Here is a 57,671-nt window from a genome sequence, read left to right as displayed (position 1 = left end):
ACGATCGTAGTCTGACATGAGCTTATCGAGTTCTGCACCTGTCTTTTCCCCCATCTCTAGCTCCATTTGGCGAAGTTGTCTTTCAGTAGTACGTAAGTCATCAAAGACGTGAAGCATCTCGTCATAGATAGTATTTTCGGATTCAAATCGACTATCCTGTGCTAAGTAAGAAAGGGAAATATCTTTTTTCTTATTAATCTCACCAGAAGTTGGCTCTTCTTCCCCGACCAATATCTTTAATAGTGTCGACTTACCTGCTCCATTTTTACCAACGAGAGCAATACGATCTCTTTCATCTACTTGTAGATTAATATTTTCAAATAGAACATCGCCCGCAAAAGAACGTTCGATTTTATTAGCTTGTAAAATAATCATGTAACTATTTTACTATCTTTTTCTGTTTTTAACAATTCAAATAAAAAAAGTTCGAGCTTTAAACTCGAACTTTTAGATATTAATAACCAATACCACCACGGAATGTACGTGCCATATCTTTTAAGTTATAGTTCTTAGAAGATGTGTCGATTGTCCATTTACCGTCTTTCTTAGTCATCTTGATTTCGTAACCTTCTTTTTGCATATTATCGCTAGTATCAAGAGGAGTTGAATCAAATTGACTTGGTGCATTTTCTAAAATGTACTTCTCACCAGCTTTCATAGCTTCTGAGTAGCTGCTGTATTTACCTTTGTTTTCGTCGTAGAATTTACGGCTCAATTCATGGACATTCAAGTTATCCAAGTCGATTGTTTCAGGTCTTACATAGATAACTGCATAGTCTGGCAAGTAAGTTTTAACTTTGTAATCAACTTTTGCTCGTTTTGCATTTGCTTTGATATATGCTTCTGCAAATGTACGAAGTTCAGAATCAGATGGTTTGTAGTTGTAGAATCCTTTACCGAATGACTCAATAAATTTCTTGATAAATTCTTCTCTGTCAGCCTTCACATCGTTTGTAATAAGGTCAGAAGAGCTTGAAGATTTTTTATCATCTGACTTCTTGTCGTCAGATTTCTTATCGTCTGATTTCTTATCATCTGACTTTTTATCTTCAAGTGCAACGATTTGAGTTTTATCATTAGTAAAGCTTACGTTTGATGCACCACCAGTGTTTTCACCATCTAGGTAAACAGCATCAACATAATTTTTCATAGCTTCTTTAGCTTCATCAATAGTATCTTCGTATTGACTTGGATCAACCTTGATAGCTACGTCATTTTTACCTTTTTTATTTTCTTTTACATCATCGTAAAAGCTCGGTGCAAAGTGAAGTTCATATTTAGAATCTTTATTAACTTCATAAACTACATAACCAGCAACACTCTTGCCTTTAGAGAGACTATCTCCGTATGACATAAATTTTGTTTTACTGTCTGACTCATAAATTTGAATCGGTTCAACTTTTTCGTCTTTTTCGTTATAAAGTGCAATATCTTGGCTAGTAAAGCTAAACTGTTTATCACGATTGTTTTTAATCTCAACTTGAAGAGCAAGATAGTGTGAATTTGAATCTTCATCTTTAGGAAGGACATACATACCGTCTTTAACAGAAACTTCAAAGTTTGAGTTAGATGCAGTACCATTATCACTTGCTTTCTTACTATTTCCACAAGCTACCAATGCTAAAGCAGTCAAAACTAAAGCAGAATGCTTAAGAACTTTTTTCATAATAGAAAATCTCCTTTTTTTATTTATTATATTGTACCATACAGTCAAAAATTTTCAAACCAGAAACAGGAAATCGCTTTTAAAAATATTGTAAATTTTTAAATATAATAAATATCTACTCATTCTATGATTAAAATGAAACTTAAATTCAAAGAACTGAGCCACGCTAACGTTTTACTAAAACTTTAAATCGTGGTATAATGAAGGCGATTAGATTATATATTAAAGGAGATATCTTATGACTTACCAAGAAAACTACCAAAAATGGGTTGATTTCGCTGACCTACCAGATTACCTTCGTCGTGATTTGGAAAACATGGATGAAAAAACTAAAGAAGATGCCTTCTACACAAATCTTGAATTTGGTACTGCAGGTATGCGCGGATTAATTGGTGCGGGTACAAACCGTATTAACATCTATGTTGTTCGTCAAGCAACAGAGGGGTTGGCTCGTTTGATCGAATCAAAAGGTGGAAACGAAAAAGAACGTGGTGTTGCCATCGCTTATGATAGCCGTCACTTCTCTCCAGAATTTGCCTTTGAATCAGCAGCAGTTCTTGCTAAACACGGTATTAAATCATATGTCTTTGAAAGTCTCCGTCCAACTCCAGAACTTTCATTTGCTGTTCGTCACCTCAACTGCTTTGCAGGTATCATGATTACGGCTAGCCACAACCCTGCTCCATTCAATGGTTACAAGGTTTACGGAGAAGATGGTGGTCAAATGCCTCCACATGATGCGGACGCTTTGACAACTTATATTCGTGCTATTGAAAATCCATTTGCAGTTGAAGTTGCTGATGTGGAAGCCGAAAAAGCTTCAGGTTTAATCGAAGTTATTGGTGAAGCAGTCGATGCAGAATACCTCAAAGAAGTTAAAGATGTAAACATCAACACAGCCTTGATTGAAGAATTTGGTAAAGACATGAAGATTGTCTACACTCCTCTTCACGGTACTGGTGAAATGTTGGCTCGCCGTGCTCTTGCACAAGCAGGATTTGATTCAGTTCAAGTCGTGGAAGCTCAAGCAACTCCAGATCCAGACTTCTCTACTGTTAAATCACCAAACCCAGAAAGTCAAGCAGCCTTTGCTCTTGCTGAAGAACTTGGTCGTCAAGTTGGTGCAGATGTTCTTGTGGCAACTGACCCTGATGCTGACCGTGTCGGTGTTGAAGTCCTTCAAAAAGATGGTAGCTACCTTAACCTTTCAGGGAATAAAATCGGTGCTATCATGGCTAAATACATCTTGGAAGCTCATAAAAATGCTGGAACTCTTCCTGAAAATGCAGCCCTATGTAAATCTATCGTTTCAACTGACTTGGTAACGAAGATTGCTGAAAGCTACGGCGCAACTATGTTCAACGTTTTGACTGGTTTCAAATTTATCGCTGAAAAAATTCAAGAATTCGAAGAAAAACACAATCACACTTACATGATGGGATTTGAAGAAAGCTTCGGTTACTTGATTAAACCATTCGTGCGTGATAAAGATGCCATCCAAGCAGTCCTTGTAGTTGCTGAACTTGCTGCCTACTACCGTTCACGCGGTTTGACACTTGCTGACGGTATCGAAGAAATCTACAAAGAGTATGGCTACTATGCTGAGAAGACAATCTCTGTTACCCTTTCAGGTGTCGATGGTGCTGAACAAATCAAAGCGATTATGGCTAAATTCCGTGAAAACGGGCCTAAAGAATGGAACGCAACAGCTATTACAGTCGTAGAAGACTTCAAAACTCAAACAGCTACTGATGCTGACGGTACTGTAACAGCCTTGACTACTCCTCCAAGTGATGTCTTGAAATACACACTTGCTGATGGTTCATGGATTGCAGTTCGTCCTTCCGGTACTGAACCAAAAATCAAGTTCTACATTGCCGTTGTTGGAGAAAGCAACGAAGATTCACAATCTAAGATTGCTAATATCGAAGCTGAAATCAATGCCTTTGTAAAATAAACAATTAAAAGATGAGATCAACCAATCTCATCTTTTTTCGTATCAAATCTAAGCATTTTTAAAGACTTTATGGCATACTAGATTTAAAAGAAAGCGAGGAAAACTCATGGAACAATTTTTAGAAAATATTAAAGATCTTGAAGTTACAACTGTTGCGCGTGCGCAAGAAACTCTTGATAAAAAAGAAACTGCTACATTCTTTATCGGCCGCAAAACTTGCCCTTACTGCCGTAAATTTGCTGGCACTTTGGCTGGTGTGGTAGCTGAAACCAAAGCACACATCTATTTCATCAATAGTGAAGAACCAAGTCAACTAGATGCATTGCAAGACTTCCGATCACGTTACGAAATCCCAACTGTACCAGGTTTTGTTCATGTTGAAAATGGAGAGATTAAGGTCCGTTGTGATTCTTCTATGTCAGCTCAAGAAATCAAAGAATTTGCTGGATTGTAAAAACCACTCGTTTGAGTGGTTTTTGTGTTTTCTAAATTATTACTTTTTAAGCAATTCTTGTACCATTTTATGAAGTTCTTCAATCCTTTCAGCCTGCTTCTCGACTAAACGCCTTTGCATAACTAATTCATTCTGTAGTTCATCTAATTTGGATTCTTCATTAGAATTTTCTTTAACAAAAAAATTAGTTAAGGCGCTAGTCAGCATCCCAATCGTTCCAATTCCCACTAGCATTAAGATTATTGCTAACCATTTCCCAAATATTGAACTTGGGACTATATCACCATAACCAACAGTTGTTACTGTAACAATAGCCCACCAAAGACTGTCTGAAAAAGCTTTCTCCTCTACAACTGATAAGATTGAGCTTCCAACAAATACAATAAATACATTGACATATAAGATATAAAGCAAGCCATTCGTTCGTAGTAATCTACTAGCTTTTCTTTCTAATTTTCCACTTAAACCAATTATTCTTAATAATCTTGTAAGTTTAACTAATTTTGTTAATTTTGCTAAACGAAAAATGCGTCCCAAACGGAAAACTGTAAAAATAGCATTTAATGGAAGAATTGCTAATAAATCAAAAATATTATCAATAATGAAACGAAATTTTTCTTTACTAGTAAAGAAACGCCATAGATAGTCTACTATAAACACTATCCAAATCATTAAATCAATAATATTGTAAGGCGGATTATCCAAATCTATAACATCCATAAATCCAAAAATAACCAGCACAACAGATATCAATGCCAATAATATTATGGTTGTGTCATAGTAATCTACAAACGTCCAAGTCTTTTTCAATTTATATTTCTCCATTATGATTGCTTATGAATTTATTATAGCATAAATTAAAAACTAAGATTCAGTAAAAAGAACACCAATAGGTGTTCCTTTTTATATATCCGTTAAAGGAGTTGCAGTGTCTGGAGATGTATCGTAAACTTGAAAATCCACTCCTACTCCTAGATCTGCTTGAGCTAACTGATTGACCATGGTCATGTGGGCTAGCTCCTTGATATTATTCTCTTTAGATAGATGTCCTAGGTAAATCTTCTTGGTACGATTACCTAGTGTGCGAATCATGGCGTCTGCTCCATCTTCATTTGAGAGGTGACCAAGGTCTGACAGAATCCGCTGCTTGAGTCGCCATGCATAAGATCCAGCTCTCAGGATTTCAACATCATGATTTGACTCTATCAGATAGCCATCTGCATTCTCGACAATGCCAGCCATACGGTCACTAACATAGCCTGTATCCGTCAGCATAACAAAGCTCTTGTCATCCTTCATAAAACGATAGAATTGGGGAGCAACTGCATCATGGCTAACTCCAAAACTCTCAATATCGATATCTCCAAATGTTTTAGTTTTCCCCATTTCAAAGATATGCTTTTGAGAAGAGTCTACTTTACCTAGATACTTACTATTTTCCATAGCCTGCCAGGTCTTTTCATTGGCGTAAAGATCCATGCCATACTTACGAGCTAAAACTCCAACACCATGTATATGGTCAGCATGCTCATGCGTAATCAAAATAGCATCTAAATCTTCTGGTTTACGATTGATTTCACCTAATAAGCTTGTAATTTTTTTACCAGATAAACCGGCATCCACTAAAATCTTTTTCTTAGGGGTTTCTAGATAAAAGGAATTTCCACTAGAACCCGATGCTAAAATACTATATTTAAAGCCTGTTTCACTCATTCTAGTCTTCTACTTCATCCTCCCATACTTCTTCTTTTACAGCATCATTATCATAAGGAAGAACAATGGTAAAGGTAGAACCCTTCCCGTATTCACTCTTGGCCCAGATAAATCCATTGTGTTGCTTGATGATTTCTTTTGCTATCGCAAGACCTAAACCAGTCCCACCTTGGGCACGACTTCTAGCCTTATCAACCCTATAGAAACGGTCAAAAATCTTCGGTAAATCTTCTTTAGGAATCCCAAGTCCTTGGTCCGAAATTGATAAAATCATCTGGTCATCAGTGGTTTTCATGCTAACCGTAATTTTCCCACCATCAGGAGAATACTTGATAGCATTATTTAGAATATTATCGATTACCTGAGTCATCTTGTCTGTATCAATTTCAATCCAAACAGAATTAATAGGGTAGTCTCTGACTAATTCATACTTCTTGTCCTCATCTTGGCTTCTCATCTTATCAAAACGATTGAGAATAAAAGTGATAAATGCTGTAAAGTTAATCAACTCAACATCTAGATGACTGGTTGCATTATCAATACGCGAAAGATGCAAGAGGTCCGTTACCATTCGCATCATACGGTTGGTCTCATCTAAAGATACTTTGATAAAATCAGGAGCAACAGGTTCATATAATGCACCCTCATCCAAGGCCTCTAGGTAAGATTTGACACTGGTCAATGGAGTTCGCAATTCATGACTAACGTTGGAAACGAAAAGCCTTCTCTCGCGCTCTTCCTTCTCTTGTTCAGTCGTATCATGTAGAACTGCTACCAAACCAGAGATAAAGCCAGATTCTCTACGAATCAAGGCAAAACGCACACGCAAACTAATATACTCCCCATTTACATTTTGGGAATAAATCATCATTTCAGGACTTTGAGTAATCAAGTCTCTGAGTTCATACTCATCTTCAATCTTGAGCAACTCTAAAATGTTTTGATTGAGCGCGTCATCACTTTCAACCCCAAGTTGTCTTTTAGCCATATCGTTAATCATAGTGATTTGACCACGACGATTGGTTGCAAGAACCCCATCAGTCATGTATGATAGGATACTATGCAATCTTTTACTTTCCTGCTCAAGGTTTTCTTGAGTTAGACGAATAACTTCAGACAAATCATTTAGATTATTGGTAATATTGGTTATTTCAGTATTCCCCTGCATATCTAATACCTGAGAATAATCACCAGCAATTAAATCTTTAATCTTTTGATTTAACTGTTTGAGTCGAATATTATCTCTACGGCCTTCAAGCAAGAGAAAGCTAACAAGCATGATGAAACCAAGTAATATGAGTACAAAGACGAAATCTCTGGTTAAAATTGTTTGTTTAATTATATCAATCATTATTTCTCATATAATAACCCACACCACGACGAGTTAAGATATATTCAGGTCTACTTGGTGTGTCTTCAATCTTCTCACGTAGACGTCTAATGGTAACATCGACAGTACGAACATCACCAAAATAATCATAACCCCAAACAGTCTCAAGGAGGTGTTCACGGGTAATAACTTGACCAAGATGAGAAGCTAAGTGATGCAACAACTCAAACTCTCTGTGAGTTAAGTCCAATTCTTCTCCATATTTTTTGGCTACATAAGCATCTGGAAGAATCTCTAAATCTCTAATTTGAAGACTTTGCAATTTAGTATCTTCCTCTTGGTTGTCAACTGCAACTAACTCCGTACGACGAAGAAGAGCCTTAACACGCGCTTGTAGCTCACGGTTTGAAAATGGCTTGGTCACATAATCATCTGCACCAAGTTCAAGACCAATAACCTTGTCAAACTCACTATCTTTTGCTGAAAGCATGATAATTGGAACACTACTTGTCTTGCGAATTGTTTTAGCCACTTCAAGACCATCAATTTCTGGAAGCATCAAATCCAAGATAATAATATCTGGTTTCTCAGCCTCAAACAATTCAATCGCTTCACGTCCATTAAAGGCTGTAACAACTTCATAGCCTTCCTTGGTCATATTAAACTTAATAATATCTGAGATTGGTTTTTCATCATCTACAATCAATATTTTTTTCATATAGTCACCTTTTTCCTTGTATCAATTATACCAAAAAATTGCAAAGAAGACACGCAAGACTAGTGGTCAGCATCTTTTTGAATACTCTTGCCAAATTTTTTGTTGAGGTTTTGCTAGTGGGTAGAGGTCAAAATCTTCAGGAGTTAACCAAACTACCTCTTTATCACAATATTCTTTGCTATCAACTACTTGCCCGGATAGGATTCGTACATGCCACTTTCGATGGCTAAAGATATGTTTGACTTCTTCGAAATGACTATCCTGCCACTCAACTTCTAAATCATAATCCTGCTCAAAACTTTCTTGCGGTGATGGCCCAAGTTGAATAGATGGTTCAGCTACCTGATTAAAGAGATTTAGTTCTTCATTTTTCGAAAATTCATCTACCTCAATCAAGGGAAAATGCCAAAATCCAGCAAGTAACTTTTCACTTTCATTCTTTTCTAGTAAAAACTGTCCTTTAGCATTTTGAACAACTAAAGCATTAAGATAGACGGGAACTGGCTTTTTCTTTGCCGCTTTAATCGGATAGCAATCCATTGTTCCATTTTTATAGGCAGCACTAAAATCTTTAACTGGACTATCTTCTGGCTTCGGATTAACGGGTGCCTCAATATCTGAACCCAAATCCATCAAGGCTTGATTGAAATCACCTGGACGTTCTGGATCAATCAAAATTTCCATCATAGCTTGAAATATCTTGCGATTACTTGGATTACCAATGTCGTGATTGACTTCAAATAAACGAGCCAAAACACGCATGACATTCCCATCAACTGCTGGTTGTGGTAGATTAAAGGCAATACTTGAAATAGCTCCGGCTGTATAGGGACCTATCCCTTTCAAGCTTGAAATACCTTCGTAAGTTGAAGGAAATTCTCCATTTAATTCATTCATAATCTGCTGAGCTGCAGTTTGCATATTGCGAACACGCGAATAATATCCAAGACCTTCCCAAACCTTTAATAAACGTTCTTCAGGTGCATTTGCTAAAGTCTCTACAGTTGGAAAGCTTTCTAAAAAACGTTCATAATAGGGAATAACTGTATCAACTCTGGTCTGCTGCAACATGATTTCAGATACCCAGATATGGTATGGATTTTTAGTCCTTCTCCAAGGTAGGTCCCGCTTATTTTCATCATACCAAGCTAAAAGTTTTTGACGGAAAGAGAGAATTTTCTCCTCTTCCCATATGGTCACACCGTATTTCTCCAAATCTAACATATATCTAGTATAGCATATCCTTATAGGATACTCAAAAAATGAAAATTGTCCTTGTTTTGGTATCAGCTCTCTTATCATACCTGACTATAAGTCATATCTCTACTCTTTCTGTTATTTTCTATGATTTTTTGATATAATGACTCTTGAATGATTCTTTAAAAGGAGATATCCATGCGTTTTAATCAATTTAGTTATTATCCCGTTACACCCCAACAAGCTTTACAAGAATTATCTGAGCTCGGATTCAAGCTTGATCTTTCAGCTTCACATAAAGAACAGTTTGAAGCTTTTGTTAGGACTTGTTTTTTTAATTACACAAATACGGATTATCCCCTTACTACTTTAGCAGTTGATAAAGAAACAGATTTACTCACTTTCTTCAATTCGGACCGTGAATTGACAGCAGAAATTTTCTACACTGTTGCCTTTCAATTGCTTGGATTCAGTTACTTAGTAGACTTTGAAGATGGTCTTGCTTTTCACAAAGAAACAGCGTTTCCGATCGTTTACGGAGATTTAATCGACAATTTCTACCAGCTTTTAAATACACGCACTAAAAAAGGGAACACCCTTATCGATCAGTTAGTTAGTGATGGTCTTATTCCTGAGGACAATAACTATCACTACTTCAATGGCAAGAGTTTGGCAACCTTCAATACTAACAATGTCATTCGTGAAGTAGTTTATGTAGAGACTCGTGTTGATTCTGATAAAGATGGTCTACCTGACCTCATCAAGGTAAATATCATTCGTCCAGCATACAATGGAAAGATTCCAGCTGTCATGACAGCAAGTCCATACCATCAAGGAACCAATGACAAAGCAAGCGATAAGGCTCTCTATAAGATGGAAGCCGAACTAGAAGTCAAGGAACCACATGAAATTACGTTAGAAAATCCAACCCTGGACTTGGTTGAACCAGTTGGGGATGCTGAACTTGTTTCTGAAGCTGAAGAAAAACTCACTCATATCAATAGCAGCTACACACTTAACGACTACTTCCTTCCAAGAGGTTTTGCCAATATCTACGTATCAGGTCTTGGTACCAAAGATTCACAAGGTCAGATGACTAACGGAGATTACCGTCAAGTTGAAGCTTATAAGAATGTTATCGATTGGCTAAATGGTCGTTGTCGTGCCTTTACGGATCATAGTCGTAAACGTCAAGTAAAAGCTGATTGGTCAAATGGTAAAGTGGCAACTACTGGTCTTTCTTACCTAGGAACAATGTCTAACGGCCTTGCTACTACAGGAGTTGATGGTTTAGAAGTCATTATTGCTGAAGCAGGTATCTCATCATGGTACAACTATTACCGTGAAAATGGTCTTGTGACAAGCCCAGGCGGCTATCCTGGAGAGGACTTCGATTCATTAGATGAATTAACTTATTCTCGTAATCTATTAGCTGGTGACTTTATTCGTGGAAACGAGGCTCATAAAGCTTCCATAGAAGAACTCAAGAAAAATCTAGACCGTAAAACTGGAGATTATAACCAATTTTGGCATGACAGAAACTACCTTCTTAATGCTAAAAAGGTTAAGGCTGAAGTTGTCTTTACTCACGGTTCGCAAGACTGGAATGTAAAACCACTTCATGTCTATCAAATGTTCAATGCTCTTCCAAGCAATATTAAGAAACATCTCTTTTACCATAACGGCGCTCATGTTTATATGAACAACTGGCAGTCTATTGATTTCCGTGAATCCATGAATGCCCTTTTGACACAGAAATTATTGGGTCAAAGCACTAACTACCAACTTTCAAGTGTCGTTTGGCAAGACAATACTGCTCCTCAAACTTGGCTGTCACTTGAAGATTTTGGAAATCAAACTGACCATAAAACTTTCTCTTTAGGTACTGAGGAAGCTGTCATTGAAAATCATTACCAAGATTCTGACTTCGAACGATTTGGAAAGACTTACCAAACCTTTAACAATGAACTTTATCAAGGTAAGGTGAATCAGATTACCATTGATCTTCCAGTGACTGAAGATCTTCATATCAATGGTCGTGTTAAACTAAACCTTCGTCTCAAGTCAAGTACCAATAAAGGTCTTCTCTCTGCTCAACTTCTCGAACTTGGTCAAAAGAAATACCTTCAACCTTATCCTGGAGTCTTGGCTGCTCGTACTATTGATAATGGTCGTTACCATATGCTGGAAAACCTTTGCGAGCTACCATTTACTCCAAATGCTCAACGTGTTATCACCAAAGGCTATCTCAATCTTCAAAATCGTCATGATTTATTAAAAATTGAAGAAGTTAAACCAGATGAATGGATGGAATTCCAATTTGAATTACAGCCAACTATTTATAAACTAAAAGAAGGCGATGCTCTCCGACTTGTTCTTTATACTACTGACTTTGAAATTACTGTCCGTGACAATACTGACTATCAATTAACTGTAGACCTTGCTCAGTCTAGTCTCGAAATTCCTTATCAAAAGTAGTTCGTTAATCAGAAAACCCGTGATAAAAATATCACGGGTTCTTTTACTCTTATTTTTTTTCTTCGGCTTGTTTCTTCATTCTCGCAAGTCTCAATGAACGATTGGGATTGAGGCGATTAAAAAGTTCTTCTAATTTCTTTTCATTCCAGACGTCTGCTGCAGAAACAAAATTTCCATCAGCATCTCGGAAAGATATTGGTTTATCACCCATAGCTATCTCCTAGTCTACAAATTCAAACTCAAATTTTCCAATACGGACAAGGTCGCCGTCCTTAGCACCACGAGCACGAAGAGCTTCATCAACTCCCATACCACGCAACTGACGCGCAAATTTCATGACAGACTCATCACGGTCAAAGTTAGTCATATTAAAGAGTTTCATGAGTTTTTCACCTGAAAGAACCCAAGTTGCATCATCGTCACGACCAATCTCAAATGGTTTTTCTTCTTCATCGAAGCCGTAATATGCTTCTTCTTCCATTTCTGATTCGTCATAAAGAAGGAATTCTGGCGTTTTATCAAGAAGCTCAGCCGTTGCATCTAATAGAGGTGCAAGACCTTGCTTAGTCAAACCTGAAATTGGAAAGATTGGCGGTAATTCTTCAAATTCATCATAATTAGCAGCCAATTTTTTCTTGAATTCTTCAAGGTTTTCCTGACTCTCAGGCATATCCATTTTATTAGCAACAATAATCTGTGGACGCTCCATAAGACGAAGGTTATAAGATTCAAGTTCCTTGTTGATTGCTAGATAGTCCTCGTAAGGATCACGTCCTTCGCTAGCTGACATGTCAATGATATGCAGGATAACGCGAGTACGCTCGATATGGCGAAGGAACTGAGTTCCTAGTCCAACACCTTGGCTAGCACCTTCAATCAATCCAGGAAGGTCTGCAACGGCAAAGGATTCACCGGACTGGGTACGGACCATACCAAGATTTGGCACAATTGTCGTAAAGTGGTAGGCACCAATTTTTGGCTTAGCAGAGGTAATCACGCTAAGGAGTGTTGATTTACCTACAGATGGGAAACCAACTAAACCTACATCCGCAAGGATTTTAAGTTCTAACTGTAATTCACGTTCTTGACCAGGTTCTCCGTTTTCTGAGATTTCGGGCGCAGGATTTTTAGGTGTTGCAAAACGAATATTACCTCGACCACCACGACCACCGTGAGCCACGATGAACTCTTGTCCGTTCTCTATCAAATCAGTGAGAACTTTTCCAGTCTCCGCATCACGCACGGTTGTCCCTTGAGGTACACGGACAATCAAGTCTTCTGCACCTCGGCCATGCATTCCTTTTGTCATCCCTTTTTCACCTGATTGGGCCTTGAAATGACGATTGTAACGGAAGTCCATAAGGGTACGTAACCCTTCGTCTACAACGAAAACAACGTTACCACCACGTCCTCCATCACCGCCCCATGGTCCACCATTAGGGACGTATTTTTCACGACGAAAGGCAACCATGCCATCGCCACCATTACCAGCCTTTACTTTAATCTTGGCTGTGTCTAAAAACATACTCATATTCTCTTCTCACTTTAAAAAGGGCTGGGAAATCCCAGTCACCAACTATTACTACTTGCTAGAAAATCTAGCATTTTAAAATCTGCTAAATACACCGATAGCTGTAGCAAAGATACCTGCTAAGGTTACAAATAACATGATTAATACGACAAACATCGTTAGTTTTTCAAAGAAAGTTTTTTTACGTTTCCCATTATCACCAAATGCCATTTTTTCTCCTTTACTATAATACTCTAATCTTAATATTCATCAGATACAGGAGCGATTGCCCACAAAATTAAGTAAGCAATAAGTCCAGCACCATAACAGAAAGCTAGAACTCCCCAAATCACACGTACAATTGTAGGGTCAATATCAAAATAATTAGCTAAACCAGCGCATACACCACCGATTTTTTGATCTCTACCACTTCTCATAAATTTCTTTTTCATTTTTTTTATTTCCTTTCTTTGATTCGATTAGTCGTTCAAATATTTTCTTAAATGACTCAACTGTTTTCTAGAAGCTTTCAACATACGTCTTGAACCCTTGACCGGCATAGACACTGCTTGTTGCGGTATATAAAATACCGTCTTTAAAATACGTTTCGTAACAGGTTCATCTGCAGTCAATTCTTTTTCAAAATTATTTGAAATAATAACATCTAGATAGAATTCATGCACTCTCTTAGCAAAATTCTCAGCTGAAATTTCATACAATTTTTCAGCCAAGTGTTTTTCATCCATTGACGGTGTAGCAAGTAAAGCCTCAAGAATCGCTCCTGCCAAGTCCCTTTCCTCATAATAAAGGGTTCCAAACATTTTATCATTGATGAGATTATCCAAATAAGGATTACCATGGGCAATAACAGGTGTCTTACTAGCTAAACTTTCCAGATAAGTCAATCCCTGAGTCTCACTTGTAGAAGCCGATATGAAGAAATCAGCTGCCTTATAATAGAGTGCCGTCTCATTTGGCGGAATCATACCTGTAAAGATAACAGAATCTCGAATTTTTAAATCTTCTGCTTGCTCCTTAAGGTTGTCTAAATAAGGTCCATCTCCAGCTACAACCAGTTTAACATTTGGTTCTTCTTTTAGGACATCTGGTAAAGCTTTAAGAACTGCTTGAATATTCTTCTCGTAAGAAACTCGAGAAAGACTTAGAAGCATCTTTTCGTCTTGTTGGATCCCTAGTTTATCCCTTAAGTCACTAATGTGTTCAGGACCAATCTCAGGGCGTTCAAATTTGGCAAGTTCAATTCCAGTAGGAATGACACGCTTTTCAACTTTTACCTTATAGTCAGATAAAAGGTCGCGTACAATTTCACTCGGGCAAATAACCCCATCAACATCATGCAAAAAACCTCGAACAAGATATTTGACCATACTTGGACGAATCAACATTCCCTTAGCAATATAGTGAACATAATCCTCGTACTGGGTATGATATGTATGAATGACTGGAATTTTCAGTTCTCGAGCAATCCAAATCCCCAATAAACCAAGAGAAAACTCAGTTTGGGTATGAATGATATCGAGTTTGTATTGTTTAGCAATCTCAAGAGCTTTCGTAAATCCACGGTAAGCGAAACGACGGTCTTTAAAGGCAAAGAAAGGAACACTAGGAATACGGATAATCTGCCAGTCTTCATAACGATTGACATCCTTATCGGTTGTCGTGAAGATAAAGACTGCATGCCCTTGCTTTTCAAGCTCTGTTTTTAAGGTTCGAATACTGGTTGCAACACCCGAAACCTGTGGGAAATAAGTATCTGTAAATAATCCAATTCGCATATACTACCTCATTTTTTTCCTAAAGCCGCTTGCTCCCGATAGAATTTTAGCCATATTTCAAGGAGATGCTCCTCTGAGTATTCTCTTGAAATAGCCTTGGCCTTTTCTTTTAACTCTTTCAAATCTTCTGGATGCTCTCTATATTCCATAATAGCGTGTTTCATCTCTTCCACATCGGTGGTTGGTCTGTAATTGCCTTCTAGAATCACCTTATAAAGATCTAAGTCCCGAAGCATAATGGGAGCTTCACAACTCGCAGCTTCTAGAATGGTCATCGGAAAGAGCTCGTTATAGCTAGGAAGTAAGAACAAATCTGCCAAAGCATAGAGTTCTCTCATCCGTTCTGGCTCAACAATTCCAGGGAAAATCAGATTCTCTGGTGGATTATCCATGATTTTTTTATAACGTTCATAACCATCGGTTATCCCACCAAATGAGAAACCTCCAGCCCAAATAAAGGTGATGTCCGGTAGTTCCTCAGCAAGAGTGATGAAATCATCGATTCCCTTACGTTTCTGAACCTGCCCAGCTCCTACTACTACAAATTGATTGTCACTCAACCCCATATCTTGTCGAAGTTGACTTACTTTTTCTGCAGAAAGTGGGTGCCATTTTTCTTTGTTAACAAAGTTAGGGATATAGGTCACTTTTTCACGAGGAATACCAGCTGCAACCAAATCTTCGATAAAAGTAGGATTAACCACGACCAAGTGTTCCATACGGTCATAAAAAGAAAACACATAGCGCTTAACAATCCCTTTTAGAAAGAATGGAATCTTCAAACTACCTTCTAAGGTGTCAGGCAAGAAGTGGACATAACCAATCCTACGACCTGAACGCTTCTTTTGAAAAGTTGACAGATAATAAGGAAGGTCGATTGTATGAAAATGAGTAACATCAGCTTCTACAGGAAGATTCTCCGTTACAATTAGTTGGTCTTTCGCATCACGTTTCAAAAGTTGCACAAGTTCACGGTAAGCTCCAGAAACACCTTGTCCTGCTACCTTTTCACTCGAACTTAGCATGTTGATGCGTAATTTCTCTTTTTCCATACTATCCATTATATCATTTTATTGAAAGAAAATCAGCAAATTAAAAAAGAGATAGCATAAAAGCTAGGGAATTTCCTAACACTTATACTATTTCTTTTTTATATCATTCTATTTAATACCTAAAGCGATACGTGCATAGCGACTCATTTTTTCAACCGTCCAAGCTGGATACCAAACTAATTTCACTTCAACGTTAGTAACTTCTGGTACATCTGTCATAGCATCATAAATTTGATCTGTCAAGAGGTCTGCTAATGGACAACCCATAGTCGTTAAGGTCATATCAATCTCAGTATCACCGGTATCACCATCAAATCGAATCTCATAAATCAGACCTAGGTTGACGATATCGATTCCTAATTCTGGGTCGATAACTTCTTCTAATGCAGATAAGATTTTCGTTTTGATAGTTTCAATTTGCTCTTCTGTATAAGCCATGTGTAATCCTCCAATTTTAATCTTCGATAAAGTCACGAAGTGGTTTACTACGACTAGGCTGGCGAAGTTTTCTCAATGCTTTTGCCTCAATCTGACGAATACGCTCACGAGTGACATTGAAGACTTTACCAACATCTTCTAGAGTACGCATTTTACCATCATCGAGACCAAAACGAAGACGAAGAACATTTTCTTCACGATCTGTAAGAGTATCCAAAACTTCATCCAACTGCTCGCGCAAGACGATGCGAGTTGTGTAATCAACTGGATTTTCAATCACTTCATCTTCGATAAAGTCACCAAGATGGCTATCATCTTCTTCACCAATAGGCGTTTCTAGAGAAACTGGTTCTTGAGCAATCTTAAGGATTTCACGAACCTTATCAGGCGTCATATCCATTCGTTCAGCAATTTGCTCAGGAGTAGGGTCTTGTCCCAACTCTTGAAGAAGATTACGTTGTTCACGAACAAGCTTGTTGATAGTTTCCACCATGTGAACCGGGATACGGATGGTACGAGCTTGGTCAGCAATGGCACGTGTAATAGCCTGACGGATCCACCAAGTTGCATAAGTTGAGAATTTGAACCCTTTAGAGTAGTCAAATTTATCAACGGCTTTCATAAGCCCCATGTTACCCTCTTGGATTAAGTCAAGGAATTGCATGCCACGTCCAACATAGCGTTTCGCGATAGACACAACCAAACGAAGGTTAGCTTCTGCTAGACGTTGCTTAGCTTCAACATCGCCTGCTTCAACAGCAAGAGCTAATTCTTTTTCTTCTTCGTTAGTAAGAAGAGGTACAACACCGATTTCCTTCAAGTACATACGAACAGGGTCATTGACTTTGGCAGATGTTGAACCAATTAAGTCTTCATCGCTAAGTTCTGGTTCTTCCTCTGTACTTAAAACACGTTCACTCGGATTTCCTTCGTTATCAGTGATTGCAATACCTGCATCTTGAATTCGTTGCAAAAGATTCTCAATACCTTCTACATCAAGAGCAAAAGGAATTACAAGGACATTGTTAATTTCATCATCTGTCGCAGTACCAGTTTTCTTATGGTTACGAATAAATTCTGCAACTTGGACATCAAAAGTTGTTACTTCTTTTTGTTTTTTTGCCATTCTTACTCCATTCTTCTTTTTTGGGCAATTAAGCGTTCAAGCTCTTCTAAAGCAGCATCTGTGTCGCCTACATGACTAGCTTCCTGAACTTTCTTTTTAATTTGCAAGTTTTGTTGATTCAAAAGAGCACGATTACGAGACTCCTCCACTTCCTTTAATTCTTCTGGAGACATTTCAGAAGGTAGATCCAAGGCTAACACTTGGTACCAAGCATTTTCCACTTCTCTAGTCTGATTTGCCAAGTCTTCAGAAGAAATCGAACCATTATCAATCAAGAGTCCATACAAGGTCTGAAACTCTGGAGTTTCAAATACAAAATCATCTCTCAAACGATAATCATTCAACACAAGGGGGTGCTCCATCATACGATAAAGAATATGTGCTTCAGCTCTCATGACTGCCGTCAATTGTTTAGAAACCGACATAGTAATTGGTGTCGGATTAACAACCTGCTTCACTTTTTCTTGTCTTTGTCTGACACGACTTTCGTTGATAATGTGCTCAACTTGTTGATAATCAAAAGATGGTAAATGATCCGTCAACAAATGAATATAGGTGTTCTGGGCTGTGATAGAAGGTTCTTTGACGATAAGAGGTGCAATTTTCTCGATAAAATCAATCTGTGCTTGAAGATTTTCACTATTACTTGGTTTGTAATGATGAATGTAAAACTCAATCGGACTGATTCTAGTATTGGATAAAAGATAAGCCAAATCATCTGGAGAATTCTTTTGTAAATACTCATCAGGATCCATTGCATCAGGAATCTGGACAACTTGTACAGGTAGATCTTTAAGCTCATCCAAAGCTTTAGCAGTTGCAGCTTGTCCTGCCTTATCACCGTCATAAGTGATAATCACTTTTTTTGTAAAGCGTTTGAGATGTTCGACGTGTTCCGCAGTCAAGGCCGTTCCCATGGAAGCTACTGCATTTTCAATACCAGCACGGTAGGCTGCAATAACATCCATAAAGCCTTCCATCAGATAAATTTCAGGAGCTTTACCTGAGCCTTTTTTTACCCTATCCAAATGATATAATTCGTAACTCTTGTTAAAAATCGCCGTCGCTCGACTATTTTTATACTTGGCAGTTTGAGAATCTGTCTCTTGCCAAATCCGTCCAGAGAAAGCAATTACCTTTCCTTGGTCGTTTGAGAGTGGAAATATAATCCGGTTATGGAAAGTATCAAAAAATTGGTTACTTTCCGATAGATAAAATAGACCTGAATCCAGCAAGTCCTTCTCACTATAATCGTCTGCTAAACGCTGATAAAGATAAGAGCGTTCTGCTGGAGCTAGACCAATCATAAAGTGTTTAATGACATCATCAGTCAAGCCACGTTTATAGAGATAGTTTCTCGCCTCCTCACCCATTTTAGTCGTCATGAGGATTGCATGATAAAAGCGTGCAGCCTTGTCATGCATATCGTAGAGATTTTGATGGGGTGACGTGTGTGGGACAGAGTTATGTACGGGAGCTTCAAGGTGCATTCCGAGTCGTTCGCCCAACATCCTTACCGCATCCGCAAAAGTTACTTGTTGATACTCTTCTATAAACTTAAAGACGTCTCCGGAACGACCACAACCAAAACAGTGGTAAAATTGCTTATCTTCGACCACGTTAAAGGAAGGGGTCTTTTCACCATGAAAAGGACAGAGCCCCAAAAAGTTCCGTCCAGATTTTTGTAAAGAAATCACTTCTCCTATGATTTCGACAATATTGGTATTGCTTTTGATTTCTTCGATGACTCTCTTGTCAACCATAGACAATACCTCCATTTTATCACAGTTTCCTTTATAGTATACTTTATTTCTGAAAAAAAGTAAACCATTTCATACCTTTTACATGCTTCTATTTCATAGAAAATAGGCAGTTTCGAGAGTAAAATTTTAGGAAATTACACATTTACCTAAAATTAAAAAATATATAAATAAAAAAATCTCTATTTGCTTCAACAAAAAAACTTAGAGGTAAAATTTTATCTCTAAGTTTTTTGTAAATGAGAAATCTTATTCAAACAACTGATAGTAATCTGAAATCTTCATCTTGGCTTTTTCATCCTTGTTTAAATCTTGGATGATACGTCCTTCTTTCATGACAATGAGACGATTTCCATACTTGAGAGCATCTTCCATATGGTGGGTAATCATTAATGCTGTTAGATGGTCCTTGCTGACAAAGTCATCTGTCAATTCCATCAAGGACACACTTGTTTTAGGGTCAAGGGCTGCCGTATGTTCATCCAACAAAAGGAGTTCAGGACGTTTCAAGGTTGCCATCAAGAGGCTCAAGGCCTGTCTTTGTCCACCTGACAAGAATTCAATCGGTGTATCCAAGTGTTTTTCTAGACCATTTCCGACTTTCTCAATGGTTGTTTGAAATTCTTCCTTGTAAGCTGAGAGTCTTCTCGGAAAAAGTCCACGTTTTTCACCACGAAACTTAGCAATTAAGAGATTTTCTGCAACCGTCATACGAGGGGCAGTTCCCATCTTAGGATCCTGAAAGACACGAGAAAGGTACTTGGCACGTTTTTCAGGGCTAAAATGAGTCACATCCTCACCCATAATACGAATAGTCCCACTAGTCAAGGGCAAAGTTCCTGCAATACTATTAAAGAGTGTTGATTTTCCCGCTCCATTTCCACCCAAGATTGTGATGAAGTCATGTTCATAAATATCTAGCGAAACATCGTTTAGGATAATCTTTTCTTCATCAAATCCATTTTTCACAATTTTTGTGGCATTTTTTAATTCTACAATCGCTGTCATTTGCTTAACTTGACTCCTTTCAAGTATTTATCCTTAAGGGTTGGAATGACTAGACAAGTTGCTAGGATAAGAGCACTGTATAGACGGAGGTAGCTAGTATTAAAGCCAAGAGCAATGACTCCCCATACCAAGAATTGGTAACTAATAGAACCAACAACAATAGTAACCAGACGTTCTGCTAATGTAAGACTCTTAAAGAGTACTTCACCGATAATTAAGCTTGCAAGACCAACTACGATAACCCCGATACCACGAGAAACATCTGCATAGCCTTCTTGTTGAGCGATAAGAGCGCCAGCAAGTGCGATCACACCATTTGACAAGACCAAGCCCATCAACTCCATACGTCCAGTATTGATACCAAAACTACGAGCCATATCTGGATTATCTCCTGTTGCGATATAAGCTTGTCCCAATTTAGTATCTAGGAAGAAAAGCATAAGAAGGATAACCAAAGTCACAAAAATCAAACCTGTAAATAATTGATTAACCTCAGATGAGAAAGGAAGAACGTCCTGGATTTGTTTAGTTCCTAAGAGCCCAAGGTTTGCCCGTCCCATAATCATGAGCATGATAGAATGGCAAGAAGTCATCACCAAAATACCAGACAAGAGTGTTGGAATCTTTCCTTTCGTGTAAAGAAGACCAGTCGCTAAACCTGCAAGACAGCCTGCTCCAACAGCTACTAAGGTAGCAAGAAAAGGATTGACACCTTGTGTAATTAGAGTTACTGCTACCGCTCCTCCTAGTGGGAAGGAACCCTCGGTTGTCATATCTGGAAAGTTGAGGATTCGAAAGGTCATAAAGATTCCCAAACCTAGAATAGCCCAAACAAATCCTTGTGAAATAATCGATACTATCATGTTACATTCATTTCCTTCTTTTAAAAATTGGAGGAGATGTCTCCAACTCCTCCTTCATTCTTATTCGATTACTTGACCAGCTTCTTTAAGAACTGATTCAGGTACAGTGATTCCAAGTTCTTGAACCACTTTTTTATTGATAACTGATTTACCAGTTGAGAAGACATTAACTGGAGTATCTGCAGGTTTTTCACCCTTCAAGACTTTGGCAATCATCTTACCAGTAGCCACACCAAGATCGTGTTGGTCCACAACGACTGATGCCAAACCACCTGCCTCTACCATTGCAGTTGCGCTTGGGTAGATTGGTTTTTTAGCTGTTTGGTTACTTGATACTACAGTTGAGAACGCAGATGCGATTGTGTTGTCAATTGGAACCCAGATTGCATCTACTTTACCAGTCATAACATTAACTGTTGAAGCAATTTCGTTAGTTGAAGGAACTGCAAAAGTCTCTACTTTCAAACCAGCTTTTTCTGCGTAAGCTTTGAACTCTTCGACTTGTGATTTTGAGTTATCTTCGCTACTTGAGTAAAGAGCTCCAACTGTCTTGACATCAGGAGTCAATGTTTTAATCAATTCAACCTGTTGTTGAGCAGGGTTATGGTCAGATACCCCTGTGATGTTTCCACCTGGTTTTTCCAAGTTTTGTACAAGGTTAGCTCCAACTGGGTCTGTAATAGCTGCCATGATAACAGGAAGATCTTTTGTTGCACTTGCTAGCCCCTGAGCTGCAGGTGTCGCAATTCCGACAACAACATCATTTCCATTTGACACCAATTGTTTACTCATTGTGGCAACCTTACTTTGGTCACCTTCTGAGTTCATAAAGTCGATTTTAACTTGGTCGCCTTTGTAGCCTTCTTCAGCAAGCCCATCTTGGATACCTTGGTAGATCAAGTCAAGCGATGGGTGACTGACGAACTGTAGAACACCAACCTTAGCTGTTTTGTTAGCTGTCTCAGTTTTAGTTTCTTGTTTAGTTAAGTTAGAGTAGACCAAGCTTCCTCCAACTACAAGTGCTAGTGCTGCAATAATACCAATTAAACGTTTATTCATATCTATTTCTCCTTATTTCACTTAAACTTAGTAATGTTCATTACACTTTCATTATAACTTTACCAAGCGTCGCCATCGTTTGATTTCCATCATTTTTTCCTCCCCATAGAAAAAGTCCTCACACAAAAAACTTGTGTGAGGACGTCGATGCGCGGTGCCACCTCAATTATAGGAATTATTCCTATCGCTCTTACTCGCTTCACGAGTTGCACTATAAGGTGTGCTCACCGAATTCTTATGATTTCAAATTCTTAATAACATCCAGCCCAATTTCATCATCTTCTTCTATCTGTTTCCACCAACCACAGACTCGCTAAAAAAATTCGATGATTACTTTCTGAATGCTTAAATTATATCATTTTACTAAAACTTGTCAAGGATTTTCATGAATTATTTTAAAAAATTATGAAAATTCCTACGGTTTTTGGAAAATATTTCTAGTATTAACCTGAATTACGTAATCCTGTAGCAATTCCGTTAATAGTCGTATGAATCAATCTTTCCTCATGTGAGGACAACTCTCCGCGACGTTGACGCTTAATCAACTCTAACTGAATATAGTTAAGAACATTGAAATAAGGCATGCGGTAATTCAGACTATCTTTCAAATAAGTGTTTTCTGCCAAGAGTTCTTCATGACCTTCGATAGCCAGGATAACATTCTTAGTCAATTGCCATTCATCCAAAATAGTATAGTAGATTGCTTGTACTTCTTCACTTTCACAAAGTTTAGCATATTCAAAAGCAATATTCATATTTGATTTTGATAGAACCATGTCAACGTTTGATAGGAGCGACTGGAAGAATGGCCAATTTTGATACATGTCACGAAGGTATTCAATATTTTTTGGATCTTGATCAATAAATTCCTTGAAGCTTGAACCAACACCATACCAACCTGGGAACATGACACGACTTTGTGACCATGAGAATACCCAAGGAATGGCACGTAGACCACCAATTTCAGTGATTGTTTTACGTGCTGCTGGACGAGAACCAATATTAAAGCTTGAGATATTCTTGATTGGACTAGATTCAAAGAAATAATCGTAGAAATGATCATTTCCAAATACTAGTTCACGGTAGATATCATAGCTACGACTGACTACTTGGTCCATGATCGCCTCATAGCGATTTGATGTATTAGTATCACTCTTCTTCTGTGTAATCATACGGTTGATAGCCGCTGATACCAACATTTCCAAGTTATAGTAAGCTGCATCCTTGTTTCCGTATTTATTTCCGATAACTTCACCTTGTTCAGTTAATCGAATACGGTCTTTAATTGACTTGAGCGGTTGAGAAGCAATGGCGTCATAAGTAGGGCCACCACCACGACCAACAGTACCACCACGACCGTGGAAGAAGGTTACTTTGACTCCAAATTCATCACCGATAGCAGTTAATTGTTGTTGAGCTTTGTATAGAGTCCAACAAGATGATAGATAACCACCATCCTTGTTACTATCAGAGTAACCTAGCATAATTTCTTGATAATTATCTTTTGAAGCAATCCACTTCTTAGCAAGCGGTAAAGAGAAATACTTTCTCATAGTCTCTTCGGAATGATCCAAATCCTCAATTGTTTCAAAGAGAGGCACGATTTGAACACGTGCTTTTTCAGCATCTACAAGACCGACTTCTTTCAGCATAATCGCCAATTCTAACATATCAGACACGCTGGTTGCATGAGAAATAATCGTTTGACGAATGACGTCTTCTCCCAAACGATCTTTTAATTCACGTGCAGTTTGGAAAATGGCTAATTCTTTTTCAAGAAGTTCAGATTTTTCAGCATGAGTAGCTGACAAGATTCGAGGGTCTTCTAATAGTTCATGTAAAAGCAACTCGCACTTCTCATCTTCTGAAAGATCGCTATAATGATCATTAATTCCAGCAGATGCTAACAATTCAGCAACACAGGCTTCATGAACACTTGAGTCTTGGCGCATATCGATAGATGCCAAGAAGAAACCAAAGACTTCAACAGCCTCCAAAAGCTCGGCAAACTCTCCAGTAAGCAAAGCTTCTGCCTTATTTTCAAGCAATGAATCTTTAATGATAGCTAAGTCTTGTTTAAATTCTTCAATTGTTTCGTAGTAAGGAGGGCGATCTTCAGCCAATTCTTGAATGGCTCCTGAGAGACGATTACTAATATAGTCAGTAATCACTCCTTGTTGATGTCCTTGAGTTCCAAAGAGTCGTTCAATGTGATGGCGTTCATCTGCTGATGAGCCGACAAGAGCCCACTCTTTCAAATTTAAAAGAGTTTGAATTAATTTTGATTGAATAAAGTGAAAAGCCCGACGATAAGGTTCTTTCTCGCGGAAAACTGAAGTATCTTGAGATTGAGCTGCCATTTCTTCAACAGCCTTACTTGTCTTAGATAAATTAGTAGAAAGAGAGAAAGTACGGTAGAGACTAGAAATCTTACTGATGTAGTAGTTTAAGATCACTTCACTTTGAATGGTAGCAGAACGCATGAGTGTCTCAGCAGTTACAAATGGATTGCCATCACGGTCTCCACCAATCCACATTCCCATGGTGATAGGTTTTGCTTGTTTTAGGTCAATTCCCTGCTCTTTTGCAAGACGCTTATACTCTAACATTAGATTTGGTACAGCTTGTAGGAAAGAACTATTGTAATATTCCATCACATTTGTGATTTCATTCGTTACTTTTAGTTTCTTCTCACGAATCATATCCGTCTGCATGATAATCTCAATGTAGCGACGAAGATCATTATGCCATTTTTCTTTGTTAATAAGCCCCATTCTCACGTCACGGTATTTACGCAAGAGAGTATGGATATGATTAGTCAAGTCCAGCATACTCTTACGTTGAACCTGAGTTGGATGGGCTGTTAATACTGGCACCACGTTCAGATGTTCAAGAATTTCAGCCGCATTTTCTTTTTCAGCAACCATTTCAATGGTTGTTGACAATTTACCAAGATAATCTTGATCAATATTGTTTAGATGGTTAATCTCATAAGCTAAGTCTACGTCTTCGGAGATGTTAATCAAAAGTGGTAAAATAGAGAAATATCTAGAGATGTAGACCATTTCATCATTTGAAAGGCTTCTCACTACCTTATCTAGTCCTTGATAGTCTAGATTTGATGATAGCTTCTTCAACTGCATAATCTTGTCAAAAGTCTCAGCAGGAAGCATATTTTTCGTGATATCTTCAAGTAAATCTGTCAAGATTTGAACTTCTTCTTGGACTACAGTTTTGTTTCTGTTATTTTCTAGTTTTTGAAGAGACATATTTTTCTCCTTGTCACATTTTCTTAGAGTTGTGCTTCATATTCGCTGTAGAGTTTTGCACGTTTTTCACTAGCATCGATATTTAACACAAAGGCGATAGCTACTGATAGAACCAGGAGACTATTCCCCCCTTGTGAAAGGAATGGGAAGGTTACACCTGTTGAAGGAATCAATCCTGAAATTCCTCCGATATTAACGAATACCTGAATTAAAATCATTCCACCAATACCGATTGCTACCATAGAGTTGAACGGATCTTTTGCTCGTACCCCCACTAAAATAATACGAAGAATTAGGAAGAATAATAGAGCTAAAATAAGACTGGCACCAACAAATCCAAACTCTTCAATTACAATAGAGAAAACAAAGTCCGTGTGTGCCTCAGGTAGATAGCCTCGTTTTTCGATAGAGTTTCCTAATCCTAGCCCAAACCATCCTCCATTTACCATAGCATAGTATGAATTTGCCAACTGGTGTCCTGCACCAGCGACATCATCAAATGGATTAAAGAAAGCACTGAATCGTTTAGCTACGTATCCAAATACTGGAATCTTAGAAAACTTATCAACACCAACAAGCTTAATGGTTGTTAGAGAAACAAAGGATAAACTGGTCAATACTCCAAGAATAGTTGCAAACCATCGGTGAGCTATCCCACTAATTGAGTACATCAACAATGCTACCAAAAAGAGAATTGTAGCATTTCCAAGGTCAGGGAAAATAGCCAAACTACCAATCATGACTAAAAGTACAAATCGCCAATCGTTAAACGCTCTAGGAAACCATTGGTTTTGAGTTAAAACTTGGAAATCATAAACGGCAATTTCTTCTTGTTGTTTTGAAAAACGTTGAGCCAAGTACCAAATGATGATAATTTTCAAGTATTCCGCAGGCTGAACAGTAATAGGTCCTACTTTGATCCAACCGTAAGCACCATTGATGGGAATACCAATCAAACGAGCTAAAGCTAGTAACACTAACTCAGCAAACATAATGATAAATAACAAACGTTCGTTTCGAAGAAAACCAAGTTTCAGTTTATAGATTACTGCAATAAGCAACAAACTAACAAGCCAAAACAAGCCCTGATTTCGAACCAATTGAAAGGCGCTCTTACCCTCCTGAATCAAGGATGCACTTGTTGTCGAATATACCACTATCAATCCCAGAACGGATAAGAGAATATAGGGCACTAAAATAGAGTAATTCAACAGGTGCCTTTTACTAATTTTCATATTTCACCATCTACTAAATTTTTAATTTTCTATTAATTCTAGTTTTACATGCTATTATACCACTTTTTAGACTAGAAAAAAACTCTTATCCGTTAAAGCCTAGAATTTAAGCTTTTAGAATTCACAAACATTTATTTATATTTTGGGCTTTTAGCTAAGAAAACTTCAAAAAAACTCTACCTTTCAAGAGTAGAAAGATAGAGTTTTCATCTTTAGTTTGAAGATGTTGTTGTCGTTTCAGCTGCAGTTGTTGTCGTTTCAGTTGCTGCTGATGTAGTTGTCGTTTGAGTTGTTGTATCACTTTGGATGTACTGAGTAAAGATATTTTGGAAGGCTTGGTCTTTAACCTTGATATTTGCCGCCTGCAACTCTTTACTAATTACACCTTGAACAAAAGTAGCATCATTTTGTTTTTGAGTCAAGATAACTGTCTTCAATTTTTCTTTATAATCTTCCCAGTTAGAAGATTTTTCTGTTTTCTTGATCAATTTCACAATATAGAAACTGTTTGAATAAGCTTGTGTACCTGGAGCTGTGATCACATCTGAGATTCCATCAACATTAAGGGCAAAGGCTGCTTTTTTAACAACGTCTGGCAATTCTGTTGATGCAGAGTCGAAGGTGATTTCACCACCATTTGCTTTTGTCTTTTCGTCAGTTGAATTATCCTTAGCCAATTGTGCAAAGTCAGCTCCAGATTCTTGTGCTTTAGCAAGTACTTCTTTAGCCTTATCTTCACTGTCAAGTTTAATCACTTGAGCAGTTACTTCTGGTGTGTACTCATCGTAAGCTTTTTTGTAGTTCTCATCTGTCAATTCAGCTTCTGCGGCTTTCTTAACAGCATATTCAACTAGTTTACTTGTACGAATTTGAGCTTTACGGCTTTCTGCTGTCATACCAGCACGAGAAAGAACGATTTGATAGCTATCACCATATCTTTTTTGCTCTTCTGCTACCGCATCTTCTACTTCTTTGTCACTTACTTCAGATCCATATTGTTTTTCAAAAACTTTTTGGATTGTCATATTGAGCAAGATTTGTTGAGCAGTTGGGTTGTTTTTCACTTCTTCATAAAATTGGTGCTCAGTGATGACATCACCTTTCATACTGATTAAGTCAGCTCCTTGAGAGCTATTTGAACAAGCAGCCAATGTAGCTACTGATAACAAAGTGATGGCACCAGCCAATAATTTTTTCTTCATGTTTACTCCTTTTTATACACTAGATAAATGTTTACCTTATCTATTTTACTAAATTGTCTTAAAAATATCTGAAATTAATCAACATCAGGCAGTTCTATTTCTGCTTGATTCTTTCTTAGCATCAAGATTCCATCTCCAAGAGGAACTAGACTAGCTGTTAATCCCGGATTGTTTAGAGTTGCGTCAAATAGTCTTTGCAAACCACGATAAATGGTTCGTTGCCCGCGTCGGACTTCCATAATATCCTTAGCAATGTCTCCACCTTGGAAAATATCATCCAAGACAACTACTCCACCAACCTCAAGGTGTTTTAGGATTTCTGGCAAAAATACGATGTATTTGGATTTTGCAGAATCCATAAAAACAAAATCATAGGTCTCTGTCAATGTCGACAAAACGTCTACCGCATCGCCTTCCAAAAGAGTGATTTGTTGGCGATTATCAAACTTGGCGAAATTTTCCTTGGCAAAACCAATCATTTCAGGATTTCTGTCAATGGTTGTAATTTTAGCCTCTGGCGCATGTTGAGCCATTAAAAGTGCCGAAAAGCCAATTGCCGTTCCAATTTCTAAAATATTTTTTGGTTGAATTGTTTCCATTAGGAAACGGAAATAAACGACTGTTTCATGAGGAATGATAGGAATATTCTCCTTGCGAGCAAAGTTTTCTAGTTCTTTTAAAGAACCGGTCACCTGCTCTTGTCTGTGGCGCATAAATTCCACAATCTCATCCTTAACAACAGGCCGTCGCATGTTATGGTTAGCATTTTTACTGTATGACTCAACCATTTTATGCTAATCCTAATTTTTCAACAAGGGCTTCGAACTCATCCAAACGGCGTTCAAAGACTGCAAAGGCATCATTAAGATAGTCTTCTTTTTCCATATCAACACCAGCTTTTCGCATGATATTTAGAGGATAGTCTGACTTCCCAGCCTTGAGGTAATCAATATAACGGTCACGATCATCTTGACTACCGTGAACAATCTTTTCAGCCAAGGCCGAAGCTGCTGCAAAGCCTGTTGAATATTGATATACATAGTAATTATAGTAGAAATGAGGGATACGAGCCCACTCGTACTGAATTTGAGGGTTGTCTTCCTTACTCAAACCATAATATTCTTGGTTCAAGTCAGCATAGAGATTGTTTAAGAACTCGCTTGTCAAGACTTCACCATTTTGATCGGCTTGGTGAATTGCATGTTCAAATTCAGCAAATTGAGTTTGGCGGAACACTGTTCCACGGAAACCATCCAAGAAGTTATTGAGAATAGCGAAGCGTGTTGCGTCATCTTGAACTTCTTGCAATAATTTTTCAGTTAGGATATTTTCATTGGTTGTTGAAGCAATTTCTGCCAAGAAGATTGAGTAATCTCCGTATACATAAGGTTGTGTTTCACGCGTGTAGCTAGAATGCATACTATGACCTGTCTCATGTACGAGAGTAAAGAGATTATCTAGGTTATCTTGCCAGTTAAGAAGCATGAAGGCGTTAGTATCGTAGGAACCACCAGAGTATGCACCTGAACGCTTGCCTTGGTTTTCATACACATCAATCCAACGTTCGCTAAAGGCGCGTTTAACACGACTCAAGTAATCCTCACCAAGAACAGTCAAAGCTTCCTCTGCCTTCTTCAAGGCTTCCTCATAAGTAAAGCTGTATTCTACTGAAGACAATGGTGTATAGACATCGTACATTTTAAGGTCTGGAATACCCAAGATTTTTGAACGAAGTGCGAGATAACGATGCAATAATGGTAAATGCTTACGAACAGCAGATACTAAGTTGTCATAGACACTTTCTGGAACAAAGTTGGCCGCAAGAGCTGCTTCACGCGCACTCTTGTAGTTCCGAACTTTTGCACGGTAGTTTTGTACTTTTACATTTGTCTGCAAGGTTTTAGCGTAAGTGTGCTGGTATTGCTCATAGGTAGAGTATAGTGCTTCATATGCACCACGACGAACTTCACGGTTCTTAGATTCTACTAAGCGCATATAGACACCGTGTGACAACTGCACTTCATTTCCATCTTCATCTTTAACAAATGGAAAGACGATATCTGCATTATCTAAGATAGCGAAAGTTTCACTAGCAGCACCAAAGATTTCACCAGCACCTGCTAACAACTCTTCTTCACGTTGTGAAAGGACATGTTCCTTATTTTGCAAGAGTTTATCAAAGAAGTGTTTATAAGGCTGGAGTTTTGGCTCTTCTGCTAAAAAGTTTTGATACTGCTCTTCTGTTATTGCCATAAATTCTGGCTCATAGAAAGAGAACACCTGGTCGAGTTGACTGTATAGAGTCATTGCCTTTGCATAGTATTCTTGATATTTAGCAACTCGTGTATCCTGGTCGTTTTTCATATGAGCATAGACATAGAGTTTTTCAAGACGACGGCTCAAATCCAAATAACGCTCTGTAATGTTAAGAAGGCTTTCTGCGCTATCCAAAAGATGCCCTTCAAGTCTAGCTGCTTCTTTTGTATCCTCGGTTAATAGGGCTAATTCTTCTTCCCATTTTTTGTCTGTTTCAAAGATCGTTGATAGATCCCATGTATCTTTTTCATTGATTTCATTTCGTTGTAATACCATAAATTTCCTCCATCCTTTCTATTTTACCATATTTTTCGAGAAATACTGCTGATAAAAGGCAGGTGGATAGAGCTTTTGTTGCTGATTTTGTGGATTCAGTTCATAATAAGCCTGAAAGTTGCGGTAATAATCATATAGATTTTGACTTATCTGACAAAAATGACCATGTTCTATCGGCCTTACTTGGGGATACCAGTCCTGAGTCTTCAAATTTAATAGGTTATCTCCTCTCAAGTAAGCTTGGGCTTGTTGCTTCATCCAATAGGAATTTTGATAATAGAGTTGTTTTTGAATGTAATGACAAATATTCTTGTCCTGTTCAACCGAAAAAGCAGTTAGCTCTTGCTGTTGATAAGGACTACGTAAAATTTCTAGAAGATTTCCTTTGCCATAAGAAAATTCCTTGAGCTGATAATGGAGTTTCCCTTTTAAATCTTGGTGAAGGAGGTACTTGAGCCTCAAAACTTGTCTTTTATGGTCTAACTCCCAAAGATAAAATCCCATATTATTACTAAAATAAAGAAAATCTCTTTGAATTTTAGTTAGTCGCTCTTTTAGCCAGAGCTTTTCTCCCAGTAGCCAAAGAACTTGAATTCCCAAACTTCGATAACCATTGCTTCTCTCCCATAAAAGTTCACAAGAAATAGGACTACACTGAACTTCCAGTGCTAATTGCTTATTGATGAGGATATCTGCGATTTGCTTAAGTTCAGGAATTGGATATTCCATTTCTACTTCAGCATCTTTCTTAGCCCAATTAAAAAGTGACTCCTTATTCTCTAAATGCTCTGGTCCTTCGTTCTCATGATAAAAATCACAACTTTTTAAACTTTCATGCGCAAAATGAGTTCTTACATTTTTTCCTTTTTTCAAGCGAACACTCGTTCCGCAAGCTGGACAATAATAAGCTTGTTTCTTTACTTCATTCTCTAACGCGTTGATTAAATGACCTTTTTTATCTCTAGCTAAAAACATAAACTCTCCTTATCTAATTCATTCGAAAAGAAAGAGAAGAAAAAGGCTGACCAACTCAACCTTTTTTCCATTTATTCTCAACTAATTCAGTTGTTTTCTAATATATTTCTGCAACATGGGAATGAGATTCTGTATTTGATCCTGCTTTATCACCATTACACCATATTCTTGACAACGATGACTGTAAACGGGGTTAATCTTGCCTGAGCAAACAATCATCTTCAAACAATTATCACCCGCAAAATGATTGGCATAAACTTCAAGTTCGTTAATAGCTTCAACTGATAAATCAGTCATTTTACAAGAAATGAAAACTACAGAGTGACCTTTACGAAGAATGACATCAATCTCATTTTGAACATTGTCAGCCTCAGGGAAAATCCCATTCCAGTCAATTTCAGTACCAATCATACATTCATCAAAATACTCTGATTCGAGGGCTAGTAAATAGATATACAATTCTAAAATATGCCCTTTAGTTCGACATAACAGATGTGCTTCTGGTGTTGGGAAGGTATAAGTAACAGTATCTGTTGTTTCCTCTTCTACTTTCAGTAAATTAGCTTTTGTGAACAAAGGAATCAAGCTACTGGGGTAAGAATAATTTTTTCCATTACTCTCCAAAACTTTTGCTGTTTCAGCGTGAAAATCATTTGTTTTTGCTAGTGCAAAGAATTGTGTAATCTGATACCATTTTTCAGGATTTTCGATAGCATATTTGGCCAATTTTTTTATAGCTAGCACTTGCTTTTTAGAATGCTGAGGCCTTCTTGATTTAAGGACTTTTCCACCACGTAAAGCTATCAATTGTTCAATGGATAAACTAGGAATCTCTAACTTTTTATCACAAATCTTACCCCTTTCCCAGGCATACTGCTTTCCTTGTTCAACATCCATAGCAATAATGGGAATACCTTTCTCCAAACCATACTGATATAGAACTATTGCTAATAGATTATCTCCGCCAAAAACATCGGTGGTCACTGTCTCAAAATCATTGATAAATACATCTAATTCCTGGCAGGTTTTTTCTAGGTTACATTGTCGAAAATGTACTTGTTTTAAGTGTGGAACTTGTGCCATTAGAAAATGCTTCAAGGATAGCTTTTCTTCCTCAGCGATTTTTCTTGTAGAAAGGTATAAAATCTCATCACAATCACTGACAAAAGCTTGGTAGACATTTTTCTCAATGGTATGACGGTCGTATAGTTCAATTAAAAGACTAGTCATCTTAAGACCTCCTAGACAAAAAAGTCTGAAAGAATAGTGGTCGATCAGAATCGTTTTAAAACTATCACAATTCTGTTTAATTTCATCGACTTCTCCTACTTCTAGTATAGCATAAATTGAGATTTCCCTTTCTTATGAGGGGAACAAATAAGGAATAGAAAACGACCGCTCTCTATTCCTTTTATTCATTTATTATACTTTTTTAGCCAACATTGTTGCAAAACGTAGTTGGATACGATTTCCGTTTTCATCACGACGGTGGAGATGGCCAGGATTTTCATTGTACTTGATCAATTCCCAGTCCTGGTAGTAATTTGCCAACTCACCCTCTTTGAAGGTAAATGGGAAATGAACAGAACATGGATAATCTTCTGTATCCATCGCACAAACAATTAAATTGTAGCCTCCAAATGAGGTTTGTTCCTGCATGTTTTTGATAATTGCAGGAATGCGATCTGCTTGTAAAAACATCAGAACAACCGTTGATACGATAAAATCATAAGTTTGTCCAATGCTAGCTGAATTGATATCGTAGATACCGACAGGCATTTTTAAATCTTCTTGCTCCACAATGCTTTGCAAGATTTCAAGAGATAGCTCATTTTGATCTACAGCTGTGACATCAAATCCATGTTGAGCTAGAAAGAGTGCATTTCTTCCTTGACCACATCCTAGGTCTAGTGCCTTACATGGTTTTACTGTATCCATAGCTTCTAAAACTTCCGAATGGACTGGATTAGTATTGTATTTCTTGGGAAAATAATCCTCTGCTTTACAATAAAATTCCAAGTACCATTCCACATCTTCTGTGGCAGCTTCTACTCTGTGCCAAGCTTGAGGTTGTGCCATAGGATTATCAGCACCTGCTTCAAAAAAGTGCTCGGCTAAAACTTCCCCGTCTTCAGTCAACTCAATAAACTTAAGAGTCCCTTTTAATACAGTAATCTTGCCCCAGGTTCCGACCTTAGTATTGTGTTTTCTTTGAACAGCTTCTGGCATGGTGTCTTTATTCCAGACAGGCATGCGTTTGTAGGCAACTAGTTTTTCCATATTCTTCACTCTTTCTATCGGTGATTAACAGCTTTCATAACACGCGCAATATCACGATCTTGCTCGCGGCGTTTGATAGACTCACGTTTATCGTAATCGTGTTTCCCTTTTGCAAGTCCTAAAAGTAACTTGGCATAGCCATCTTTGATATAAACTTTAAGAGGAACCAGCGTCATTCCTGTTCCTTTGGTTTCTTGCTCTAATTTCTGGATTTGTTTTTTATGAAGGAGGAGTTTTCGACGACGTTCTGGCTCCTGGTTCCAGATGTTGCCCTCTTCATAAGGAGCGATATGGACATTACTCAGCCAAACTTCCCCATTTTTCACTTGGGCAAAACCATCTTTCAGATTGATGCGGGCTGCTCGAACACTCTTGATTTCTGTTCCTGTCAGGACCATTCCTGCTTCTAGCGTATCTACGATTGTATAGTCGTGGTGCGCTTTTTTATTTTGCGCGACGACTTTTCCCTCGCCCTTTGCCATGCTTGGCTCCTTTCTTTGCTACTTCCTTATAAAAAGGTTTCTTGCTTTTTTTCTTCTTGTCTTTTGGAGAATGCTTGCGCTTATCACCTAAGCGACCAGATTTTCTCTTGTCTTCTTTCTTATCTGAACGACGCCCTCTATCCTTACGAACAGAGCCTTTCAGACCTTTCTCGATGACATCTAATTCACTTGGAATAAAGGAGAAATCGATCTCACCAGTCATCTTATCCGCTCTTTCGACACGAATACGTATCTGTTGTCCCACTCGGAAAGTAATTCCTGATTTCTCCCCACGGAGGGTTAAATCGCGTTCATTAAAATGATAAAACTCAGGCAGATTAGTGATGTGAATTAAGCCTTCGACTGTATTTGGCAATTCAACAAAAAGACCAAATTTAACAATACTTGAAATAACTGCATCATACTCTTCACCAACATATTCTTCCATGTATTCAGCTTTTTTCATGGCTTCGACTTCACGCTCTGCTTCGATAGCACGGCGCTCACGGTTGGAAGACTGGGTGGCAATCTCAGGAATGACCTGTTCAAAATGAGCTGCTACTTCTTTAGAACGTCCATAGTCACGAATCATCCGATGAACAAGAAGGTCAGGATAACGACGAATTGGGCTGGTAAAGTGAGTGTAGTAGTCTGCAGCTAATCCATAGTGACCGTGATTATGCTCAGAATAACGAGCCTGCTGCATGGAACGCAGAAGCATCATGGATAATACATCCGCATATGGCTCACCTTCAACAGCACGCATGATGTCTTGAAGTGCTTCTTGACTAATCTCACTGGCAGTTCCATAGATACGTAATCCAAAACTTGAAGCGTAATCAATAAATTTCTGAACTTTTTCAGCTTTAGGTTCCTCATGGATACGATAGATAAAAGGTAGGTCCAGCTTGCTAAAGTGCTCGGCAACTGTTTCGTTTGCAATCAGCATAAAGGACTCAATCATACGTTCAGCAACACCACGATGACGAAGAACAATATCAACTGGCTTGCCTTTTTTATCGACTAAAATCTTAGCTTCATTGGTATCAAAATTTAAAGCACCACGCTTGATTCGCATACTTTCCAAAGTCTCATGGAGCTTAGCCATAAGTTCGATACTAGGAACAATTTTCTTATAGTCTTGTCTCTTCTCCTCGTCACCAGCTAAAATATCATTGACATCACTATAAGTCATACGAAAACTTGTCTTGATAACAGTCTGTGTAATCGTATAATTACGAACACGACCATTTTTATCAATCTCCATAATAGCAGACTGAGTCAAGCGGTCCACTTGAGGGTTAAGAGAACAGATTCCGTTTGAGAGGCGTTCTGGAAGCATTGGAACTACACGGTCTGTCACATAGACAGAGGTCGCACGATTGAGGGCTTCCTTGTCAAGAGCAGAACCCTCGGTCACATAGTAGGAGACATCGGCAATGTGAACACCTAGTTCGATATTTCCATTTTTCAATGGTTTGATGTGAACAGCGTCGTCCAAGTCCTTGGCATCAGCCCCATCAATGGTAAAGGTAATTTCATCTCTTAAGTCTAGACGACCTTCCAGATCTTTCTCTGATGGAGCGTCTGGCACATTTTCTGCCTCTTTGAGAACAGTCTCTGGAAACTCAGATACAATGTCCATTGATTCCAAGACCTCAAGGACATCAATCCCTGCATCTGTAGAATGTCCAACCACATCTAGGACACTACCGACAAAGAAATCGTGTTTCTTACTTGGGTACTTATCAATAAAGACCTTGAGAACTTCTGTGCCTTCCAATTGAATGGCTGGCTTTTTAACATAGATTGGTTGACTAATCTTTTGATTTTTTGAACGGATATAGCCCGCATACTTGGGCTTTTCCTCATCAAGAACGATTTGCCCAACAACCGTCGTCAAACTGTGTTCTAAAATATCGATAATCTTTGCTTCAGCTGCAGTTCCTTTTTGGCGATCTGCAACCTTCTTGATTACAATTTCAACTGTATCGCCATCAATGGCATAGTTAACATCATTTTTTCCTACAAAAAGATCGTCTTCCTCGCCTTCAAGACTAACAAAGCCGAAGCCATTTTTATGGGCATGAAAAGTTCCTTTAAGAGTAATCTCGTGTTTCTTCTTTTGGTCCAAGGTGAGACTACCATCTTCTTCAAAGCGAATTTGGTGCTTTCTCTCCATCAGGGACAAGGTTTTAATAAGCTCTCGAAAGTCTTTGGAACCATCCTTTCCGAGAGCTTGAGCCAAGTCATTTACAGTGACTTGCCCCTTTTCTTTTAAATATTCTTTTATTCTATCTTTCATGTTTTCTTTCTAGATTGTTAAATTTTTTTTGGTGTAAAACCTTATTTCTTTCAAAAATAAAAATAGGCAAAGACCTAGTCTCGCCCATTATTTTCTTATCTACTTGATAATACCGTCAATGCTAAGGCAATGGCTAGCCAGAAAAAGACTAAGATTCCTGTCAAACGTTGCATTACGGCTTCAAAACCACGCGCTTTGCTACGTTCAAACAAATCACCTGAGCTGGCATCAAATACATTGCTAGATTGATTTTTAGTTGGTTGCATAAAAATTGCAATCACAATCACAACAGATAATACTAATAAAATGGTTAATAATAGGTTATACATATCAAACTCCTTAAAATCCCTATTATTCTACCATAATTTCTACTTAGATTCAAGATGTAGAGTCACTTTTCTTTCTTTGGGACAATACTTTAAGACTTCAATCTTATCTGGATGTGTTTTGGAGTTCTTACTGGTTAGATAATTCATGCTGCCACAAGAGGAGCATTTTAGATTAATTTTTACACGCACTAGATTTTTTGTATTTGATACTATTTCAATCTAAGATGATTTGAACAAACAATACCAAAATTCTCCTTCCTAACAATGTTAATTTATAGACACATTTCTTCAAACAACTGAACTACTTGAGCTATCAACTGTTCCTGATTTCCATTATTATCTATACTGTGACTAGCCAGACTAATTTTTCTTTCTAAAGGCCATTGAGAGTTTAAACGGGATTCGGCTGCTTCTTTTGAAATTTGGTCCCGTTTCATTAATCGCTCTAATTGAATATCGCGATTTACATAGATTAGCCAAGTTTCGTCGAACCATGAAGCATAGTTCTGCTCAAAAAGCAGGGGAATATCCATGAAAAAGAGAGCTTCTGTCTGAGCAAACTGATTTCGTAATGCAGCTAACTCCTCACGAATAATCTCACCTTGGGTTCTCTTAGACCATTCTTGCTCTTCAGGATTTGAAAAAATAAGGCTAGCAAGCAAGGGGCGATTCAGTTCAGCATTTTCAAGAAGGATTTTCTCCCCAAAATGCTCTACTAAAACCTGATAGAGTCGTCCACCAGGTTTTTGTAGTTGGTGGACGACTGCATCCGCATCTACAACTTGAAACCCTTTTTGTCTTAAAAATTCTGTAACAGTGGACTTACCTGACGCAATACCACCGGTGATTCCGATTATTTTTCCCATCACTTTCTCCTTTGACATTTTGGACAAAAGTGAGTTCCACGACCACTTAGTTGAATTTTTTCGATGATGGTTTCACAACGCGAACAAGCTTGACCTGCCTTGTCGTATACTTGATGGAATTCCTGCATAGTACCATCTTCTCCAAATGCATTGGTATAAGTGCGAATGGTTGAACCACCCTTTTCAACCGCCTGACCTAAAACATTGATTGTTTCATCATGGACTTTTCTAGCCTCTTGTGCTGTTAAACTATTAGAGATTCTAGAAGGATGGACTTTCGCTCTCCAAAGTACTTCATCCGCATAGATATTACCTAATCCTGCAACCAAAGTCTGGTCGAGAAGATGCGATTTGATGGGTTTTTTAGATTTTTTCAAGGCTAGTTTAAAACTTCCTAAATCAAAATCCTTCTCAGTCTGTTCCGGACCAAGTTTTTTTGAAATAAAGTAAACTTCTAAAAGCTCAGGAGTAAGCAACTCCATAGTGCCGAACTTACGGACATCCTCATAGACTAAAGTTCCGCCATCCTCAAAATGAATCAAAACATGGGCGTGTTTACGTTCTGGCACTTGGTCTGGATAATAAAAATACTTGCCTTCCATTCTCAAATGAGAGATTAGAACTTTGTCGGATAAATAGAAAAGTAGATATTTGCCACGACGTCCCATTGATTGAATGACTTGACCGGGCATTTCCTTCTGAAATTCCTGCAAATCAGTTTTAATCATCTTGGGGTAACGAATGTCAATATTTGAAATCTTCTTCCCCAGAATCAATTTTTCCAGACCTCGCCGAACTGTTTCTACCTCAGGTAATTCAGGCATAGTTCCTCCTTCTCTAAAAACAAGAAGCAGGCTTCTGCCCACCTCTTCTTAATATTCTTTTTCGTTGTAACCAAAATCGGCAAGATCTAATTTCTTATCGCGCCAATTTTTCTTGACCTTGACCCATGTTTCTAGGAAGACCTTATCTCCTAGCATGAGTTCGATATCTTTACGAGCCATGGTACCAATTTTCTTGAGCATAGCACCGCCTTTACCGATGATAATCCCTTTTTGACTGTCACGCTCGACCATAATGGTTGCTCGGATATGAACTTTATCAGTCTCCTCATCTCGTTTCATAGAATCTACCACTACTGCAACTGAATGTGGAATTTCTTCACGAGTTAAGTGTAACACTTTTTCACGAATCATCTCAGAAACCAAGAAACGTTCTGGGTGATCGGTAATTTGGTCTGCTGGGAAATATTGGAATCCTTCTTCCAAATTTTCACTCAAGATATCAATCAAATGTGAAACATTATTTCCTTGAAGCGCTGAAATCGGCACGATTTCCTTAAAGTCCATTTGACTACGGAAGTCATCGATTTGAGCCAAGAGTTGGTCAGGGTGTACCTTGTCAATCTTATTGACCACAAGAATAACCGGAACCTTAGCAGCCTTGAGACGTTCGATAATCATATCGTCGCCTTTTCCACGTGGTTCATCAGCTGGTACCATGAAAAGAACCGTATCGACTTCACGAAGTGTGCTGTAGGCTGATTCCACCATGAAATCTCCAAGAGCCGTTTTGGGTTTGTGAATCCCTGGTGTATCGATAAAGACAATTTGTTCCTTATCCGTAGTATAAATACCCATGATTTTGTTGCGGGTTGTTTGAGCCTTGTCACTCATAATGGCAATTTTTTGCCCCATGACATGATTCAAAAAAGTTGACTTCCCAACATTAGGGCGTCCTAAAATGGCTACAAAGCCTGATTTAAATGTCATAGTTACCTCTATAATGTTTAAAATAGCAAATCCCAAATCCTAGGGATGAAAATAATAAGTCCAGTCACTGCAGCAAATAAAGACACTACAAGAACTGCACCTGCAGCCATGTCTTTAGCCTTCTTTGCAAGCATATCGAAGTGATAATGGCTAGCCAAATCCACTACATTCTCTATAGCAGAATTCAAAATCTCAAAAGCGATTACTAAAAAAATGCTTAATAGGAGAAAGAGCCATTCAATTCTGGAAACTTGAAAAACAATGCCTGCAAGTAGAACTAAGAGAGAAGTCACTGCATGCTTTCTCATATTACGCTCTTCTTTTATAGCAGTAAAAATACCTGTCAGGGCAAAATCTAAACTTGAGAGCAAGTCGCGATTCTTCCATTTTCGTTTATTGTCTTGTGAGTCCATAGGCTGTTAAAATTTCTTCTTGTAAACCGAACATCTCCGCTTCTTCTTCCGGAGTGTAGTGATCATAACCGTTTATGTGTAAAAAACCGTGCACAGCTAAAAAGCCCATTTCACGTTCGAAACTATGACCGTACTCTTCAGCTTGCTCATGCGCTTTATCAATTGAAATAAATAACTCGCCGATATAAGAATCAAATTCTGACATCATTTCTGCTAAGTCAGGATCTTCTGCCAAATCTTCTTCATCAAAGGTAATCTCTAATTCAGGCTTATATTCAAGGCTGATAACGTCTGTTGGACGGTCAGTATCACGAAACTCTAGATTGAGTTCATGACTGCGTTCATTGGTCACAAAAGTGACTGCCATCTCCTTGCCTTCTTTTCCAATTTTTTTAGCAGCAAATTCTAAAATTTCTTGGGTTTGCTTTAAAATTTCTTTAGAAACCTGACCAGTTTCATCTACCATTTCAATATACATGCGTTTCTCGATTCTCTTTACTTGGCTTTATTATACCATATTTCTATGATTTTATTCTACCTTTTTGATATAATACTATGGAATACATTCATAAGGAGAGAACCATGTCATTTGATGGATTTTTTTTACACCACATGGTTGAGGAATTGCGAGCTGAACTACTAAACGGTCGCATTCAAAAAATTAATCAACCTTTTGATCAAGAATTGGTCTTACAAATCCGTAGCAATCGCCAAAGTCATCGTTTGCTCCTTTCTGCTCATCCTGTTTTTGGACGCATTCAGTTGACAGAAACGACCTTTGAAAACCCTGCTCAACCTTCTACCTTTATCATGGTTTTAAGGAAATATTTACAGGGTGCTGTTATCGAGTCTATTGAGCAGATTGAAAACGATCGAATCGTTGAAATCACTGTTTCTAATAAGAATGAGATTGGGGACGATATTCAAGCCACCCTCATCATTGAGATTATGGGTAAACATAGTAATATCCTCCTCGTAGATAAGTTTAGCAACAAAGTTCTTGAGGTGATCAAGCACATTGGTTTCTCTCAAAATAGTTACCGTACACTCCTACCTGGTGCAACTTACATAGCCCCACCAAGTACAGAGGCCCTCAATCCTTTTACCATTAAGGATGAAAAACTTTTTGAAATCCTTCAAACACAGGAATTGACAGCTAAAAACCTTCAAAGCCTCTTTCAAGGTTTAGGCCGTGATACGGCAATTGAATTAGAGAATTTATTAACTGATGATAGACTTTCCAATTTTCGTGACTTTTTTAAGCAAGAAACCAACCCATGCTTAACTGATAAGTCTTTTTCTTGTGTCCCTTTTTCAACTAAAATTGAAGGACATTTTTCAAGCTTATCTCAACTTCTTGATGTTTTTTACAAAGATAAGGCAGAACGTGATCGCGTCAAACAACAGGCTAGTGAACTCATTCGTCGTGTTGAAAATGAACTACAAAAAAATCGTCAAAAGCTTAAGAAGCAAGAAAAAGAACTTCAGGCTACTGAAAACGCTGAAGAGTTCCGACAAAAAGGCGAGTTACTAACGACTTTTCTTCATCAAGTTCCAAATGACCAAGACCAAGTCGTCTTAGATAACTATTACACCAATCAGCCAATTACAATCGCACTTGATAAGGCTTTAACACCAAATCAAAATGCTCAAAAATACTTCAAACGTTATCAGAAGTTAAAAGAGGCTGTCAAATACCTGACTGATCTAATTGAAGAAACCAAGGCTACCATTCTTTATCTGGAAAGTGTAGAGACCGTTCTTAGCCAAGCTGGGTTAGATGAAATTGCTGAAATTCGTGAAGAATTAATTCAAACAGGCTTTATTAGAAGACGCCAACGCGAAAAAATTCAAAAACGTAAAAAGCCAGAGAAATATCTGGCTAGCGATGGGAAAACCATTATTCTCGTTGGACGAAACAATCTTCAAAACGAGGAATTAACCTTTAAGATTGCACGCAAAGAGGAACTTTGGTTCCATGCTAAGGATATCCCAGGAAGCCACGTGGTCATCTCAGGAAACCTGAATCCTTCTGACGAAGTCAAGACGGATGCTGCAGAACTCGCAGCCTACTATTCGAAAGGACGTCTTTCTAATCTCGTTCAAGTGGATATGATTGAGGTTAAAAAACTCAATAAACCGACTGGTGGAAAACCTGGTTTTGTTACCTATACCGGTCAAAAAACTCTTCGTGTTACACCTGATTCCGAGAAAATTGAATCTATGAAGTTGTAATATCAGTCTTATTTTAAAAATATTATTACTTCACTTTTACACAAATATAGGAGGGGAGCTCAATGCTACGGCATATTAAACCAACTATAACTATTATATTCGGAGCTGCTATCTTCGCCTTCGGACTTACTTATTTTGTTGTTCCACATCACTTGTTCGAAGGTGGAGCAACAGGGATAACCTTGATTACCTACTATCTCTTTAATATCCCTATTTCGCTGATGAATATCTTGATTAATATCCCTCTCTTCCTACTAGCTTGGAAAATATTTGGACTAAGATCACTATATTCCAGTCTACTTGGAACCATTGCCGTCTCCGTCTGGTTAGCTATCTTTGAGAAGATTCCTCTTCAGTTTAACCTTGAAGGTGATTTGGTTGTTGTCGCTCTAGTAGCTGGTGTCCTCCTAGGTGTTGGACTCGGAGTTATTTTCAACGCGGGTGGTACAACCGGTGGCACTGATATCGTCGCTCGTATCCTTAATAAATACACCAATATCTCGGTTGGAAAATTGCTTTTTGGACTTGATTTTCTGATTCTAATGTTGATTTTAATCATCTTCCAAGACCTACGTCTTGTAACCTATACTCTCTTATTTGACTTCATCGTTTCAAGAGTTATTGACTTAATCGGTGAGGGTGGATATGCTGGAAAAGGATTTATGATTATCACTCAAAAACCGATGGAATTAGCCGATAAAATTAACGAAGAACTCGGTCGTGGGGTTACCTTTATCTCAGGACAAGGCTACTATAGCCAAAAGGACTTAAAGATTATTTACTGTATTGTCGCAAGAAATGAAATTGTCAAGATGAAAGAAACGATTCATACAGTTGATCCGATGGCCTTTATCACTATCACGGAAGCTCACGAAATCCTTGGAGAAGGGTTTACTTTCCCAGCAAGAGACGAGGTTTCTTAACCTTAAAATAAAAAAGTAACTTCAATAGTTGAAGTTACTTTTTTGTCATATCATCAATTATTTTTCTGCTGTAAGTGCAGCCATTGTGATGTAGTTGTATGGTTTATTGAAGTGTGGCAAGAAGAATAGGTCAGTCAATGCTAATTTGTCAATTGTAACGTGTTCTTGAATTGCAAGTGAGAACATATGAATACCCATGCTAATTGCTGAATCACGAGATACCATTTGAGCACCAAGGATTTCACGGCTGTCTTTATCAAAGACGATCTTGATAGCTACTTCATAGTTGTCATGCTTCATAAATTCTGGTTTTTGAAGGTCGTTGAATCCAGTTTCAGTTGCGTTGTAACCAGCAGCTTTTGCTTTTTCAAGTGTCAAACCAGTTGAAACCATGTGAAGACCATAGATTGAGATACCATTTGATCCTTGAACACCGATTCCTTCAAGCTCATGTCCACAAGCGTTGTAAGCACCAACGATACCAGTACGAACAGCGTTTGAAGCAAGAGCGATGTAGCTAGTGTCTTTACGAGCGTTGTCATAAACAGTCGCACAGTCACCAACAGCATATACACCTGGGATAGATGTTTCTTGTTTCTTGTCAACAAGGAAAGCACCGTTACGGAAGAGTTCGATCTTACCATCAGCAAGTGCAGTGTTTGGACGGAAACCAACTGCAAGAACAACCATATCCACATCAAATGTTTCTTTGTCAGTGATCAAGCGTTCAACTTTTCCTTCACCTTCGATAGCTTTAACAGTTTGACCAAGTGCCAAACGGATGTTGTGGTCTTCCAAGTTTTTAGCCATCATTTGTGTGAAGTCTTTGTCATAGTATCCGTTCAATACAGTGTCAACGATATCAACAAGTACAACTTCTTTTCCAAGACGTTCGAAAGCTTCAGCAAGCTCAACACCGATGTAACCACCACCTACAACAGCGATACGCTCAAGGTGTTTGCTCTTGTCAGCAAGTTTTTCGATAACTTCTTCTGCGTTTTGGTACAACTTAACAAATTGAACATTTTCAAGAGTTGCTTTGAACTCACGGTTACCTTTAACAATTTCAACGCCTTCGATCGGTGGCAAGATTGGAGTTGAACCAGTCGCAAAGATCAATTTGTCATAAGACTCTTTGTGTTCTTGACCTTCAACTTCTGCTGTCACAACTTTATTGTCATAGTCGATTGAAAGAACAGGTGAGTTCATGTAAACTTTAGCACCTTTTGCTTCCAATTTTTCTTTATCAGAGTAGAACAATCCTTCAGCGCCGTCGATTTGTTCACCAATCCAAAGAGCCATTCCACATCCAAGGAATGAAATGTTTGAGTTTTGGTCAAATACAACGATTTCGTTTTCGTTTCCAAAGTTGTCCAACATAGTGTTGATACATGCAGTTCCAGCGTGGTTAGCACCCACGACTACGATTTTACTCATAAGATAAATCCTACCTTTATTTTTTTATTTACCTCTCAAGTATACCATTATCTGTGAACGTTTTCAAGACTTTTGACCCGTTTGATGTTATTTAAGAAAGTTTTTGAAAGATATATCAATTTGTTTTCAAAGAGTCCTCATTGATTTGGAGCTGTTTTTAATTTTTTAAGCATATTTCTTGACTTTTTGTAAAAAATGATTTGTGAAAACGCTGACTTTATGATATTCTATTTATATGGAAATAAATTATAAATTCTTAATTTCTTTTTAATTCAAGATTTGTAGCTATTTCCCAGTGATTCGAAGGGAGTTGATTCTTTGTCTCTTAGTTCATCATCTGAGCGATTAATGGGAACTACGATTACTATTTCCTTAGTACATGAACAAGCCGATAATCTTCTCCGTCAAGCTTTTGATTTGCTCAAGGAACTTGAATTCCGCTTCAATGCTAACAGTACTGAATCTGAATTAATGGAAATTAACTATCAGGCAGGTATTGCCCCAGTTAAAGTCCACCCTGATTTGTTTGAGTTGATTTCATTAGGTCTAGAACACAGTCTAGCGCCTAAAAGTCATCTCAATATTAGTATAGGGCCTTTGGTTCAAACCTGGCGTATTGGTTTTTCCGATGCAAAGGTTGCAAGCCCTGAAGAAATTGCTTCAGCCTTACCACTAATAGACCCTCATTTTATTGAACTCGATTCAGTCAATTCTACGGTTTTCCTAGAAAAAAAGGGAATGAAAATTGACTTAGGGTGTTTAGCAAAGGGGTACAGTGCAGATAAGGTTGCAGCTTTCTTAAAAGAAAACGGCGTCACTTCTGCTCTTATCAATCTTGGAGGAAACATCCTCACAATTGGGAACAACCAATCAAAAGATGGGCGTTCGTGGCAAATCGGCATTCAAGATCCAAATAATCCACGCGGTAATCACCTGATGACCTTGTCTATTACTGGAAAATCAGTGGTTACATCTGGGATTTATGAACGGCATCTTGAAATCAATGGCAAGGATTATCACCACATTTTCGATAGTGAAACAGGCTATCCTATTGAAACGGATTTAGCTAGTTTAACCATTATATCTGACCGCTCTGTTGACGGCGAGATATGGACCACGCGATTATTTGGCGAACGTAGCGCCTCTATTATGTGGCAAGTCGAAAATATTGATGGTATCGAAGCCATCCTCATTGACAAAGATGGACGCTTAGCTTGTTCATCTGGTATCCAACGATAAATCATTAATAATGCAAAAAGAGAAAGGAAAGCCCATGCTTAAACTTATTGCTATTGTAGGAACTAACTCAAAACGTTCCACAAACCGCCAACTGCTTCAATATATGCAGAAACATTTTGCTGATAAAGCAGAAATCGAATTGGTAGAAATTAAAGATCTACCTGTATTTAACAAACCAGCTGATAAACAAATCCCAGCTGAAGCTACGGAAATCGCTGCTAAAATCGAAGCTGCTGATGGAGTTATTATCGGTACTCCAGAATACGACCACTCAATCCCAGCTGTTCTTATGAGCGCTCTTGCTTGGATTTCATATGGTGTATTCCCGCTTTTGAACAAACCTGTCATGATTACAGGTGCTTCATATGGTACACTCGGTTCATCACGTGCTCAATTGCAACTTCGTCAAATTCTTAATGCTCCTGAAATCAAAGCAAATGTTCTCCCAGATGAATTCTTGCTTTCACATTCTCTTCAAGCATTTGATCAAAATGGTGACTTAGTAGATCTTGATGTCATCAAGAAATTGGATGCCATCTTTGATGACTTCCGTATCTTTGTTAAAGTTACTGAGAAATTGCGTAACGCACAAGAGCTTCTTCGCAAAGATGCTGAAGATTTTGATTGGGAAAATTTGTAAGATAGGAGATCGAAAGAATGAAATTTGTTGGACTTGTTGGATCAAACTACGATCAATCATATAACCGCAAACTCTTGGAGTTCATCCGCCGTCAGTTTAAATTTAAATTTGAACTAGAAGTTTTGGAAATCGATGAAGTTCCAATGTTTAACCAAGACGAAAAATGGGACGAGAGCTTCCAGTTGCGCCTTCTTTACAACAAAATTACTCGAGCTGATGGTGTGATTATTGCTACTCCAGAGCACAACCACACTATTTCTGCTTCACTTAAGTCAGTCCTTGAATGGCTTTCATTCGAAGTTCATCCATTTGAAAACAAACCAGTTATGATTGTGGGTGCTTCATACTACGATCAAGGAACTTCACGTGCTCAAGTTCACCTTCGTAAAATTCTGGATGCACCAGGAGTAAATGCCTACACATTACCAGGTAATGAGTTCCTTCTTGGAAAAGCCAAAGAAGCTTTTGATGCAAAAGGAAATATTATTAACGAAGGAACTGTTAAATTCCTTGAAACTTGCTTAGATAACTTTGTCAAATACGTAGGAGTCGTATCTAATTTGAAAAAACCAAAACCAATTGAACCAGAAGACTTGGATTGTGGAAAACCAATTGCCACAACTATTACAGAAGTTGACCCCGATGATCCAGAATGGGTAGAAAAAGTTGCAGAAATCACAGGAGCTGTATCTGGTGATACATACGTTAAACTTGACCATGGTATCCTTACAGTTAACCAAATCGATATGTTCTTGAAAGCTATGCCTTTTGAATTGACATATGCTGATGACAACAACCAATTCCTCTACTACAACAACGCTCACCAAGATCCAGAAACAATGTTTGCGAAACGTGTACCACCTCAATCTGGTAGCCGTATGTCAACAGTTCACGGATCACTTCCACCTGCACGTATGAAAAACGTTGAGTGGGTTATTGGTACGCTTCGCAATGGCAACCAAGAATACGTACGTACAATTGTTCCTGGTTCACCTGCAGGTGTTATCAATACTCACAACTACCAAGCTATGTACTATCCTGATGGATCATATGCTGGTATCAATGAAATTGTCTTTAACTTCCAACCGTGGCTTGACTGGTACTTGAAAGAAACTGGTCAACGTTTGGTAGGCGGTAGCGGACCTTTTGCTCCTGCTGCTGGAGGTCACGGAGATGCCGATGCTACTTCTGGTGCATCTGACGCTGGAGGACATGGTGATGGTGGCCACGGAGCTGCTGATGCTACTTCTGGTGCAAGTAACTAATAACTAACAAAAAGGAACCATTCTTGGTTCCTTTTTTGTTAATAGAAATCTCGGTTCGCACACACAAACCGAGAATTTTTTTATTTATGAATTCGGATCATCAAGACTACGGCCGTGTAAACCTTTTTCTCGTTGCACTTGACGAAGTTTTTCAGGAGTCACATCATTACCATCTTCATCGACGATTTTGATTCCTTCAACGTGATGACGTACTGAACGACGATAGCCTTCGATATATTCCTCACGAAGTTTGGCTTGTTCTACTTTTTCTTCCGCAGTCAAGCCTTCTGTTTTTTTCTTTTTAGCAAGTTCATTAATACGAGCGATTTTTTCTGGTGTCATATTTGGACCTCCAATCCACTTTTCAATTACTATTTTGTATTAAGAAGGTTAAAAGCAGCCACTGTTTTTGCTTTATTGACAAGTGCAGCTAGAATAGCCAAACGATTATTCTTAACATCAATATCCTCTGCCATAACCATAGTATTGTCGAAGAACGCATCAATAACTGGACTAAGAGCAAATAGTTGTGTTAATTTATCGCTTGCTGAACCTTTCAATTCTAGGTTATCTACCGCTTGAGCTAGTTCTTTTTCCTGCTCATTTTCAAAGAGACTTGAATCAACTTTGACTGAGCCTTCTGCCTTTTCTGCTAGGTTAAAGGCACGAGATAATGACTCAACTGATGATTTGTAATCTTCAGTTTTCGCAGCTTCTGAAAGAGCTTCTGCTACTTCAATCATATCAGAGACAACAAAGTTTGAACTTGCGAGAACAGCATCTTTAATATCTTTTGCAGTAGAACCCATCATCTTATCAACACGAGCTTTGATGAAGTTAAGCACTTCTTCTTGGTTATCGTAAGTTAAACTATCAAACGATAAATCATAAAGACTGGCAATCAACTCGTCCATTGGAATATTCCATCCAAAGTCCTCTAAAATTCGAACAATCCCTTGTGTTGCACGACGAAGGGCATAAGGGTCGTTTGAACCAGATGGAATCAAACCAACAGAGAAGAAAGATAAGAGAGTATCTAATTTATCGGCTAGTGCAAGTATTGCTCCAACTTTAGATTCAGGAAGAGCTCCGTCTGCTGAGTCTGGAAGGTAGTGCTCTCGAATAGCTTGCGCCACTGCAGCATTTTCACCTGCAAGAAGCGCATACTTCTCACCCATGATCCCTTGAAGCTCATCAAATTCACCAACCATACCGGTTAAGAGGTCAAATTTATAAATGGCTGCAGCACGAGCAAGATCAATAGATTCATCAACTGATAGACCAGCTTTTTCAGCTAGCAGTATAGCAATTTGTCCTGTACGAATCATGTGTTCACGAAGTGAACCAATCTTTTCATGGAAGGTTACGTGTGAAAGTTTAGCAACTAAATCTTCAATCTTGAGTTTTTGGTCTTCACGCCAGAAGAATTCTCCATCTTCCAAGCGGGCAACCAAAACTTTCTCATTTCCTCGAATGACATTTTCCAAGTGTTCAGCATTTCCGTTACGAACTGAAATGAAGTTTGGTTTTAGATTTCCTTCAAGATCACGCACTACAAAATAACGTTGATGAGTTTCCATTGAAGTAACCAAAACTTCTTCTGGGACTTCTAGGTATTTAGGATCAAAATTACCAATAAAAGCGGTTGGATATTCGACCAAGTTTAAGACTTCGTTTAAAAGTCCTTCATCAATCTGTACTTGAACGCCTTGTTCTGCTTCAATTTCCTTAATTTGTTCGCGAATCATATTTTCACGTTCAATGCTATCAGCAATGACATAGACTTTGCGTAAGTCTTCTTCGTAACTATCAGCATGACGAATTTCTACTTCATGACCAAGGAAACGATGTCCTCGACTCACTCTGCCTGAATGAATATCTAAGAAATCTAGTTCAAGAGCTTCATCATCCAAAAGTACTGTCAAAGTGTGGACTGGACGGATATATTCAAAAGTATTGTTTGCCCAATGCATGCTAACAGGGAAACTTAAGCTAGCCAAGACTTCTGGAATTCCTGTCAATACTTCCTCAGCTGGTTTTCCAGCTTCATGCTTAGTTACGTAGACGTATTCTTCACCTTTGATTTCACGGAATTCAATGTCATCTACAGTCAAGCCTTTTCCACGGACAAAACCTTGTGCTGCTTTAGAAAAGTTTCCTTCTGCATCTAAAGCAATTTTCTTAGAAGGTCCTTTAAAATCTTCAGTCAAATCTGTTTGTTGGTCTGCTAAACCAAGTACACGAACAGCCAAACGACGTGGAGTTGAAAATGTTTGAATCCCTTCATATGAAAGGCGGTTGTCATCCAAGAAGGCTGCCATTTTTTCGCCGAGTTGTCTTTCACTTGGTGTGACAACGTAGGCTGGTAACTCTTCAAGTCCTAGTTCTACTAATAAGTTTTTTGTCATGTTTTTTCCTTTACACAATTAATGTTCTTCAACAAGACCTTTAGTAGTGGGGGACGCAAGCAAACCTTCGGTTTCATTGCTAACTGTCAAGCCTTAAGTCTCGTCAGTTCCCCAGTCGGATAAGAAACTTCTTATCCGACTTTCACTACAGCGGTCTTGTTTTATTTAGCGACCTACGGTCGACTTTCAGTCATTTATTCCTGTAATTCTGTCTATTCTTCCTCTTCTGCTAGGAGTTTCGCGCGTGTGGCTTCGTCAAGAAGTGGGTAGCCAAGTTTCTTACGTTCTGCGACGAAGGTTTTAGCTACGACACGGGCCAAGTTACGGATGCGGGCAATGTAACCGGCACGTTCTGTAACGGATACCGCTCCACGAGCATCAAGCAAGTTAAAGGTATGTGAACATTTCAAAACGTAGTCATAGGCTGGGTGCACAAGGCCTAATTCCAAAGCACGTCCAGCTTCTTTTTCAAATTTTTCAAAGTTTTCAAGAAGCATGTCTTGGTCAGAAACTTCAAAGCTGTATTTTGAATGCTCATATTCTGGTTGAAGGAAGATTTCTCCGTATTTAACACCTGGAGCCCACTCAATATCGTAAACTGAGTCTACTTCTTGGATATAAGAAGCTAAGCGTTCCAATCCGTAGGTAACCTCAGCAGTAACAGGTCCTGTTGCTAAACCACCGACTTGTTGGAAGTATGTAAACTGAGTGATTTCCATACCATCAAGCCACACTTCCCATCCAAGACCAGCTGAACCAGTTGATGGATTTTCCCAGTTGTCTTCAACGAAACGAATATCGTGTTCCAATGGGTTGATGCCCAATTTTTCCAAAGACTCAAGGTAGAGCTCTTGGATATTTGATGGAGATGGCTTCATAACCACTTGGAATTGGTGGTGTTGGTAGAGACGATTTGGGTTTTCTCCGTAACGACCGTCAGCAGGACGACGAGATGGTTCTACATAAGCCGCATTCCATGGCTCAGGACCAATGGCACGAAGGAAAGTATAAGGACTCATGGTTCCCGCACCTTTTTCGTTATCATAAGCCTGCATAAGCATACAACCCTGGTCATTCCAGTATTGTTGCAAAGTCAAAATAATTTCTTGAAAGGTTAGTTTATTGGACATATTTTACTCCTTTATATTTTTTATGCGCTCAACTCAGAAAACAAAAAAACCGTGTCTTTGCTCCTAAGTCAAGTGACCTAGGGGCGTCAAAAACGCGGTTCCACCCTAATTTATTACTTCATTATCTTTATTAAAATACCAAAAGCGCCACACTTATCTCTCAATCACCTGACTCTCACTATCTCAGGCTCGCTTAGGATCTACTGATAAGATATTCTTTCTTGCCATCTATTATAACAAAAAGGAATTAAAAAGTAAATTTTTTACATAAGGAATCACTACTAAATAATCTAATGATAGAACAACTATTGTTCTTGTAACACTTTTCGAATAAAAGAAAAACCACTACTCCTAAGAATAGCGGTTTAATCATTTTTTTAAGCTACAAATGTAGTCGCTCTATTATTTAAGAGTAACTGAAGCTCCAGCTTCTTCCAATTTAGCTTTGATTTCTTCAGCTTCTGCAGTTGGAACGCCTTCTTTGATGACACCTGGTGCACCATCAACAAGTTCTTTAGCTTCTTTAAGTCCAAGACCAGTGATTTCACGTACAACTTTGATAACGCCAACTTTTTTGTCACCAGCAGCTGTCAATTCAACGTCAAATGAGTCTTTAGCAGCACCAGCGTCAGCAGCAGCAGCTGCAGCAACAGCTACAGGAGCAGCTGCAGTTACACCAAATTCTTCTTCGATAGCTTTTACAAGGTCGTTCAATTCAAGGATTGAAGCTTCTTTAATTTCAGCAATAATGTTTTCAATGTTCAATGCCATTGTTATTTCCTCCAAATAAGTTTAAATTTAATTTTGTTATTTTTTTGTAGCTAGGCTACGCTGCGTAGCTTATGATTAAGCTGCGTCTTCTTTGTTGTCTGCAACCGCTTTGACTGCAAGAGCAACGTTGCGCACTGGCGCTTGAAGTACAGAAAGGAGCATAGAAAGAAGTCCTTCGCGACTTGGAAGAGTTGCAAGAGCAACGATTTCTTCTTTTGATGCGACAGCGCCTTCGATTGCACCACCTTTGATTTCAAGTGCTTCAGCGTTTTTAGAAAAGTCGTTCAAGATTTTCGCTGGTGCGATAACATCTTCGTTAGAAAATGCTACTGCAGATGGTCCAACAAAAACAGATGCAAGATCTTCAAGACCAGCTTTTTCAGCTGCACGACGTAAGATTGAGTTTTTGATAACTTTATACTCAACTTCGCTTCCACGAAGCTCACGACGAAGAACTGTATCTTGTTCAACTGTCAAACCACGAGCGTCTACAACGACGATTGATGCAGCAGCTTTCATTTTCTCAGCTACTACGTCAACTAGTTCCGCTTTCTTAGCAATAATTGCTTCACTCATTAGTGTGTTCACCTCCGTAATTATTTTGCTTGGGGAATTTTTCCAAAAGAAAAACGCGCCCAAACCTAGACACGAAAGTACAATACGCTTCTTTTTACATGATACGTTTTGTCCTCGGTAGGATATTTATGAGTCTTGCTCCCCTACTGTCTTAGGCAGTTTTTTCAAACCGTTTATAAGTATATCACAAGAATTCTATCAAAGCAAGTATTTTTTAAAAAAAATTGAGTTTTTTCTCAATTCTATTGCCACTTAGAGAAGAATGTTTAAATATTCTTCTCAGTAAATGGAAAAGATTGGTACCAAGGTATTATAGATTAAGAGCGCATGAAAGATCAACATTAACACATGAAATATGAATGGAGTATTTTCCATGGTTTGAATATCCTGATTAGATTTTTGATTGTCTAAGAAAAAAGTTAATGACAAGAAAAGTAGGATTACGCCATAAATAATGCTTATGTGATAAAGAATGAGCCCTATGATACTGAAATAGAGGAAACCGAATATGGGTATCGAGAAAACAATCAGAGCTAAGGAACCAAATGCGATTCTTATTATCGAAATCATTAAGAAACTATAGGCTGTATATGTAGTAAATTTAGATACTTGGAATCCTAATTTTTTCTGCTTAGATATGTAATGAATGATAAAAACTGGATAAAGAATATCTACCATCTTAACTCTCTATTCTTTCTAAGATACTTTACTTTATTTTAACTATTTTTCCTTGAAAATTCAATTTCTATCTTGACGGATAATATTATTTAGTGTACTATACAACTGTATATACACATAAAAGGAGTTATTATGAATACACAAAAGAAAACCCAATTCATGACTTTAACCGCATTGCTAACCGCTATCGCTATTTTGATTCCCTTGGTGATGCCCTTCAAGATTGTTATTCCGCCCGCTTCTTACACTCTAGGAAGCCACGTTGCAATCTTTATTGCTATGTTCCTTTCTCCTTGGATGGCAATCTTTGTCATTATAGCTTCTAGCCTAGGATTCCTCATGGCTGGTTATCCAATTGTCATTGTACTTCGAGCTTTCTCCCATATCTTTTTTGGCACTTTGGGAGCCTTCTATCTGCAAAAACATCCTCAAACCTTAGATAATCCAAAATCTTCTTTGATTTTTAATTTTATACTAGGTTTGGTTCATGCCATCGCAGAAGTTTTTGCTTGTATTATCTTCTATGCTAGTACAGGAACAGACCTAAAAAATATGTTCTATGTTCTCTTTGTATTGGTTGGTTTTGGAACTATTGTTCATAGTATGGTAGACTATTACTTAGCATTAGCTGTTTATAAAGCATTGAAAAAACGCCGTTAAACGTTAAGAAAGAAGAATATGACAAAAAATCGAAAAGAAGCACTTCTACAACTTTTAAAAGAAGCTCAAAAACCTCAAAACGGAAAAAGCTTAGCAGAACATTTCCATGTCACTCGCCAGATTATCGTTCAGGACATTGCAGTTCTTCGTGCAGACGGTGCTCCTATCTTATCAACCAATCGTGGCTATATTTATAAAGAAAGCAAAACCAATCCGTATGTTCACAAGCTGTTTAAAGTAAAGCACGAGATGGAAGAAATAGGTCAAGAACTTCTAGCTATCGTCGATAATGGGGGACGTGTTCAGAATACCTTAATTGATCATCCTGTCTACGGGGAAATTGAAACCTTGCTCAAACTCTCTTGTCGCCGTGACGTTCAGCATTTTTTAGAGCAAGTCGAACGGTCTGACTTTAGACCACTTTCTGAATTAACAGATGGCGTCCATTATCACCTAGTCGAAGCTGAAAACGAACAAGACCTCCTCTATATTGAGAAGGCCTTGGACCAGCTTGGTTATTTAGTAAAAGATTAAAAGATTTTCTTTTCCCACCCGTCCTCTGTACGGTGACGGTAGAAAAATTCAGACTTGTCTGGAGCTTCCATCATCTCCATCAAAGGTAACATATCATAAGCCAGATCCAAATTTGGAATCTGGTCTTTTTGTACCCAGGACACTTCTCCTTCTTCAGATGATTGTAGAGTACCAGTAAACTCAGTCGCCTTGTAACAAAAGACAATATAACGCTCACCTGTATCTAACGGCCAATTTTTAATGCCGACAAGTTGAGGATTTTGAATCGTCAGACCTGTTTCCTCATAAATTTCACGAATAACTGACTCGGCAAAAGCCTCTCCGTCTTCAACATGGCCTCCTGGAAAAGCATAGCCAGACCAGCGATTGCTTTCGGGTGAACGATACTGCATAACCACGCGCTGCTTTTCTAGATCTTCAATCATACAAATATTGGTAAGAATGGTTAATTGTGCTCGAGACATAGGACTCACTTTCTAATCTTTAATTTTCTATCTTATACTTAACTTTAGATTTCATAATCAAAGGATTAACTAAGTCATGATATTCATGAATTTCATGGAGTAAGGAACCTCTGATGATTCTGATTTCATTGTTTTCTTTATTAACGTAGTAGTCTAAATTAATAGGCATAGATGAATCTGGAACCATGGAGAAAAAGAAAAATATTACGAACCAGATTATGAGAGCAAAGAATCCGCTGAGAGCTTGAAAAATCAAATGATGCCATTGAAAGATTCTCTTTTTATAAAAGATTGTCCATGGATGGATAAATAGGGTTAAGCAGAGACCAAAAAACCAGACATTCCACAAAACTGGGGTAAAAGCTAAACCAAATAAACCTAGGACAAAATGAATTAAGGCAAATACCAAGAACAGTAGGTAAAGAATCCTAAATATTGTTAGATGTTTTCTCATGATTAACTCCTTTTCTTTTCAATATATCTCATAAATAGAATCATTAAAGCAGCTACAGTAAAAAAGACCAGATAGGTTGCTATAGGGAACCAAATATAGCGGTGATCTAGGGATAAGAGAGAAGGTAAAACGTGGTGAGTCGGTGTTCCAATTCCGATTGTCAAGTGAATTATAAAAATAAAACAATTGTAAAGAAACGGTTCTAGATAATCTTTAAAATTTTTCTTAGTTGAACAAACTTCTCTCAGATAATAAGCATAGAACCTAGCAAATATCAAAAATATATTACAGTAGAGCGGAAACATGTAATACATATGTTTATAAGGACTTGGTATAAGGATAATTACTTGAAAAACAATACTTATTAATCCAGTTATTGTTAATAAAACTATAAAATCTACTAAGAAGGCCAACAGCTTATGAGAATCTAACCACAGATTGAACTTATCTAAACTGGAAAATTTCTTTTTCCTTTTTAATTTTCTTTTATGATTTTTCATTTGTGTGGATTTCCCCCATTTTCTTCTTCCCTCTTTTTCTTTTCAATATGCTTGAAAAATAAAATGATCAAAGCAGCCACTAAGAAGAAAGTTATATAGGTAAGAATTGGAAACCAGATGTAACGGGAATCTAAGGTTAGCAAGGGAGGAATAGACTTTCTATTTCTACCCATTATTCCGAAAAATGAGTGAAACAACAAACCTACTCCATTTAGGTACAAGAATGGATTTGCAAAATCTTGGAGTCTAGTCATTCCATCGAAATTATCTCTAAAAATACCCTGATAAAGTATATTCACTAAGAATACTAGATTCATAATAAGTGGAAAGACATAATTGAGGTTTTGATATGGTTTTGGAACAAAAGTTGTCCCAAGCAACAAATAAAATAACCCGATAGCTGAGAACCAAAATACACTACTATCTAATAGAAAAGCTATTTTTGAATGCTGTAACAACCACAATTTTACTTTATCTAGCCAGCTCATTTTTCGATTTGGCTTATGGGACTTTTTTGATTTTTTCTCTTTTTTATTATCTTGTTTCATGATAGTTTCTTCACTTCTGCTGCGACCTTTTTGAGATGCTCTTCACGCATACTTGCTGTATTCACATCCCGTCCAACTTCACCTAGTACGCACACGCGCTTAGTTTTAATTCCACAGTGATTCAAGACCGCATTTTTCAAAACAGAGATGCCATAGCTATCTGGAATGTTGATAGGACCCGAAAAGATTTTGTACCACCAAGTGGGCGCCATGGAGGTTGCGTAAATACTGGCTGTTTTCCCTTTTAATAACTTTTTAAACTGCTTGCCACTAAGGTAATTCCAGATAAAACTCCCCTGATCATTGGCAGAGTATGCAATTCCAGGTGTAAAGACCCGATCAATCCAGCCTTTCATAAGGCTAGGCATACTACTCCACCAGATGGGATAAACAAAGATGAAATAATCTGCCCACTTTATTAATTCCTGAGAACGAAGGATAAAAGAATCTTCCTCCATCCGCTTTCTATAGCCGTAGCGAAGGACAGGATCAAAGTCCTCTTCATTAAGGTTGATGACTTCAAGTTCATGGCGACCTGAGTCAATATTTTCTACAATGGTTTGAAAAATAGCCTGACAATAACTTTCCTTATCAGGGTGTCCATTGATAACTAGAATTTTCATTCTTCCCTCCTACTAATCCAACGCCTTGACTTCCAACATCATATCACGGATTTGAGCTGCGAGTTCAAAGTCAAGCACTTCGACGGCTTCTTGCATTTGTTTTTCCAGTTTCTTAACCAATTCTTTACGTTCTTGTTTGTTAAGGCTATTGATATCGACTTCCTTGTCCTCTTCCTTGGCAACTGCCTTGGTTACAGAGATCAGGTCACGGATTTCCTTCTTAATCGTTTGTGGGACAATGCCGTGCTCTTCATTATAGGCCATCTGGATTTTACGACGGCGAGCCGTTTCATCGATGGCTTTTTGCATAGACTGAGTCATAGTATCAGCATACATGATGACATGCCCTTCGCTATTACGAGCAGCACGTCCAATAGTCTGGATGAGTCCACGTTCGTTACGAAGGAAACCTTCCTTGTCAGCATCGAGAATAGCAACTAGACTAACTTCTGGAACATCAATCCCTTCACGAAGGAGGTTAATTCCGACCAAGACATCAAAAACACCCAAACGCAGGTCACGGATAATCTCTGTCCGCTCCAAAGTCTTGATATCCGAGTGCATGTATTTAACCTTGATGCCCATTTCTTTGAAATAGTCAGTCAAGTCTTCAGCCATTTTCTTGGTCAAGGTTGTAATAAAGGTCCGTTCATTCTTTTCAACACGGGCATTGATTTCACCAAGCAAATCATCAATCTGTCCCATAGTTGGTCGGACTTCCACTTCTGGATCCAAAAGACC

At 38.2% G+C, this 57,671-nt stretch carries 57 protein-coding genes and 2 other annotated features (2 of these 59 only partly in view); of the genes, 10 read left to right on the top strand and 47 right to left on the bottom strand.

Translation table 11 applies throughout. The features are described from left to right. Both abc-f and HMPREF2957_RS06245 read right to left on the bottom strand, forming a co-directional pair. On the bottom strand, nucleotides 1-375 hold the 5' end (the start) of the coding sequence (gene abc-f / locus HMPREF2957_RS06250; RefSeq protein WP_070678178.1) for a ribosomal protection-like ABC-F family protein. The gene continues 1,527 nt to the left of window position 1, outside the view; 375 of the gene's 1,902 nt are visible here — the first part of the coding sequence; its start codon is at nucleotides 373-375; its stop codon lies off the left edge, out of view. A 79-nt stretch (nucleotides 376-454) separates the two neighbouring features. After that, the gene (locus tag HMPREF2957_RS06245; RefSeq protein ID WP_070678177.1) at nucleotides 455-1,666 is read right to left on the bottom strand and encodes a DUF5105 domain-containing protein; all 1,212 of its coding nucleotides are present in this window, start codon (nucleotides 1,664-1,666) and stop codon (nucleotides 455-457) included. A 238-nt stretch (nucleotides 1,667-1,904) separates the two neighbouring features. Here HMPREF2957_RS06245 and HMPREF2957_RS06240 point away from each other — a divergent pair, with 238 nt between their 5' ends. Both HMPREF2957_RS06240 and HMPREF2957_RS06235 read left to right on the top strand, forming a co-directional pair. Beyond that, nucleotides 1,905-3,623, top strand: a complete 1,719-nt coding sequence (locus HMPREF2957_RS06240) for a phospho-sugar mutase (protein ID WP_070678175.1) — start codon at nucleotides 1,905-1,907, stop codon at nucleotides 3,621-3,623. A 106-nt stretch (nucleotides 3,624-3,729) separates the two neighbouring features. Next, nucleotides 3,730-4,077, top strand: coding sequence for a DUF6568 family protein (locus tag HMPREF2957_RS06235; protein ID WP_070678173.1), 348 nt, complete (start codon nucleotides 3,730-3,732; stop codon nucleotides 4,075-4,077). 39 nt (nucleotides 4,078-4,116) lie between these two features. On the opposite strand, the gene HMPREF2957_RS06230 is transcribed toward HMPREF2957_RS06235, so the two are convergent. From HMPREF2957_RS06230 to mutY, 5 genes are all read right to left on the bottom strand, one after another. Next, complete coding sequence (locus HMPREF2957_RS06230) at nucleotides 4,117-4,887, bottom strand: potassium channel family protein (protein ID WP_070678171.1); 771 nt, start codon at nucleotides 4,885-4,887, stop codon at nucleotides 4,117-4,119. A 93-nt stretch (nucleotides 4,888-4,980) separates the two neighbouring features. Next, nucleotides 4,981-5,790, bottom strand: a complete 810-nt coding sequence (locus tag HMPREF2957_RS06225; protein ID WP_004252694.1) for an MBL fold metallo-hydrolase — start codon at nucleotides 5,788-5,790, stop codon at nucleotides 4,981-4,983. Nucleotide 5,791: 1 nt separating this feature from the next. Then, nucleotides 5,792-7,141, bottom strand: a complete 1,350-nt coding sequence (gene vicK / locus HMPREF2957_RS06220; RefSeq protein WP_070678169.1) for a cell wall metabolism sensor histidine kinase VicK — start codon at nucleotides 7,139-7,141, stop codon at nucleotides 5,792-5,794. Further along, nucleotides 7,134-7,838, bottom strand: a complete 705-nt coding sequence (gene yycF, locus HMPREF2957_RS06215; RefSeq protein ID WP_004252689.1) for a response regulator YycF — start codon at nucleotides 7,836-7,838, stop codon at nucleotides 7,134-7,136. The genes vicK and yycF overlap by 8 nt, the downstream gene beginning before the upstream one ends. Nucleotides 7,839-7,904: 66 nt before the next feature. Continuing rightward, on the bottom strand, nucleotides 7,905-9,062 hold the full coding sequence (gene mutY / locus HMPREF2957_RS06210; protein ID WP_004252687.1) for an A/G-specific adenine glycosylase: 1,158 nt from the start codon (nucleotides 9,060-9,062) through the stop codon (nucleotides 7,905-7,907). A gap of 171 nt (nucleotides 9,063-9,233) precedes the next feature. On the opposite strand from mutY, the gene HMPREF2957_RS06205 reads away from it, so the two are divergent. Beyond that, nucleotides 9,234-11,513, top strand: a complete 2,280-nt coding sequence (locus HMPREF2957_RS06205) for a Xaa-Pro dipeptidyl-peptidase (protein WP_070678167.1) — start codon at nucleotides 9,234-9,236, stop codon at nucleotides 11,511-11,513. Nucleotides 11,514-11,562: 49 nt separating this feature from the next. On the opposite strand, the gene HMPREF2957_RS09165 is transcribed toward HMPREF2957_RS06205, so the two are convergent. From HMPREF2957_RS09165 to ybeY, 29 genes are all read right to left on the bottom strand, one after another. After that, complete coding sequence (locus HMPREF2957_RS09165; protein WP_006148428.1) at nucleotides 11,563-11,724, bottom strand: hypothetical protein; 162 nt, start codon at nucleotides 11,722-11,724, stop codon at nucleotides 11,563-11,565. 9 nt (nucleotides 11,725-11,733) lie between these two features. After that, nucleotides 11,734-13,044 (bottom strand): GTPase ObgE, encoded by a 1,311-nt coding sequence (obgE, locus tag HMPREF2957_RS06200; RefSeq protein ID WP_033630851.1) that lies wholly within the window; start codon nucleotides 13,042-13,044, stop codon nucleotides 11,734-11,736. A 75-nt stretch (nucleotides 13,045-13,119) separates the two neighbouring features. Next, nucleotides 13,120-13,254 carry a DUF4044 domain-containing protein gene (locus tag HMPREF2957_RS06195; protein ID WP_000863850.1) on the bottom strand — a complete coding sequence of 45 codons (135 nt, stop codon included), beginning with the start codon at nucleotides 13,252-13,254 and terminating at the stop codon, nucleotides 13,120-13,122. A gap of 29 nt (nucleotides 13,255-13,283) precedes the next feature. Further along, a complete protein-coding gene (locus tag HMPREF2957_RS06190) occupies nucleotides 13,284-13,475 on the bottom strand; it encodes a PspC domain-containing protein (protein WP_052689745.1) in 192 nt (63 codons plus the stop codon). 27 nt (nucleotides 13,476-13,502) lie between these two features. Continuing rightward, nucleotides 13,503-14,819, bottom strand: coding sequence for a glycosyltransferase family 4 protein (locus tag HMPREF2957_RS06185; protein WP_070678165.1), 1,317 nt, complete (start codon nucleotides 14,817-14,819; stop codon nucleotides 13,503-13,505). Nucleotides 14,820-14,827: 8 nt separating this feature from the next. Beyond that, nucleotides 14,828-15,871, bottom strand: coding sequence for a glycosyltransferase family 4 protein (locus tag HMPREF2957_RS06180; protein WP_186822912.1), 1,044 nt, complete (start codon nucleotides 15,869-15,871; stop codon nucleotides 14,828-14,830). A 108-nt stretch (nucleotides 15,872-15,979) separates the two neighbouring features. Further along, nucleotides 15,980-16,309, bottom strand: a complete 330-nt coding sequence (locus HMPREF2957_RS06175) for a metal-sulfur cluster assembly factor (RefSeq protein WP_004252676.1) — start codon at nucleotides 16,307-16,309, stop codon at nucleotides 15,980-15,982. Nucleotides 16,310-16,325: 16 nt separating this feature from the next. Further along, the gene (gene rpoD, locus HMPREF2957_RS06170; RefSeq protein WP_004252673.1) at nucleotides 16,326-17,435 is read right to left on the bottom strand and encodes an RNA polymerase sigma factor RpoD; all 1,110 of its coding nucleotides are present in this window, start codon (nucleotides 17,433-17,435) and stop codon (nucleotides 16,326-16,328) included. A gap of 2 nt (nucleotides 17,436-17,437) precedes the next feature. Continuing rightward, nucleotides 17,438-19,198 (bottom strand): DNA primase, encoded by a 1,761-nt coding sequence (gene dnaG / locus HMPREF2957_RS06165; protein WP_004252672.1) that lies wholly within the window; start codon nucleotides 19,196-19,198, stop codon nucleotides 17,438-17,440. A gap of 246 nt (nucleotides 19,199-19,444) precedes the next feature. Next, nucleotides 19,445-20,203: an ABC transporter ATP-binding protein gene (locus tag HMPREF2957_RS06160; RefSeq protein WP_070678162.1), complete on the bottom strand. Its 759-nt coding sequence runs from the start codon at nucleotides 20,201-20,203 to the stop codon at nucleotides 19,445-19,447. Further along, nucleotides 20,200-21,066, bottom strand: a complete 867-nt coding sequence (locus HMPREF2957_RS06155; RefSeq protein ID WP_036752806.1) for an ABC transporter permease — start codon at nucleotides 21,064-21,066, stop codon at nucleotides 20,200-20,202. Before HMPREF2957_RS06155 ends, HMPREF2957_RS06160 begins: the two co-directional genes overlap by 4 nt. A 60-nt stretch (nucleotides 21,067-21,126) precedes the next feature. Further along, nucleotides 21,127-22,125, bottom strand: coding sequence for a tryptophan ABC transporter substrate-binding protein (trpX, locus tag HMPREF2957_RS06150; protein WP_070678161.1), 999 nt, complete (start codon nucleotides 22,123-22,125; stop codon nucleotides 21,127-21,129). Between the two features lie 134 nt (nucleotides 22,126-22,259). Next, nucleotides 22,260-22,474 (bottom strand) — a binding site (T-box leader). Nucleotides 22,475-22,568: 94 nt separating this feature from the next. Continuing rightward, the gene (gene ppc, locus HMPREF2957_RS06145; protein WP_070678159.1) at nucleotides 22,569-25,394 is read right to left on the bottom strand and encodes a phosphoenolpyruvate carboxylase; all 2,826 of its coding nucleotides are present in this window, start codon (nucleotides 25,392-25,394) and stop codon (nucleotides 22,569-22,571) included. Nucleotides 25,395-25,417: 23 nt separating this feature from the next. Then, on the bottom strand, nucleotides 25,418-26,629 hold the full coding sequence (gene ftsW / locus HMPREF2957_RS06140) for a cell division peptidoglycan polymerase FtsW (protein WP_070678157.1): 1,212 nt from the start codon (nucleotides 26,627-26,629) through the stop codon (nucleotides 25,418-25,420). A gap of 212 nt (nucleotides 26,630-26,841) precedes the next feature. Further along, on the bottom strand, nucleotides 26,842-27,831 hold the full coding sequence (prsA, locus tag HMPREF2957_RS06135) for a peptidylprolyl isomerase PrsA (protein ID WP_070678155.1): 990 nt from the start codon (nucleotides 27,829-27,831) through the stop codon (nucleotides 26,842-26,844). Between the two features lie 74 nt (nucleotides 27,832-27,905). Continuing rightward, a complete protein-coding gene (locus HMPREF2957_RS06130; protein ID WP_070678153.1) occupies nucleotides 27,906-28,619 on the bottom strand; it encodes an O-methyltransferase in 714 nt (237 codons plus the stop codon). Nucleotide 28,620: 1 nt separating this feature from the next. Next, a complete protein-coding gene (gene pepF / locus HMPREF2957_RS06125) occupies nucleotides 28,621-30,423 on the bottom strand; it encodes an oligoendopeptidase F (RefSeq protein ID WP_070678151.1) in 1,803 nt (600 codons plus the stop codon). Between the two features lie 18 nt (nucleotides 30,424-30,441). Then, nucleotides 30,442-31,398 carry a competence protein CoiA gene (locus tag HMPREF2957_RS06120; RefSeq protein WP_070678149.1) on the bottom strand — a complete coding sequence of 319 codons (957 nt, stop codon included), beginning with the start codon at nucleotides 31,396-31,398 and terminating at the stop codon, nucleotides 30,442-30,444. A gap of 81 nt (nucleotides 31,399-31,479) precedes the next feature. After that, nucleotides 31,480-32,628 carry a PDDEXK family nuclease gene (locus HMPREF2957_RS06115; protein ID WP_070678147.1) on the bottom strand — a complete coding sequence of 383 codons (1,149 nt, stop codon included), beginning with the start codon at nucleotides 32,626-32,628 and terminating at the stop codon, nucleotides 31,480-31,482. Between the two features lie 192 nt (nucleotides 32,629-32,820). Next, nucleotides 32,821-33,678, bottom strand: a complete 858-nt coding sequence (gene tehB / locus HMPREF2957_RS06110) for an SAM-dependent methyltransferase TehB (protein ID WP_070678144.1) — start codon at nucleotides 33,676-33,678, stop codon at nucleotides 32,821-32,823. 14 nt (nucleotides 33,679-33,692) lie between these two features. Then, nucleotides 33,693-34,160: an SsrA-binding protein SmpB gene (gene smpB, locus HMPREF2957_RS06105; RefSeq protein WP_001051741.1), complete on the bottom strand. Its 468-nt coding sequence runs from the start codon at nucleotides 34,158-34,160 to the stop codon at nucleotides 33,693-33,695. Beyond that, nucleotides 34,123-36,465 (bottom strand): ribonuclease R, encoded by a 2,343-nt coding sequence (rnr, locus tag HMPREF2957_RS06100; RefSeq protein ID WP_070678142.1) that lies wholly within the window; start codon nucleotides 36,463-36,465, stop codon nucleotides 34,123-34,125. The genes smpB and rnr overlap by 38 nt, the downstream gene beginning before the upstream one ends. A gap of 95 nt (nucleotides 36,466-36,560) precedes the next feature. Further along, nucleotides 36,561-36,794, bottom strand: coding sequence for a preprotein translocase subunit SecG (secG, locus tag HMPREF2957_RS06095; protein ID WP_000282517.1), 234 nt, complete (start codon nucleotides 36,792-36,794; stop codon nucleotides 36,561-36,563). Nucleotides 36,795-36,833: 39 nt separating this feature from the next. Next, complete coding sequence (rpmG, locus tag HMPREF2957_RS08925) at nucleotides 36,834-36,983, bottom strand: 50S ribosomal protein L33 (RefSeq protein WP_007519517.1); 150 nt, start codon at nucleotides 36,981-36,983, stop codon at nucleotides 36,834-36,836. An 83-nt stretch (nucleotides 36,984-37,066) separates the two neighbouring features. Further along, nucleotides 37,067-37,660, bottom strand: a complete 594-nt coding sequence (gene coaE, locus HMPREF2957_RS06090; protein WP_070678139.1) for a dephospho-CoA kinase — start codon at nucleotides 37,658-37,660, stop codon at nucleotides 37,067-37,069. After that, nucleotides 37,660-38,484 carry a DNA-formamidopyrimidine glycosylase gene (gene mutM, locus HMPREF2957_RS06085; RefSeq protein ID WP_070678137.1) on the bottom strand — a complete coding sequence of 275 codons (825 nt, stop codon included), beginning with the start codon at nucleotides 38,482-38,484 and terminating at the stop codon, nucleotides 37,660-37,662. Before mutM ends, coaE begins: the two co-directional genes overlap by 1 nt. Before the next feature lie 48 nt (nucleotides 38,485-38,532). Next, a complete protein-coding gene (era, locus tag HMPREF2957_RS06080; protein ID WP_070678135.1) occupies nucleotides 38,533-39,432 on the bottom strand; it encodes a GTPase Era in 900 nt (299 codons plus the stop codon). A 17-nt stretch (nucleotides 39,433-39,449) separates the two neighbouring features. After that, the gene (locus tag HMPREF2957_RS06075; RefSeq protein WP_004252647.1) at nucleotides 39,450-39,845 is read right to left on the bottom strand and encodes a diacylglycerol kinase family protein; all 396 of its coding nucleotides are present in this window, start codon (nucleotides 39,843-39,845) and stop codon (nucleotides 39,450-39,452) included. Then, nucleotides 39,826-40,323 (bottom strand): rRNA maturation RNase YbeY, encoded by a 498-nt coding sequence (gene ybeY, locus HMPREF2957_RS06070; RefSeq protein WP_070678133.1) that lies wholly within the window; start codon nucleotides 40,321-40,323, stop codon nucleotides 39,826-39,828. The genes HMPREF2957_RS06075 and ybeY overlap by 20 nt, the downstream gene beginning before the upstream one ends. Nucleotides 40,324-40,427: 104 nt before the next feature. Here ybeY and HMPREF2957_RS06065 point away from each other — a divergent pair, with 104 nt between their 5' ends. Next, nucleotides 40,428-42,080, top strand: a complete 1,653-nt coding sequence (locus tag HMPREF2957_RS06065; protein WP_070678131.1) for an Rqc2 family fibronectin-binding protein — start codon at nucleotides 40,428-40,430, stop codon at nucleotides 42,078-42,080. Between the two features lie 62 nt (nucleotides 42,081-42,142). Continuing rightward, a complete protein-coding gene (locus HMPREF2957_RS06060; RefSeq protein WP_070678129.1) occupies nucleotides 42,143-43,003 on the top strand; it encodes a YitT family protein in 861 nt (286 codons plus the stop codon). Between the two features lie 57 nt (nucleotides 43,004-43,060). Here the strand turns inward: HMPREF2957_RS06060 and nox are convergent, their stop codons facing one another. Then, nucleotides 43,061-44,440, bottom strand: coding sequence for a H2O-forming NADH oxidase (gene nox / locus HMPREF2957_RS06055; protein ID WP_070678127.1), 1,380 nt, complete (start codon nucleotides 44,438-44,440; stop codon nucleotides 43,061-43,063). Nucleotides 44,441-44,758: 318 nt separating this feature from the next. On the opposite strand from nox, the gene HMPREF2957_RS06050 reads away from it, so the two are divergent. From HMPREF2957_RS06050 to HMPREF2957_RS06040, 3 genes are read left to right on the top strand one after another with little or no spacing between them, the layout of a single operon-like run. Next, nucleotides 44,759-45,679 (top strand): FAD:protein FMN transferase, encoded by a 921-nt coding sequence (locus HMPREF2957_RS06050; RefSeq protein WP_070678125.1) that lies wholly within the window; start codon nucleotides 44,759-44,761, stop codon nucleotides 45,677-45,679. A gap of 34 nt (nucleotides 45,680-45,713) precedes the next feature. Then, a complete protein-coding gene (locus HMPREF2957_RS06045) occupies nucleotides 45,714-46,319 on the top strand; it encodes an NADPH-dependent FMN reductase (RefSeq protein ID WP_004252640.1) in 606 nt (201 codons plus the stop codon). A gap of 17 nt (nucleotides 46,320-46,336) precedes the next feature. Further along, the gene (locus HMPREF2957_RS06040) at nucleotides 46,337-47,584 is read left to right on the top strand and encodes an NAD(P)H-dependent oxidoreductase (RefSeq protein WP_070678123.1); all 1,248 of its coding nucleotides are present in this window, start codon (nucleotides 46,337-46,339) and stop codon (nucleotides 47,582-47,584) included. Between the two features lie 84 nt (nucleotides 47,585-47,668). Here HMPREF2957_RS06040 and HMPREF2957_RS06035 read toward each other — a convergent pair whose 3' ends face one another. The 5 genes from HMPREF2957_RS06035 to rplJ all read right to left on the bottom strand — a co-directional run bounded on the left by HMPREF2957_RS06035 (nucleotide 47,669) and on the right by rplJ (nucleotide 52,469). Next, nucleotides 47,669-47,926: a DUF896 family protein gene (locus tag HMPREF2957_RS06035; protein ID WP_070678121.1), complete on the bottom strand. Its 258-nt coding sequence runs from the start codon at nucleotides 47,924-47,926 to the stop codon at nucleotides 47,669-47,671. Nucleotides 47,927-47,955: 29 nt separating this feature from the next. Continuing rightward, on the bottom strand, nucleotides 47,956-49,992 hold the full coding sequence (glyS, locus tag HMPREF2957_RS06030) for a glycine--tRNA ligase subunit beta (protein WP_070678119.1): 2,037 nt from the start codon (nucleotides 49,990-49,992) through the stop codon (nucleotides 47,956-47,958). Between the two features lie 212 nt (nucleotides 49,993-50,204). Next, nucleotides 50,205-51,122: a glycine--tRNA ligase subunit alpha gene (gene glyQ, locus HMPREF2957_RS06025; RefSeq protein WP_070678117.1), complete on the bottom strand. Its 918-nt coding sequence runs from the start codon at nucleotides 51,120-51,122 to the stop codon at nucleotides 50,205-50,207. 402 nt (nucleotides 51,123-51,524) lie between these two features. Continuing rightward, a complete protein-coding gene (gene rplL, locus HMPREF2957_RS06020; RefSeq protein WP_070678115.1) occupies nucleotides 51,525-51,893 on the bottom strand; it encodes a 50S ribosomal protein L7/L12 in 369 nt (122 codons plus the stop codon). A gap of 75 nt (nucleotides 51,894-51,968) precedes the next feature. Beyond that, the gene (gene rplJ, locus HMPREF2957_RS06015) at nucleotides 51,969-52,469 is read right to left on the bottom strand and encodes a 50S ribosomal protein L10 (RefSeq protein ID WP_006152070.1); all 501 of its coding nucleotides are present in this window, start codon (nucleotides 52,467-52,469) and stop codon (nucleotides 51,969-51,971) included. A gap of 38 nt (nucleotides 52,470-52,507) precedes the next feature. Continuing rightward, nucleotides 52,508-52,643, bottom strand: a sequence feature (ribosomal protein L10 leader region). Nucleotides 52,644-53,279: 636 nt separating this feature from the next. On the opposite strand from rplJ, the gene HMPREF2957_RS06005 reads away from it, so the two are divergent. After that, complete coding sequence (locus HMPREF2957_RS06005) at nucleotides 53,280-53,807, top strand: ECF transporter S component (RefSeq protein WP_070678111.1); 528 nt, start codon at nucleotides 53,280-53,282, stop codon at nucleotides 53,805-53,807. Nucleotides 53,808-53,825: 18 nt separating this feature from the next. Then, nucleotides 53,826-54,341 (top strand): transcription repressor NadR, encoded by a 516-nt coding sequence (locus HMPREF2957_RS06000; protein ID WP_006148386.1) that lies wholly within the window; start codon nucleotides 53,826-53,828, stop codon nucleotides 54,339-54,341. Here HMPREF2957_RS06000 and HMPREF2957_RS05995 read toward each other — a convergent pair. The 5 genes from HMPREF2957_RS05995 to uvrB all read right to left on the bottom strand — a co-directional run. After that, a complete protein-coding gene (locus HMPREF2957_RS05995; RefSeq protein ID WP_070678109.1) occupies nucleotides 54,338-54,805 on the bottom strand; it encodes an 8-oxo-dGTP diphosphatase in 468 nt (155 codons plus the stop codon). The genes HMPREF2957_RS06000 and HMPREF2957_RS05995 overlap by 4 nt on opposite strands. A gap of 19 nt (nucleotides 54,806-54,824) precedes the next feature. Then, nucleotides 54,825-55,259 (bottom strand): hypothetical protein, encoded by a 435-nt coding sequence (locus HMPREF2957_RS05990; RefSeq protein ID WP_083312343.1) that lies wholly within the window; start codon nucleotides 55,257-55,259, stop codon nucleotides 54,825-54,827. Nucleotides 55,260-55,755: 496 nt separating this feature from the next. Then, on the bottom strand, nucleotides 55,756-56,307 hold the full coding sequence (locus HMPREF2957_RS05980; RefSeq protein ID WP_083312342.1) for a hypothetical protein: 552 nt from the start codon (nucleotides 56,305-56,307) through the stop codon (nucleotides 55,756-55,758). Next, on the bottom strand, nucleotides 56,304-56,930 hold the full coding sequence (locus HMPREF2957_RS05975) for an NAD(P)H-dependent oxidoreductase (RefSeq protein ID WP_070678103.1): 627 nt from the start codon (nucleotides 56,928-56,930) through the stop codon (nucleotides 56,304-56,306). The genes HMPREF2957_RS05980 and HMPREF2957_RS05975 overlap by 4 nt, the downstream gene beginning before the upstream one ends. A 12-nt stretch (nucleotides 56,931-56,942) precedes the next feature. Further along, nucleotides 56,943-57,671, bottom strand: the 3' end of a protein-coding gene (uvrB, locus tag HMPREF2957_RS05970) for an excinuclease ABC subunit UvrB (RefSeq protein ID WP_070678101.1). It continues 1,260 nt past the right edge of the window; 729 of the gene's 1,989 nt are visible here — the last part of the coding sequence; its start codon lies off the right edge, out of view; its stop codon occupies nucleotides 56,943-56,945.

The sequence above is a fragment of the Streptococcus sp. HMSC062D07 genome, from assembly GCF_001814215.1.
GTDB classification, from domain to species: Bacteria; Bacillota; Bacilli; order Lactobacillales; family Streptococcaceae; genus Streptococcus; species Streptococcus infantis_I.
Note: the sequence above shows the minus strand (reverse complement) of the source record. Positions and strands in the feature narration are given on the sequence as shown.

Excerpts from the sequence above, each read along its gene's own strand:
- HMPREF2957_RS05990 (WP_083312343.1), bottom strand. The coding sequence starts at position 55,259 with ATGAGAAAACATCTAACAATATTTAGGATTCTTTACCTACTGTTCTTG.
- HMPREF2957_RS05975 (WP_070678103.1), bottom strand. The coding sequence starts at position 56,930 with ATGAAAATTCTAGTTATCAATGGACACCCTGATAAGGAAAGTTATTGT.
- HMPREF2957_RS06190 (WP_052689745.1), bottom strand. The coding sequence starts at position 13,475 with ATGAAAAAGAAATTTATGAGAAGTGGTAGAGATCAAAAAATCGGTGGT.
- HMPREF2957_RS06060 (WP_070678129.1), top strand. The coding sequence starts at position 42,143 with ATGCTACGGCATATTAAACCAACTATAACTATTATATTCGGAGCTGCT.
- HMPREF2957_RS06185 (WP_070678165.1), bottom strand. The coding sequence starts at position 14,819 with ATGCGAATTGGATTATTTACAGATACTTATTTCCCACAGGTTTCGGGT.
- HMPREF2957_RS06000 (WP_006148386.1), top strand. The coding sequence starts at position 53,826 with ATGACAAAAAATCGAAAAGAAGCACTTCTACAACTTTTAAAAGAAGCT.
- HMPREF2957_RS06225 (WP_004252694.1), bottom strand. The coding sequence starts at position 5,790 with ATGAGTGAAACAGGCTTTAAATATAGTATTTTAGCATCGGGTTCTAGT.
- mutM (WP_070678137.1), bottom strand. The coding sequence starts at position 38,484 with ATGCCTGAATTACCTGAGGTAGAAACAGTTCGGCGAGGTCTGGAAAAA.
- yycF (WP_004252689.1), bottom strand. The coding sequence starts at position 7,838 with ATGAAAAAAATATTGATTGTAGATGATGAAAAACCAATCTCAGATATT.
- dnaG (WP_004252672.1), bottom strand. The coding sequence starts at position 19,198 with ATGGTTGACAAGAGAGTCATCGAAGAAATCAAAAGCAATACCAATATT.
- rplJ (WP_006152070.1), bottom strand. The coding sequence starts at position 52,469 with ATGAGTGAAGCAATTATTGCTAAGAAAGCGGAACTAGTTGACGTAGTA.
- HMPREF2957_RS06195 (WP_000863850.1), bottom strand. The coding sequence starts at position 13,254 with ATGGCATTTGGTGATAATGGGAAACGTAAAAAAACTTTCTTTGAAAAA.
- glyQ (WP_070678117.1), bottom strand. The coding sequence starts at position 51,122 with ATGTCCAATAAACTAACCTTTCAAGAAATTATTTTGACTTTGCAACAA.
- rnr (WP_070678142.1), bottom strand. The coding sequence starts at position 36,465 with ATGAAAGATAGAATAAAAGAATATTTAAAAGAAAAGGGGCAAGTCACT.
- HMPREF2957_RS06235 (WP_070678173.1), top strand. The coding sequence starts at position 3,730 with ATGGAACAATTTTTAGAAAATATTAAAGATCTTGAAGTTACAACTGTT.
- secG (WP_000282517.1), bottom strand. The coding sequence starts at position 36,794 with ATGTATAACCTATTATTAACCATTTTATTAGTATTATCTGTTGTGATT.
- rpoD (WP_004252673.1), bottom strand. The coding sequence starts at position 17,435 with ATGGCAAAAAAACAAAAAGAAGTAACAACTTTTGATGTCCAAGTTGCA.
- glyS (WP_070678119.1), bottom strand. The coding sequence starts at position 49,992 with ATGACAAAAAACTTATTAGTAGAACTAGGACTTGAAGAGTTACCAGCC.
- prsA (WP_070678155.1), bottom strand. The coding sequence starts at position 27,831 with ATGAAGAAAAAATTATTGGCTGGTGCCATCACTTTGTTATCAGTAGCT.
- trpX (WP_070678161.1), bottom strand. The coding sequence starts at position 22,125 with ATGAATAAACGTTTAATTGGTATTATTGCAGCACTAGCACTTGTAGTT.
- HMPREF2957_RS05995 (WP_070678109.1), bottom strand. The coding sequence starts at position 54,805 with ATGTCTCGAGCACAATTAACCATTCTTACCAATATTTGTATGATTGAA.
- mutY (WP_004252687.1), bottom strand. The coding sequence starts at position 9,062 with ATGTTAGATTTGGAGAAATACGGTGTGACCATATGGGAAGAGGAGAAA.
- HMPREF2957_RS06065 (WP_070678131.1), top strand. The coding sequence starts at position 40,428 with ATGTCATTTGATGGATTTTTTTTACACCACATGGTTGAGGAATTGCGA.
- HMPREF2957_RS06245 (WP_070678177.1), bottom strand. The coding sequence starts at position 1,666 with ATGAAAAAAGTTCTTAAGCATTCTGCTTTAGTTTTGACTGCTTTAGCA.
- HMPREF2957_RS06035 (WP_070678121.1), bottom strand. The coding sequence starts at position 47,926 with ATGACACCAGAAAAAATCGCTCGTATTAATGAACTTGCTAAAAAGAAA.
- HMPREF2957_RS06075 (WP_004252647.1), bottom strand. The coding sequence starts at position 39,845 with ATGGACTCACAAGACAATAAACGAAAATGGAAGAATCGCGACTTGCTC.
- HMPREF2957_RS06160 (WP_070678162.1), bottom strand. The coding sequence starts at position 20,203 with ATGACAGCGATTGTAGAATTAAAAAATGCCACAAAAATTGTGAAAAAT.
- HMPREF2957_RS06175 (WP_004252676.1), bottom strand. The coding sequence starts at position 16,309 with ATGGCTTATACAGAAGAGCAAATTGAAACTATCAAAACGAAAATCTTA.
- HMPREF2957_RS09165 (WP_006148428.1), bottom strand. The coding sequence starts at position 11,724 with ATGGGTGATAAACCAATATCTTTCCGAGATGCTGATGGAAATTTTGTT.
- nox (WP_070678127.1), bottom strand. The coding sequence starts at position 44,440 with ATGAGTAAAATCGTAGTCGTGGGTGCTAACCACGCTGGAACTGCATGT.
- era (WP_070678135.1), bottom strand. The coding sequence starts at position 39,432 with ATGACATTTAAATCAGGCTTTGTAGCCATTTTAGGACGCCCTAATGTT.
- HMPREF2957_RS06005 (WP_070678111.1), top strand. The coding sequence starts at position 53,280 with ATGAATACACAAAAGAAAACCCAATTCATGACTTTAACCGCATTGCTA.
- HMPREF2957_RS06155 (WP_036752806.1), bottom strand. The coding sequence starts at position 21,066 with ATGATAGTATCGATTATTTCACAAGGATTTGTTTGGGCTATTCTAGGT.
- pepF (WP_070678151.1), bottom strand. The coding sequence starts at position 30,423 with ATGGTATTACAACGAAATGAAATCAATGAAAAAGATACATGGGATCTA.
- HMPREF2957_RS06115 (WP_070678147.1), bottom strand. The coding sequence starts at position 32,628 with ATGACTAGTCTTTTAATTGAACTATACGACCGTCATACCATTGAGAAA.
- tehB (WP_070678144.1), bottom strand. The coding sequence starts at position 33,678 with ATGGAAAAACTAGTTGCCTACAAACGCATGCCTGTCTGGAATAAAGAC.
- HMPREF2957_RS06240 (WP_070678175.1), top strand. The coding sequence starts at position 1,905 with ATGACTTACCAAGAAAACTACCAAAAATGGGTTGATTTCGCTGACCTA.
- smpB (WP_001051741.1), bottom strand. The coding sequence starts at position 34,160 with ATGGCAAAGGGCGAGGGAAAAGTCGTCGCGCAAAATAAAAAAGCGCAC.
- ybeY (WP_070678133.1), bottom strand. The coding sequence starts at position 40,323 with ATGTATATTGAAATGGTAGATGAAACTGGTCAGGTTTCTAAAGAAATT.
- coaE (WP_070678139.1), bottom strand. The coding sequence starts at position 37,660 with ATGGGAAAAATAATCGGAATCACCGGTGGTATTGCGTCAGGTAAGTCC.
- HMPREF2957_RS06130 (WP_070678153.1), bottom strand. The coding sequence starts at position 28,619 with ATGGTTGAGTCATACAGTAAAAATGCTAACCATAACATGCGACGGCCT.
- HMPREF2957_RS06045 (WP_004252640.1), top strand. The coding sequence starts at position 45,714 with ATGCTTAAACTTATTGCTATTGTAGGAACTAACTCAAAACGTTCCACA.
- ftsW (WP_070678157.1), bottom strand. The coding sequence starts at position 26,629 with ATGAAAATTAGTAAAAGGCACCTGTTGAATTACTCTATTTTAGTGCCC.
- vicK (WP_070678169.1), bottom strand. The coding sequence starts at position 7,141 with ATGATTGATATAATTAAACAAACAATTTTAACCAGAGATTTCGTCTTT.
- rplL (WP_070678115.1), bottom strand. The coding sequence starts at position 51,893 with ATGGCATTGAACATTGAAAACATTATTGCTGAAATTAAAGAAGCTTCA.
- HMPREF2957_RS06040 (WP_070678123.1), top strand. The coding sequence starts at position 46,337 with ATGAAATTTGTTGGACTTGTTGGATCAAACTACGATCAATCATATAAC.
- HMPREF2957_RS05980 (WP_083312342.1), bottom strand. The coding sequence starts at position 56,307 with ATGAAACAAGATAATAAAAAAGAGAAAAAATCAAAAAAGTCCCATAAG.
- HMPREF2957_RS06180 (WP_186822912.1), bottom strand. The coding sequence starts at position 15,871 with ATGGAAAAAGAGAAATTACGCATCAACATGCTAAGTTCGAGTGAAAAG.
- ppc (WP_070678159.1), bottom strand. The coding sequence starts at position 25,394 with ATGTCTCTTCAAAAACTAGAAAATAACAGAAACAAAACTGTAGTCCAA.
- HMPREF2957_RS06120 (WP_070678149.1), bottom strand. The coding sequence starts at position 31,398 with ATGTTTTTAGCTAGAGATAAAAAAGGTCATTTAATCAACGCGTTAGAG.
- obgE (WP_033630851.1), bottom strand. The coding sequence starts at position 13,044 with ATGAGTATGTTTTTAGACACAGCCAAGATTAAAGTAAAGGCTGGTAAT.
- HMPREF2957_RS06205 (WP_070678167.1), top strand. The coding sequence starts at position 9,234 with ATGCGTTTTAATCAATTTAGTTATTATCCCGTTACACCCCAACAAGCT.